The organism is Gemella sp., from assembly GCF_057272915.1.
In genome coordinates this window covers 1-57,671 of sequence record NZ_DBHIUF010000004.1, presented here as the reverse complement: position 1 = coordinate 57,671, position 57,671 = coordinate 1, and the positions used below count along the sequence as shown (strand labels likewise).

The window sequence follows — 57,671 nt, the reverse complement described above, 5'->3', positions numbered from 1 at the left end:
TATTATTCAGTTATAAAGCAGTTAATTTCATTAGTGAACAATATTTACATTACAATAAAGAAATAATTGAAACTCAAGATAAAAAATTAGATAGTCAGGATAATAATCTTTCTCTTGAAAGAACAGATACAAGTGAAGAAAATATTTCTAATAATAGATTTGCAATTTGGAAATCAACAGCCTCTTTCGTACCTAAAAAACCTATCTTTGGTTATTCAGGTGGAAACTGGTATGAAATAGGTAAAAAGACGAATCCAGATGAGTATATAATAAAAGAGCATTATCTTACTCATAATGGATATTTAGAAATTCTATTTTATAATGGAATTGTAGGTTTTATCTTGATGGGAATATTTGTATTATCATTTTTCATATCAATGGTAAAACGACTAATTAGAGATAAAAAAGAAGATTTAATTAATAAAGGTTTATTATCAATGCTTATGATATTGATGGTAATATTGGTATCTAATTTATTCTTAAGTTCTACATTTTATGGTATCTCATTATTAGGTATTATTTTATTTTTAATGGCAGGTTATTTCTATTCTATAGTGAGTACAGATAAAAGTAATTTTAAAAAATTAGATATTGATGAAATTAAAGAAGTAGAATTAGGTGTTATGGACTATATTCATAATATCTGTCAGAAAAAAGGAATCAATTATTCTTTAGCTTATGGAAGTTTACTAGGTGCGGTAAGGCATAGAGGATTTATTCCGTGGGACGATGATTTGGATATTGCTTTAAAGAGAGATCAATATGACAAATTATACCAAGCAATTTTAGAAGATAATAATAGTATTTATAAGGTTGTTTCTTGGGAAAATGATTCTAGGTATCCTTATCCATTTTACAGAGTCTATGATAGTAGAACTGTTTATGAAAATAATTATATACAAAATAATATAGAATTAGGTATCTGTGTAGATGTTTTTCCTTTTGATGACTACAAAGATGTAAATAAAGAAATTGCAAAATTAGATATGTATCGTAGATTATCTGTATATACTTTATATGGAATAAGAAATAAAGAAGCGGGAATAAAGAATATTATTCGTTATCTAATGTTAGTTGTGTTCAGATTAACGAGAGTAAAATCATGGAATAAGAAATTAAATGATTGTTCTAAAGTACCTGTTAATAGTGAATATATTGATTATCTGATGGAATCTAAAAAATATAGTACTAAGATAGATGCTAAGGCTTTAGATGAAGTAGTTGAATGTAAATTTGAGGATAGAGTATATAATATACCAAAAGATTATGATCATATTTTAACTACAATTTATGGTTCGGACTATATAGAGATTCCACCATTAGAAAAAAGAATACAGCATGATGATTTTGTAGCGTATATTAAGAAGGAGAACTAGTATGTTGCAATGGCTTAAGAGGAGTTTAGCCAGTTTTTTAGGTGATAAGAAGGATGTGGTTAAAAATCTTCCTCTAATAAAAAAATTAAATGAAAAAGCTAATATTGAATTAGATTCTAAAAGAAGTAGTTTGTTAAAAGAAAACTTTGAGGAAATTCTGAGTACTGTTTATAGTTCTGATTTGAAGGATTATAATATTTGGTTAGATTTTGGAACGTTATTGGGATTTTATCGAGAAAATGATTTTATTAGCCATGATTTAGACATGGATTTCGGAATTCAAGTTTCAAGTCTAGAAGAATTTGAAGTTATAGAAAAATATCTTTCTGAAAATGATTTTAAACGAACAAAAGAGTTTTATTTTGATAAAGATTTAGTTGAGGTATCTTACAGTTATAAAGGACTTAATGTAGATTTTATCATTTATAAAAAGGAAGATGATAAAGTATCTTCTGATACAATATTTTTCATGACAAATGCATTAGGAAATCCTACTAGATATGAGGTTTATCACTATGAAATTCCATTCTTTGGTTTAAAAGAATGTGATTTTAAAAATCTAAAAGTAAAGGTTCCGACTAACACTGAGGAGTATTTAAGAACTTTATATGGAGAAGATTTTAAAACTCCTAATACTAACTATAATTGGAAAGAAAATCCGATTTATAAGAGCGGGAATGCAGAGTTAGCAGAGGTTGTGTTGAGAAAAGATAAGTAAACTAAATCTAGGAGAAAGTATTATGGGAAATAGGATAGCATTATGGGACAATTTAAAATTTTTCCTTGTAACTTGTGTGGTTATTGGGCACTTTGCGGATCAATTTACCGATGTATCTAATATATATGATAGTATATTTTTATTTATCTATTCATTTCATATACCACTTTTTATTTTTATATCAGGACTGATGTTTAAAAATAAAGATATTACAAGTAAAGCGATATTTTTTATGAGTATTGGTTTTGCTTACAAGATAGTTTCAGCGGTTGTGGAAAGATTACTAGGGACTATAAAAGTTGAATTTTTATTATTATCAGATGGTGGGATTTCATGGTTTATGTTTGCTTTGGCAGCATATATGGTAATTTTAAAAATAATTGAGAAACAAAATAAGGAATATATTTTAGTGTTTTCGATAGTTCTAGCTTGCTTTGTAGGATATGATCCAGGAATAGGTGATTTTCTATATCTATCAAGAATAATAATATTCTTTCCCTTCTTTTTAAGTGGGGTATTATTACAAAACTTTGATATAGTGGGTCTTAAAGATAAAAATTCTAAATATAAGTTCTTGGCTGGATTTATCATAGTAATTTGGTTAGGATTGTGTATTTATGAATTGGATATTTTTTATCGATTAAGATATTTATTCACAGGAAGAAATCCATTCTTCCCTCAGATAATGAGTTACGCTCCATTAGCAAGATTAGCTAGCTATACCATATCTTTTGGAATGTGCTTTGCTCTTATAATGTTGATGCCTAATCGAAGGATGTTCTTAATTACAGACATGGGGAAAAATTCTATAAATGTATATTTTTGGCATATGCATATATATTATATTTTGAATAAAGTATTTAACATCTCTAATGTATTTAATTATGGAGTTAGTGGGAAACTAGTGTTTCTATTAATGGCAGTGTTATTGAGTATCGTACTATCTCATAATATTTTTAACTCCCCAATAAAACAGATAAGAGAACAAATATTTTTAAATAGGAAAGCATCGTGATTTTAATAACCACGATGCTTTCTATTTTTTATTTTATATTCTATATATATGATTATTGCTATTAGCACAATTGAAAGTGGATAGTTTCTATAATCAGAAAGACTAAGTCGTCCATCATTATTTGTATGAAGGAAACCAATCCATTTATTTTTACTTGGTGTCCCATCTGTTCCAAAATGATAGAGGTTTTCCCATTCATTTTTTGCGGCTTTACCATCTTTTTTGAAATAGTATTTTGTGTTTGAATCAATTTCTTTCCAAGAGTTTGTCAACATACCTTTGTTTTTGTCGATATAGTAAAGGTTGTTATTATCTTCCACAATACCTGTTCTTAGAGAACCATCATTATTAAAATAGTACCAGTTATTATCAAGATATTTCCAATCAACAGCGACAGTTCCAGAATTAAAGAAGTAATACCAATTGTCGTTATGTTGTGTCCATCCATCTTTTGGGGCTTTATTTTTCCAGTTTTTAAATTTTAATGTATTGTTCTCATTATAGAATCCATAGTGAGGATAATCATTAGAAATATCTTTTACTTCCCCATTATTGAACTCTAAAGAAATCGCTGCTCTGTCTAGTTGACCAGCATTTATAATGCTGATATTTTTTTGTTTCAGATATTCAGCATATTTTTCTTCTACAGGTCTAATACCAGTTTTAATAATCTTTTTAGGATTAAGTTTATCCACAAATTCTTTTGTATTTGATTTTGTTGTTTCTACATGATGATTAAATTTCATAACATCTACTTGACCAATTAATGGGCCAAATTTTTCTTCAAGGTGTCTTTCAGTATTTTCTAAATCCCCACCTAAGAAAATCTTAGTATTGTTTATGTTTACTATTGCTAGAATTGAATTTAAATTATCGTCATATACTTTTTTTAATGAACCATCACTCTCGTATTCATTTTCATAATTTAATAAATCGATTTTTATATCACCTAGCATTAGGTGTGAATCTTTTTCAGTAATGTCTTGAATTACAGTAGTATTAGTTTCTTTTGCTGCTTTTAATGCTCTCTCATATCCATATAAATTATCCCAAAGCCTTGTTTTATCAGAGATTCTATCGTCACTATATTTTTTTATATAAAGTTTATCCGTAGGAATAGTTTTCAAAACATCGTGTGCAGAGCCGATATGATCAGAGTGGGCATGCGTAATAATGATGAAATCAAATTTTTTAATACCTAATTGTTTAATGTGGGCAAATAATCTATCTTGTGTGATTTTATCTCTATCTTTTGTTATACCTTCTCTATCGGGATATCGTGGATTTGAACCATCTGGATATGAAAAATCTTCTCCAGTATCAATCATTGCATAGTGCCCGTTACTTTCTAATATCATCGCGTCAGACCATTCGGCAACAGTTATAATATGTAGTTTATCATCAGACTTTGCATGTATTGTTGGAAGAAAAATCATAGATACTAATACGATTATTATAAGTGTTTTTAAGATTTTCATAAGTACTCCTTTATTAGTTTTTATTGATTTTACTTTTTACCATATTTATCGCATAGTTCATTGTTGAATCTTTTAGTATTGTTAGGATAGCTAGATAATAAATTCCACAGACTGCTATAACTGTGCAGACCATAATAAGCATGTTTAATGTGATTTCATAAGAATTAACGTGGAATACGAATTTTGTAATGAAGTATATTGGAATAAAACCAAGTGATACTACAAGGTATTTGTAAAGCGAAGAAAATACAGCTGATAAGTTTATTAGCTTATGTTTTTTAATGAACTGTATTTCTAGCAATACTACTAATCCTTCTGCAAGTATTGTTGTTCCAATATAGTATTCTGGTTTAAAAATATTACAGAAGTATAATGTTGAATTTAACACTACATTTAATCCACCACCGATAAAGTAAAATGAAGTCAATTTATTTTCGAAATCATTGATAAATATAATTTGCTTTCCTAGTATCATCTCAATAGCCCAAATAATAGTTCTAATCGCAAATATACTTGTTACTATTCCTGCCTCTAAATATTTATCTGATGAATAGATAACAGTTGCATATGTTCCTAGAATCATTATTCCTATACTAGTCGGCATCATTAGGAAAAAGAAAAGAGAAGAACCTTGGTTGATTAGGTTTTCGTATGAATTATAATCTTTTTTTCCTAAATAATATCCCAGTCTTGGTAAACTAACACTTAGAGCTCCACTAAGCACACTGGCTATAAGCATAACTATGTTAAAAGATATAGTATAGTATGAAATATAGTTCGTATCAGGGCTCTTCGTAATAAACATTCTATCAAGTAGAGTATAAAGCATATTGGCATCAGTTAATAATAGCATAACAGTAAGTGCTTTACTAGATGATAATAATTCTTTCAATTCTATTTTAACAAATGAAACTTCTCTTTTTATCCATAAGAAACTTAGTAGATAGTTTAAGATTGTAGTAGCACTCATTATGATTGCATAAGGTATAATATCATCTTCTGTTTTTATAAATGCGAAGATTGATACTAACATTGCGATTCTAATAAATAAAGTTTTGTAAAGAATAAATGTGTAGTTTTCGTATGCTTCATTCATCCATTCAATATTTAAAAATTGAAATAGTGCTTGAATTCCAAGTATATAATATAATGTTTTTAGATTTTCAGTTTCATATTCTCCTACGCTAATAAATATAAAATATAAGGCCGTTACAGTAATCGAAGTAATTACTGATATATAAAATAATTTTGAAAATACGTAATTAATTTTATTTTTATCATCTTTAACTTTACTTATTGATCTAATTCCGTAGTTATAAATACCGAAAGCTGCTATAGGAACGACAAAACTAGCCCATGTATTTGCTGTGTTGAAATAACTGTAGTTTGATTTACTAAGTATCCTAGTCAGATAAGGATTAGTGATTAATGGGAAAACTATGTTCAGTATGTTAACCATTAAACTTGCTAATGCATTGACTTTTATGTTTTTCATTTAAAGGAAATCCTTTCTAAAATTCTATTTTACATTATATCATATTTTTAATTTATTAGCTGAAAATTATAAGTTTAAGATAGAAGATTTTTGAAGTTTATTGATTCTCTATGATATAATAAAGTAGATAATATATTAAAAAATAGTATTTAAAAGGAGAAGAAAATGATATACGCAGGAATATTAGCTGGTGGAACAGGAACTAGAATGGGAATAAGTAATATGCCAAAACAATTTCTAGAATTAGGTAAAAAGCCAATACTTATTCACACAATTGAGAAGTTCTTATTAGAGCCTGAAATCGAAAAAATCGTAGTCGGTGTTCATGAAGATTGGGTATCTCATGCTGAAGACTTAGTAGAAAAATATGTTTCAGCGTTTGCTGATAGAATCATTATTACACCTGGTGGTGTTGATAGAAATACAACGATAGAAAATATCATAAACAGAATTAATGAATATAAACCTTTAACTGACGAAGATATTATCGTAACTCACGATTCAGTTCGTCCATTCATCACACTTAGAATTATTAAAGACAACATACGTCTAGCTAAAGAAAGTGATGCAGTGGACACAGTAGTAGAAGCTGTTGATACGATTGTAGAAAGTATTAACGGAGAATACATTTCAAACATTCCAAACAGAGCACACTACTACCAAGGTCAAACACCTCAAAGCTTCAAATGTTTAGATTTTTTAAACTTATATAACTCATTAGACAAAGAAGAAAAACAAATACTTACAGATGCATGTAAAATATTCGTTATAAAAGGGAAAAAAGTATCACTAGCTAAGGGAGAATACTCTAACATCAAAATAACTACAGTAACTGACCTTAAGATAGCTAAGAGTATGCTAGAGGACGAGTAATATGATAAATCAAATATATCAATTAATTAAACCGAAATTTATTAATGTAAAATACAACGAAGAGAACATAAATGATGGTGATAAAATCATCATTCGTCCGAATTATATGGCATTATGTCATGCAGACCAAAGATACTACCAAGGGAAAAGAGATCCTAAGGTACTAGCTAAAAAACTACCAATGGCACTTATTCATGAATGTGCAGGAATAGTAATCGCAGATCCAACAGGTACATATAAAGCTGGGCAAAAGGTAGTAATGATACCTAACCAACCACCAAGACAAAGTGACGAAGAATTCTATGAAAACTACATGCCAGGGACACACTTCCTATCAAGTGGTTTCGATGGTTTTATGAGAGAATTCGTAACTCTGCCTAAAGATAGAGTTGTAGCTTATGATGGTGTAGAAGATTCTGTTGCGGCTATTACAGAGTTCATAAGTGTTGGTATGCACGCAATGGACAGATTCTTAAAGAACTCACATAGTAAAAAAGAAAGAATAGCGATAATCGGTGATGGAAGCCTAGCTTATGTTATGGCAAACATAATAAACTACACTCTGCCAGAGTGTGAGATAATCGTAATAGGTCGCCACTGGGAGAAATTAGAACTATTCAGTTTTGCAAAAGAAAGATACATTACTGATGATATTCCTGAAGACTTGACTTTCGATCATGGTGTAGAATGCTGTGGTGGAGATGGTAGTGGTTATGCGATAAACGACATAATCAAATACATCAAACCACAAGGAAGTTTGGTACTTATGGGAGTTAGTGAATATAAGGTAAATATCAATACACGTGATATCTTAGAAAAAGGACTAATGCTAATAGGTTCATCACGTTCTGGTAGAATCGACTTTGAAAAAGCTATCGAGATGCTGAGTAATAAGAAATTCGAAAGAAGATTTAAGAATATTATTGAACTTGAGCAACCTGTGAGAAATATTAAAGACATTCATAGGGTGTTTATGACTGATTTAAATACTGCATTTAAGACAGTCTTTAAGTGGGAGATATAATAGAATAAAAATAATTTAGGTGATTCATGAAACTATTAAGGTGGTTTTCTGAGTCACCTTTCTATCTTGTAATATTAAAATAAGTAATATTATTTCTATGAATTATCTCATTTTGTGTTATAATGGTAAGTAATATTGTAATGTAGAAAAGAGGCTTTACATTGAAACAACTAATAAAAACTAAAATAGAAAAACTACTTACTGATTCAGAGGAAATAGTAAAAGTTGAAAAGCTAGGTGGTATGACGAATAGTAACTATCTAGTGGAAACTACGAGTAACAAGTATATAGTTAAGTTCTTTGGTAAAGGAACTGATAAGCTAATCAATAGGGTTGCGGAGAAAAATAATCTTGCGAATCTTGCTGATTTAGGTTTAGATGTAAAAAACTATATCTTTGATATTGAATCTGGAATAAAGGTAAATGAATATATTGAGAATGCAACGACTTTTGATGCGCATTATTTAAAAGCGAAGAAAGAAGAAGTTGCGAATATTCTAAAAAAAGTACATAGCTCTGGGAAGGTTCTTGAAGGTGAATTTAGAGTCTTCGATGAGATAAGAAAATATGAAAATCTGATTGAAGGTAATATCAATTATCCTTATTATGAGAAGATAAGGGAGAAGGTATTTTCTCTACAAAATCATCTAGAAGATATTGGTGTCGATAAAAAATCTTGTCATATCGATCTTGTGCCGGAGAATTTCATTGAAGATGAGAATGGGCGTATTTATCTTATTGATTGGGAATATTCTGCGATGAATGATCCGATGTGGGATTTGGCGGCGTTGTTCTTGGAGTCTAACTTTAGAAAAGCCGAGGAAGGGGAATTCTTTAAAGCGTACTTTAGTGAAGATACTCCAGTTAGCGTAGCTAAGATTATGATTTATAAAATATTACAGGACTTCTTGTGGAGTCTATGGACGATTTATAAAGAAGAACAGGGTGCAGATTTTGGAACTTATGGTAAAGATAGATACCTAAGAGCGGTTAAGAATTTAAAGGAGTATGTAGAAAGTTATGAAAAATAAAGTAGGAATTTCAGCTGGACTTTTATCTGGTATGTTTTGGGGTTTAGGGCTTGCGATAAGTGCGTATATATTTTCACTGTATAATATCTCGCCTTTCGCGGTTGCTGTAATCCATGATTTTATTAGTATTTTTGTTTTATTGGCGATTATTTTAGTTAAGTATAAAACAATTAATTTAAAGATTTTTACGAATATAAAAAGTGTTAGTGTTATTGTAGGCGCGCTTCTTGCGGGACCTATTGGGATGCAATGTAATCTATATGCGGTGAAGTATATAGGAAGTGGGTTGACATCTTCGATTACAGCGATTTATCCAGCTGTGTCAGTAATATTAGCTGTGATATTTTTAAAAAATAAAGTCTCATCGAAAACACTATTAGGAATAGCGCTTATTATTGTTGGTATTTTTATCCAAAGTTATAAGAGTGAACAGGTTGAATCATTTTATCTTGGATTTATGTTTGCATTAATTTGTGCAGTTGCATGGGGTAGTGAGAGTGTTCTAAGTTCATATGCTATGAAAAATAATCTTAATGAGTTAGAGACTTTATTAATTCGTCAGGTGACATCATTTTTAGCGTATCTAGTAATAATATCATTCAATGGATTAGGAATCGAAACGAGTCTTGATGTGAAATTCGGCGGACTTATCGTCTTCTTCGTAGTTAGTAATATGGTATCGTATATTTTATATTATATGGCGATTAATAAATTAGAACCAGCTAAGGCAACAGGACTAAATGTTAGTTATGTTGTTTGGACGATATTATTCTCGATGATTTTTGTCGCATTAGAGGTGAATTTACAATTAGTAGTTACATCTATTATTATCATACTAGGTGTTTATGTTATTGTTAGAGAGGAGTAATAAATAGATAATGAAAGCAATTATATTAGCTGCGGGTTTAGGAACGCGTCTTAGACCTATGACAGATAATACTCCCAAGGCTTTAATAAAGGTTAAAGATAAGCCGCTTGTGGAATATCAAATTGAATTTTTAAAAGAAAAAGGGATAGATGAAATAATTGTTGTTGTTGGATATTTACATGAACAATTCGATTATTTAAAAGAAAAGTATAATGTAGAGTTAGTGTTTAACGATAAATACGCTGAGTATAACAATTTTTACTCATTATACTTAGTTAAGGAAAAATTGGCGGATAGCTACGTAATCGATGCAGATAACTATTTATTCAAAAATATGTTTAGAACTGATATTGATCGTTCGACATATTTCAGTGTTTACCGTGAAGATTGTGAGAATGAATGGTTCTTAATCTACGGTGATGATTATAAAGTACAAGATATTATCGTGGACAGTAAAGCAGGAAGAATCCTTAGCGGGGTATCTTTCTGGGATAAGAAAACTGCAGAGAAAATCGTAAGTTTTATCGATAAAGCCTATGAAAGTAATGAGTTCATGAACTTGTACTGGGATAATATGGTTAAAGGTAATATTGAGAAACTAGATGTTTATGTAGAAGAATTAGAACCGAATAGTATCTATGAAATTGATAGTGTTAAAGATTATAATAAATTAGAAGAAATACTAAAAGAAGAGTGTGAGAGATAATCTCCATTCTTTTTTTCTTTTGGTAAGGTATTAAGTAATAATATTTCTTGCTTTTTTGTAATATAGATGTAATAAAAAATAATCTAATTGTAACCCTAAAAATAGCTTAAATATGGTATAATTATCAGTGCAAAATAATGAGTAAAGAGGATAATGAAAAATGGGAAGAAATAAATTAAAATTAGGATTAGGAGTATTAACAGTATTAGCTACACCAATAGCTGTAAATGCAGTAGCTAGTAGTGACGCTTTAGCAGCACAAGGCTGGGTTAAAAGTGGAAATACTTGGTACTTTTACAATCAAAATGGAACATTAGCAAAAAACTCTTGGGCAGGAAACTATTGGCTAGGAGCCGATGGTAAGATGGCTACTAATTCTTGGGTAGATAATGGTCGATATTATGTAGATGGTAATGGTGCATGGGTGAAAGGTGCCCATAGACAAGCTGAAGTTAAGAAGCAAGGCTGGGTGCAAAATGGCTCAGCATGGAACTATTATCACCAGGGGAATATAGTTAGGAATGCTTGGATAGGAAGCTACTGGCTAGGAGCCGATGGAAGAATGGCAACAAGTTCATGGGTAGATAATGGTCGTTATTACGTAGATGGCAATGGAGTCTGGGTAAGAAATGCGCAAAAACCAGTAGAGAAAAAACACGGCTGGATAAAAGAAGGAAGCGCATGGTATTACTACGAAAATGGGGCATTAGCTAGAAACAAATGGATCAGCGGAAAATATTGGCTAGGTGCAGATGGTAAGATGGCGACAAGTTCATGGGTAGATAATGGTCATTATTACGTAGATGGCAATGGAGTCTGGGTAAGAAATGCGCAAAAACCAGTAGAGAAGAAACACGGTTGGATAAAAGAAGGGAGCGCATGGTATTACTATGAAAATGGAGCATTAGCTAGAAATAAATGGATTAGCGGAAAATATTGGCTAGGAGCCGATGGTAAGATGGCGACAAGTTCATGGGTAGATAATGGTCGTTACTATGTAGACTCTAATGGTGTATGGGTAAAAGATGCAAAGAAACCAGAAGCTAAAAAACACGGCTGGGTGAAAGAAGGGACTACTTGGTATTATTTCTATCAAGGTCAAATTGTTAAGAATGCCTGGATTGGAAGTTACTGGCTAGGAGCTGATGGTAAGATGGCGACAAGTTCATGGGTGGATAATAATCGCTATTATGTAGGGGCTAATGGTCTATGGGATAAAAATGCTAAGAAACCTGAAGAAAAAGCAGTGGTTAAAAAGAACGGCTGGGTAAAAGAAGAAAACACTTGGTACTACTATGAAAATGGTACATTAGCTCGTAATAAATGGGCAGGGAATTACTGGTTAGGAGCCGATGGTAAGATGGCGACTAATGCATGGGTAGATAATGGTCGTTATTATGTAGATGGAAATGGGGCCTGGGTGAAAAACGCAGGTCATGGAGTTAACTATTCAAGTTATTACAAAGTAACCTCATTATACATTCCTGTATATGATACGAATGGTCGTATTTTATCTCATGTTTCTAAAGATACAGTATTATTTAGAGATAATAGATCGACTGCGAACGGAAGAATTCCTGTTCAAGTCGCGGGACTTACAGGTTATGTTAATGCTAGCCAAGTAACTGCGATTGATTCTAGTAATACTTTTATTCCGGATTATGTAAGTGATGGAACGTATGTGTATCACAGATATTCACCGTATACTAAAGTAATGGTTGCTCATCATAATGCTAATATGCAAGTTGGTAAATCTTATTACTCTGCAGATGGAATTAACTTTGGAACATTCAAACTAGATCATCCATTCCAATTTTCTAATTTAAAATCTAGAACTAACTATACAGCGACTGATATTAATAGATTGTATAATATAATGGGAGCTAGCGATAGTAAGTTAGCAGGTAAAGGAGCTACATTTAAAGCTGCTGAACAAAGATACGGAGTTAATGCTTTATACCTAGTAGCACATAGTGCTTTAGAAAGTGCTTGGGGAAGAAGTAAAATCGCTAAAGATAAGAATAACTTCTTCGGTATATCAGCGTATGATGATAGCCCATATACTTCTGCGACTAAGTATGATAATGTAGATAGTGGTATAATGGGAGCAGCTCGTTGGATTAATGAAAGATATTTACATAATTCTGGATATCCTGCGAATGGAGCATATCTAGGAAATAAAGCAGGTGGTATGAATGTTAACTACGCGACTGCACCATATTGGGGTGAGTCTATCGCGAGTATAATGTTCAGTGCTAATGAAAAATTAGGAAGAAAAGATAGATAAGAAAGGAAGGGCTAGGTTAGTATTTTAATCTAGCTTCCTTTTTGATAAAGGAGATAATTATGTTAGTTTCGGTTGTAATCGGACTTTTAAACGAGGAAAAGTTTTTACCAAGATTGATAGAAGACTTTAAGAATCAGACATATGATCACAGCAAGATAGAATTAATATTTATAGATGGAATGTCAAAAGATAAAAGTTGGGAAATATTGGAAAACTTTAAAGCTAGTAATCATGATTTTTACGATGTAGTATTGTTAAAAAATCCTAAGGTAATATTGTCAGCTGGTATGAATGTAGGTATAAAAGCTGCAAGAGGCAGATGTATCCTTAAAGTAGATTGCCATTCGCATATTACTGAGAATTTTATTGAGAATAATGTTAAAGTTATTGAGAGTGGAGAAGATGTTTGCGGGGGACCACGTCCAAATATTATCGAGAATGAAGATAATCTAAGTAAGACATTATTGTTGGTCGAGGAGAATATGTTTGGTAGTGGTATAGCGAATTATCGTAAACAGACTTCTAAACAATATGTAAGTTCAGTTTTCCAAGGTATGTACAAAAAGGAAATATTTGATAAGGTTGGCTTACTGGATGAAAAAGTAGGTCGCGTTGAGGATAATGAACTGCATTATCGAATTAGAAAAAATGGTTATAGGATTCGTTATAGCAATGATATATTATCGTATCAATATACTAGACCGACAGTAAATAGAATGTTAAAACAAAAATATTCAAACGGTTATTGGATTGGGAAAGTGAGTCATGTTTATCCAAAGGCTTTCTCTATCTTCCACTTTGTTCCTTTTGTATTTATCTTAGGAATAATCTTTAGTTTATTGATGTTACCATTGACGAAGTTATTCGCAGTATTTCTTGTGATTGCTTATGGCTTATTCACAATTCTCGTTACATTAATGACTATTATTAATAATAAGTTCAACGCAACGATGTTGTTAATTCCAATTTTACTATTCTTAGTACACTTCAGCTACGGAGTGGGGACTTTAGTAGGATTAGTTAAAGGATTTAAGTGGAAGAAGGAATATTATAAAAAATAGAATATGGAATTTAATGAGGTGATTTGACAAAATTGATTTCTGCGAAATAACGATTTTTGAGTCACTCCTATATTTGTAACTAACTTGTAATATCGCATGGGTTAGCTTAGTGGTATAATAGAAAATGCATGAGTGTATAAAAATAGGAGTAAGGAGCAGGAATTTATTATGAAAAAAAATAGATTAAAATTCGGATTAGGAGTGCTAACTGTATTAGCTACGCCAATCGCAGTAAATACGGTAGCTGGTACTGAAGTGCACGCAGCTCAAGGATGGGTGCAAAGTGGTTCATCATGGTTCTTTTTCAATAATCAAGGGCAATTAGTAAGAAACGCCTGGGCAGGAAATTATTGGCTAGGTGCTGACGGTAAGATGGTGACAGATGCTTGGGTAGACAATGGTCGCTATTATGTAGGAAGTAATGGCGCTTGGGTGAAAGGAGCTCAAAAACCTGCTGAAGTTAAGAAGCAAGGATGGGTTCAAAATGGTTCAGCATGGTACTATTATTACCAAGGGAATATAGTTAGAAACGCTTGGATTGGAAGTTATTGGTTAGGTTCTGACGGTAAAATGGCAACTAATACATGGGTAGACGGAGGACGTTACTATGTGGGTGCTAATGGAGTTTGGGATAAAAATGTTAAGAAACAAGAAGCACCGAAACCAGTTGAGAAGAAAAATGGTTGGATAAAAGAAGGTAATACTTGGTATTATTATAATCAAGGAATCATGGTGAGAAATGCTTGGCAAGGAAACTACTGGTTAGGATCTGATGGTAAGATGGCTACAAATTCGTGGGTAGATAATGATCGTTACTATGTAGGCGCTGATGGTTCTTGGGATAAGAATGCTAAGAAACAAGAAGAGAAAAAACATGGTTGGAAAAAAGAAGACAACTCATGGTATTATTATAACCAAGGTCAAATGGTTAAAAACGCTTGGGTAGGAAGTTATTGGCTAGGATATGATGGTAAGATGGCGACAAACGCATGGGTAGACAATGATCGTTATTATGTAGGAGCCAATGGAGTTTGGGAAAAAGATAAGAAAAAAGAAGAAGAGAAAAAACGTGGTTGGAAAAAAGAAAGCAATGTTTGGTATTATTACAATGAAGATGGTACATTAGCTCGTAATAAATGGGCAGGAAATTACTGGTTAGGATCTGATGGTAAGATGGTTACAAATGCCTGGGTAGATAATAACCGCTACTTTGTAGGAAGTGATGGAGCATGGGAAAAAGATAAGAAAAAAGAAGATCCGGTTCCAACAGGTAAACACACTGGCTGGGTTAAGAGTGGAAGTACTTGGTACTATTTCAATGCACAAGGTCAAATGGTTAAAAATGCATGGGCAGGAAATTATTGGCTAGAAGCTGACGGTAAAATGGCTACCAATAAATGGGTAGATAACAACCGTTACTTTGTAGGAAGTGATGGAGCTTGGGTTCAAAATCCAACTAACAATACTAACTTGAATAGAGTATTAGATATCGCTCGTAGTTACTTAGGTGTTGAAACTGGTTCAAGAGAGCATAAGAAAATTGTTGATGCATATAACTCTGTAGATCCAAAACCAGTAGGATATACTGCGACGTATGATGATGACTGGTGTGATATTTTCGTTACAACAGTATATCAACAAGCAGGATTAAGTGACCTTATCGGTAGAGAATGTGGTGTTCAACGTCACATTGGTATCATGGAGAAAAAAGGTATCTGGAAAGGAAGAACTCAACCTAAAGTAGGAGACATCGTTACATTTGACTGGGACGGTGGAGGTTGGGCAGACCACATCGGTATCGTTGAATCAGTAAATAATGGTGTAATCACTACAATTGAAGGTAACTCATCGTTATATGCAGGAAGTACTGCTAAAACAAAAGTAAATAGAAAAACATATAATTGGAATTCTAGCTACATTAAAGGTTATGCAAGGCCAGCGTACTAAAATTTAGTATTTAAAAATGTAAAGTTCTCAGAAGTTAAAGTATAAAGAAGATTAAAGATATTCAAGTATATCTCTCAGATAGATTTGAATATCTTTAGTTCAAGAAGGGAAACTTAATAAAATTTATTTTTGTGAAATTATGATTTTTAAGTCTATCTCATTTGTTTTTATTGATTAAAAATAGTATAATTTAGAATGAATTTATTAGTAATATAGGAGGTGACAGGTTTATGAAAAGAAGAATAAGTATGATTCTCGTAGGTGGTTTATTGTTAACAAGTTTTAATAATGCTAAAGCAGATTGGGTAAAAGATCATCAAGGTAAATGGGAATATTTTTCTAATGATGACAGTTTAAGTAATTTTTATTCTGGAAAACCAAATGAATTTGTAAAACCTGTAAAACTTCCGCAATATTATCAAGCAGATACGAGATGGGGGTTTAAGAGATACGGCATTTCAAATATGAAAGAGACAGGTTGTGTACCTACTGCTTTATCGATGATAATATCAGGTCTAAAGGAAAATGTTACACCAGTACAAGTAGCAGACTATATTTATGATACTTCTATGGAGATGAACATGACATTTTCAGGAACATCAAGTTATGGAGCGGAAATAGCTTTAAGTTACTGGAATTTGAATTATCACACCATTAATTCTAAAGAAAGTTTGGAATTGGCTTTAAGAAAAGGAAATATTGTTTATGGGGCTGTAGGGCACGGGATTTTTGTAAAAGGTTATTCTACTCATGCGGTTGTTCTTAGTGGTTATGAGGGTGGAAAGACTCATGCGATAGATCCAGATAATCCAGAAAAAACAAATAGATGGTATAGTATTAATGATATATGGAATCAACGTAGCATGGCTCCTGAAGATAATGTTACTGGGGGAGCATTTATAGTAGTTTATAAATAATATTTAATATACTTGGTTAGATAATAAGTTCGGAGTTGGGAAAAATCCAACTCCGAATATTTTTATAATATTTATTAATAGGTCTTAGTCAGCGAATCCATTTGGATGTTTACTTTGCCATCTCCAAGAGTCTTCACACATACGTTTTACATCGTACTGTGCTTCCCAACCAAGTTCTTCTTTAGCTTTTGAAGCGTCTGCGTAACATGCAGCGATATCTCCTGCACGACGTGGTGCGATAACGTAAGGTAAGTCACGACCAACAGCAGCTGAAGCACTTTTAATAATATCTAGTACAGAGTATCCTACTCCTGTTCCTAAGTTGTATTTAGTTAGCCCACTACCTTTTTCTAATTTTTTAAGGGCAGTCACGTGACCACGAGCTAAATCTACTACGTGGATATAGTCGCGAACTCCAGTACCATCATGTGTATCGAAGTCATCACCGAAGACGTTAACTTTTTCTAATTTACCAACAGCTACTTGCATTACGTATGGAAGTAGGTTATTAGGAATTCCTGTTGGATCTTCACCAATATCTCCACATTCGTGTGCTCCGATTGGATTGAAGTAACGAAGTAATACAACGTTCCATTCATTATCAGCAGCATAAACATCTCCTAAAATCTCTTCTAAAATCAGTTTAGTACGTCCGTATGGGTTAGTTACAGATAATGGGAAATCTTCTTTAATTGGTAATGCGTGAGGATCTCCGTATACTGTAGCTGAAGAACTGAAGATGATGTTCTTACAGTTGTGTTTTTCCATAACGCGGCATAGTGTTGTAGTTCCGGCTACGTTGTTATCGTAGTATTTTAAAGGTAATTGGCAAGATTCACCTACAGCTTTTAATCCGGCGAAGTGAATAACTCCAAAAATATTTCCTTCTTTTTCAAAGATTTCGTCTAATTTAGCTTCATCACGAATATCAGCTTCGTAGAATGTTACTTTTTTTCCTGTAACTCTTTCTACTACTTCTAAACTTTTTTTGTTTGCATTGTATAAGTTGTCAACAACAACTACTTCATTTCCATTGTTTAATAATTCTATACAAGTGTGAGACCCGATAAATCCAGCTCCACCTGTTACTAGTATCTTTTCAGCCATAGTGTAATTTTCTCGTTTTAAAACGAGTCCTTCCTATAATTTTATATATTCATTTTATAGGAAGTAAGGTAGAGTGTCAATAAATATGTGAGGAATATTAAGTTTATATTACAGATAGGGTAATTCTTTGAAATAATATTAAATTTATAATAAAATAGTAAAATATGTATTTATGTAAATAGAAATTATTTTTAAAGAATTTGAGAGGAATTATTTATGAAGAAAAATAAATTAAAATTAGGATTAGGAATGTTGACGGTATTAGCTACACCGATTGCGGTTAATGCTGTAGTGAGTAACGATGCTTTGGCTGCTCAAGGATGGGTTAAGAGTGGAAATACTTGGTACTTTTACAATCAAAATGGGACATTAGCTAGAAACGCCTGGGCTGGAAACTATTGGTTAGGTGCAGATGGAAAAATGGTGACAAATGCCTGGGTAGATAATGGACGTTACTATGTAGGAAAAGATGGAGCATGGGTGAAAGGAGCTCAAAAACCAGTTGAAGTCAAAAAACAAGGATGGGTACAAAGTTCAGGAACATGGTACTACTATAATCAAGGTCAGTTAGTAAGAAGTGCGTGGATAGGAAATTACTGGCTAGGAACTGATGGTAAGATGGCAACAAATGCATGGGTAGACAACGGACGTTACTATGTAGGAGCAAACGGGGCATGGGATAAAAATGCTAAGAAACAAGAAACACTAAAACCAGAAGTGAAAAAACAAGGTTGGGTACAAAGTTCAGGAACATGGTACTACTATAATCAAGGTCAGTTAGTAAGAAGTGCGTGGATAGGAAATTACTGGCTAGGAACTGATGGTAAGATGGCAACAAATGCATGGGTAGACAACGGACGTTACTATGTAGGAGCAAACGGAGCATGGGATAAAAATGCTAAGAAACAAGAAACACCAAAACCTGAAGTTAAGAAACAAGGTTGGGTAAAAGAAAGTAATACTTGGTACTACTATGAAAATGGAGCATTAGCTCGTAACAAATGGATTGGTAGTACATATTGGGTTGGAGCCGATGGAAAAATGGCAACAAATGCCTGGGTAGACAACGGGCATTACTACGTAGGAGCAAATGGTGCATGGGATAAAAACGCTAAGAAACAAGAAGCGCCGAAACCAGAAGTAAAAAAACAAGGTTGGGTAAAAGAAGGAAGTATATGGTATTACTATGAGAATGGAACATTAGCTCGCAACAAATGGATCGGTAGTACATACTGGGTAGGAACCGATGGAAAAATGGAAACAAATGCGTGGGTAGACAACGGACGTTATTACGTAGGAGCAAACGGAGCATGGGTGAAAGATGCTAAGAAAGAAGAAGCACCAAAACCAGTAGAGAAAAAAGGTTGGATAAAAGAAGGGAATGCATGGTACTTCTACCACCAGGGTCAAATTACTAGAAATGCCTGGGTAGGAAGCTACTGGCTAGGTTCTGACGGGAAAATGGCAACAAATGCCTGGGTAGATAATGGGCGTTACTACGTAGGAGTAAATGGAGTATGGGATAAAAATGCTAAGAAAGAAGAAGCACCGAAACCAGAAGTAAAAAAACAAGGGTGGGTGAAAGAAGGAAACACTTGGTATTACTATGAAAATGGAACATTAGCTCGTAGCAAATGGATCAGTAGTACCTATTGGGTAGGAGCTGATGGAAAGATGGCGACAAATGCGTGGGTAGACAACGGACGTTACTACGTAGGAGTAAACGGAGCATGGGACAAAAATGCTAAGAAACAAGAAGCGCCAAAACCTGAAGTTAAGAAACAAGGTTGGGTAAAAGAAGAAACAACATGGTATTACTATGAGAATGGTTCATTAGCACGAAATAAATGGGTAGGAAACTATTGGTTAGAATCAGATGGAAAGATGGCGACAAATGCCTGGGTAGATAATGGACGTTACTACGTAGATGCTAATGGTGCGTGGGTGAAGGATGCATCCAAAGATAAAAACACCAAACGCTCAATCTTCTTGGATCCAGGTCACGGAGGAAGTGATTCAGGTGCAGTAAGCGGTGGAGTAAGAGAAAAAGACTTAACACTTAGTGTGTATAATAAAGTAAGTAGCAAACTTGCATCTTTAGGATATACAGTGTTAACAAGTAGAAATGTTGATAAAGATGTAGACTTAGTAGATCGTGCAGATCAAGCTAATAAAGCTAATGCGGATATGTTATTAAGTATTCACTTTAACGCTGGTGGACGAGGTATTGCACGTGGTATCGAAACATACTACTATCAGTCGCAAGAAGATAGAGTTCCTAAGATAAACAAAGAAAATCATAACAATGCTGAGAGATTAGAAAGAAGTAGAAAATTAGCTAATAAAGTACAACAAAACCTACTGTATCAAACTGGAGCAAACGATAGAGGAGTTAAGCGTGCTTCATTCACAGTTCTTCGTGAAACTTCTATTCCATCAATTCTAGTTGAATTAGGATTTATAGACAACCCAGAAGAACGCAATAAAATCAAAACAAATGAATATCAAGAGCGTTTAGCAAATGGTATTGTTGACGGAATTGTAGAATATTATAAATAGGTAATTAATTATAAAGAAGTTGTCGAGGAATTGGCGACTTCTTTACTTTTAGAATAACAAGAAAAATAACCTGTAATTTCTTGAAATAAGGTGTTAATTGGTGTAAAATAAGTATTGCAATTTAAATAAGTATGTAGATTTTTAGAGGTGAAAATATTATGACAAAAAATAAATTAAAATTAGGATTAGGAGTGTTAACGGTATTGACTACACCGATTGCGGTTAATGCTGTAGTAAGTAACGATGCTTTGGCAGCTCAAGGATGGGTTAAGAGTGGAAATACTTGGTATTTCTACAATCAAAATGGAACATTAGCCAGAAATGCGTGGGCAGGAAACTATTGGCTAGGTTCTGACGGGAAAATGGTGACAAACGCATGGGTGGATAATGGACGATACTATGTAGATGGTAATGGAGCATGGGTAAAAAATGCTAAAAAACCAGAAGTAAAAAAACAAGGCTGGGTAAAAGAAGGAAATGCCTGGTACTTCTACTACCAAGGTCAAATTACTAGAAATGCCTGGGTAGGAAGCTATTGGCTAGGTTCAGATGGAAAAATGGCAACAAGCGCATGGGTGGATAATGGTCGCTACTACGTAGGAGCAAATGGAGTATGGGATAAAAATGCTAAGAAACAAGAAGTGCCAAAACCTGAAGTTAAGAAACAAGGTTGGATGAAAGAAGGGAACACTTGGTATTACTATGAAAATGGAACATTAGCTCGTAGCAAATGGATTGGAAGTACATATTGGGTTGGAGCCGATGGAAAAATGGCAACAAGTGCTTGGGTAGACAACGGACGTTACTACGTAGGACCGAACGGAGCATGGGACAAAAATGCAAAGAAACAAGAAACACCAAAACCAGAAGAAAAAAAACAAGGCTGGGTTAAAGAAGGAACAGCCTGGTACTTCTATCACCAAGGTCAAATTACTAGAAATGCGTGGGCAGGAAACTATTGGCTAGGTTCTGATGGAAAAATGGCAACGAGTGCCTGGGTAGACAACGGACGTTACTACGTAGGACCAAATGGAGCATGGGTAAAAGATGCTAAAAAACAAGAAGCGCCAAAACCTGTAGAGAAGAAACAAGGATGGGTGAAAGAAAATAACGCCTGGTTCTATTATGAAAATGGAACACTAGTTAAAAATAAATGGGTAGGAAACTATTGGCTAGGTTCTGATGGGAAAATGGCAACAAGTGCCTGGGTAGACAACGGACGTTACTACGTAGGACCAAATGGAGCATGGGTAAAAGATGCTAAAAAACAAGAAGCGCCAAAACCTGTAGAGAAGAAACAAGGATGGGTGAAAGAAAACAACGCCTGGTTCTACTATGAAAATGGAACATTAGCTCGTAGTAGATGGATTGGTGATACTTACTGGGTAGGAAAAGATGGTAAGATGGTAACAGATAATTGGGTAGACAACGATCGTTTCTACGTGGATAAATCTGGTAAAAAAGATCCATCTATTAAGAAAAAAGTTATCATAAATGACGAACTAGGTTGGCAAAAACGTAATGGTGGAGAATGGTATTATTATGAAAAAGATGGTTCATTAGCACGTAATAAGTGGGTAGGAAACTATTGGCTAGGAGCTGACGGTAAGATGGCTAAGAGTGCCTGGGTAGATAATGGACGTTACTACGTGGATTCAAGTGGTAAATGGGTACCTAACTACGCGAAAGCGGACAAAAACACTGCTGCTTTAAATATGCCTCAATACTATCAAGGTGATTGGCGCTGGGCTAATAGAAGATATGGTCTTGGTACAATGGCACAAAGTGGATGTGTACCAACATCATTAGCTATGGTATTTAATGGACTAGGACAAAAAGTATTGCCAACAGCTGTTGCTGATACAATCTATAACAACACTAACGAAATGAACGTTGGAGGACTAGGAACATCAGGTAAAGGTGCTGTTTATGCGATTAACGCTTATGGATACAAACACACAGTACTTTCAACTAAAGAACAACTTATCGCTGCTTTACAAAGTGGTAAACCTGTCTTTGCGACTGTAGGAAATGGTATTTTCGCAAAAGGCAGATTAACTCACGCTATCGCATTAAGTGGATACAGCAATGGTAAAACTAAAGCAATGGATCCAGATAATATTAATACTACAGGAAGATGGTATGACATCAATACTATCTGGAACCAAAGAAGTACAGATCCTTACGACACTAACATCGGTGGGTCATTCGTAGCAATCGGATAATAGAATAGAACGATGCAGGAATATTGATTTTAAGAAATCTAGTTTCCTGTGTCGTTTTTTTGCTGTAATATTAAATTTATAAGATAGGTTGTTGATAGTTTTATAATGGGGCTGATCCGAAAGTACTAGATTTTGAAAAAAGTTCATGTGAAAACTCATAGACGCAGTGGTTTATTGATATCTAAATTCGCTTTATAAAAGCTTTTTAGATATCTAATAAACTGTGCGGGGGTGACTCTAAAAAATCGATTTCTATGAAATCACGATTTTTGAGTCACTCCCATTTCATTATTTTTGCACTAAATTATAACAGTTGTTGCTAAAACTCATTAAAATTGGTATACTATTAGTTAAAGAACTTGAAAGCGAAGGAGTGTGCTTAAATTATGGTATATAACCACAGAGTTATAGAGAAAAAATGGCAAAAATATTGGGATGAAAATAAAACATTTAAAACATTAGATGATCATACAAAAGAGAAATTCTATGCATTAGATATGTTCCCTTATCCATCAGGAGCTGGACTTCACGTAGGTCACCCAGAAGGGTATACGGCTACTGATATCTTAAGTAGATATAAAAGAGCAAATGGGTATAATGTACTTCATCCAATGGGATGGGATGCGTTCGGATTACCTGCTGAACAATATGCATTAGATACTGGTCATGATCCAAGAGACTTTACTAAAACTAATATTGACACGTTCCGTCGCCAAATTAAAGAATTAGGATTTTCTTATGATTGGGATCGTGAAGTAAATACAACAGATCCTAACTACTACAAGTGGACACAATGGATTTTCAAAAAACTTTATGAAAAAGGGCTTGCATATGTTGATGAAGTACCTGTAAACTGGTGTCCAGCATTAGGGACAGTACTTTCTAATGAAGAGGTTATCGATGGTAAATCTGAGCGTGGAGGACACCCTGTAGAGCGTCGCCCAATGCGTCAATGGGTACTAAAAATTACTGATTACGCTGAAAAACTTCTTGCTGATTTAGATATTCTTGATTGGCCAGAAAGTCTTAAAGCTATGCAACGTAACTGGATTGGAAAATCTGTTGGTGCTGAGATTGACTTCAAAATTGAAGGAACTGATAAAGCATTCACAGTATTTACTACACGTGCTGACACTGTGTTTGGCGTATCTTACTGTGTACTTGCACCTGAACACAAACTTGTAGAAGAAATTGTTACTGAAGGGCAAAGAGCTGTAGTTGAGGAGTACCTCGATATCGTTAAACGTAAGTCTGACCTTGAAAGAACAGACCTTAACAAAGATAAAACAGGAGTATTCACAGGAGCTTATGCGATTAACCCTGTAAATGGTGAAAAAGTAGAACTTTGGATTGCGGACTACGTTCTAGCAAGCTACGGAACTGGAGCTGTTATGGCTGTTCCTGCGCACGATGAGCGTGATTATGAGTTTGCAACTAAGTTTAATCTACCAATCAAAGCTGTTATCGAAGATAATGGTGAAGTTGTTGTGCCATTCTACGGTGATGGTAAACACATCAACTCTGATTTCATCAATGGATTAAACAACGAAGAAGCTATCGCTAAAGTTATTGAATTCTTAGAAGAAAATAAAGTTGGACGTAGTAAAGTTACTTACAAACTACGTGACTGGTTATTCTCAAGACAACGTTACTGGGGAGAACCAATTCCAATTATTCACTGGGAAGATGGTACTATGACTACAGTACCTGATAGTGAACTGCCACTATTACTACCAGAAACTGATAACATTAAACCATCAGGAACAGGAGAATCTCCACTTGCAAATATCGAAGAGTGGTTAAATGTAGTAGATCCTGAAACTGGCAAAAAAGGTAAACGTGAGACTAACACAATGCCTCAATGGGCTGGTTCTTGTTGGTACTACCTACGTTACATCGATCCACATAATGATGAAATGTTCGCAGATCCAGAAAAATTAAAATACTGGTTACCTGTAGATGTTTATATCGGTGGAGCAGAGCACGCAGTACTTCACTTACTATATGCTCGTTTCTGGCACAAAGTACTTTACGATTTAGGATTAGTACCAAGTCGTGAACCATTCCAAAAACTATTCAACCAAGGTATGATTCTTGCTGAAGGTAAAGATGGTCGTCCAGAAAAAATGTCTAAATCTAAAGGTAATGTAGTTAACCCTGATGATATTATCGTATCTCACGGTGCAGATACACTACGTGTTTATGAGATGTTCATGGGACCATTAGATGCTTCTATCGCATGGAGTGAAAATGGACTAGATGGCTCTCGTCGTTTCTTGGATAGAGTATACCGTTTATTCGTAGATGAAGAAACTGGAAAAGTAAATGATAAAGTTCAAGATAAAGATAATGCAGAATTAGAAGTAAGCTATAACTACACTATTAAGAAGGTATCAGAAGATATTGAGATTCTTGGATTTAACACAGCTATTTCACAACTTATGGTATTCGTAAATGATTGCTATAAAGCTGAATACATCCCTCGTAAATATGCGTTAGGATTTATCCAACTTCTTGCACCATTTGCACCTCACCTTGCTGAAGAAATGTGGGAAATTTATGGTAACACTGAGTCAATCTCATACGCACCATGGCCGACATTTGATGAAAGCAAACTTGTAAGTGATACTGTAGAAATCGTAGTTCAACTTATGGGTAAAGTTAAAACTAAATTAGATGTTAAGAAAGACTTAACACCTGCTGAATTAGAACAAATCGTTCTAGCTAATGAAGAAGTAAAAGAATTAATCGAAGGAAAACAAGTTATGAAGGTGATTGTTGTTCCCGGAAGATTAGTTAATATTGTAGCTAAATAAGGAGAGAGACATGGAAGAATTAATTTATAGTATTGTTAGCGAAATTGTTGAGCATAAAGATGAAATTAAAATCGAAAAATTCGTTAAAAATGCACGTGAACATTACATTTTAACAGTACACCCAGAAGACTGTGGGCGTATTATAGGGAAAAAAGGTACAGTGATTAATGCAATCCGTACAGTATTAAATTCAACAACATTTAGTAAAAAAGTTTACTTAGATTTAGTAGAATAATAAGATAAATGTTTAATAGTGTTGACGAAAAAAATCTAAATAAAAAAAGTGTATATGATAACTCATAGACGCAGTGGTTTATTGATATCTAAATTCGCTTTATAAAGCTTTTTAGATATCTAATAACCTGTGCGGGGGTGACTCTAAAAAATCGATTTCTCCGAAATCGCGATTTTTGAGTCACTCCCTATTTTGTTTTATATCATAGTTTTTTGTATATAAAGTCCAGGTTACTATTTATTTAAATTTTAAAATGGATATAGTATAATTAGTTGAGAGAAGAATTGATTTTTAAAATGGGAGATAGAAGAGTATAGTTATATTGTACGTTTTATATGATAAGAAAAATATTAAATATAAGAAAGTCATAATTAAATATAAAGGAAGGGATATAAAATGGTAAAAATTAAAGCTAATGGCAATGAAATAGCGCTATTAACTTCAGATACTGATTATATCAGTTTAACTGACATTGCAAAATATAAAGACTCGGAAAATCCAAGATATATCATACAAAATTGGCTAAGAAATAAATCAACAATAGAGTTTTTAGGTGTTTGGGAACAAATGAATAATAGCAATTTTAACCGTGTCGAATTCGACGCGGTTAAAAATGAAGCAGGGGCTAATAGTTTTGTTTTAACTCCTCAAAAATGGATACAAACTACAAATGCAGTGGGGATTAAGTCAACAGCAGGTAGATATGGTGGGACTTATGCACATTCGGATATTGCGTTTGAATTTGCTTCTTGGATTTCTCCAGAGTTTAAATTATATATTATTCAAGATTATCAAAGATTAAAACAGGAAGAATCATATAAAAATAAATTAGAATGGCAAACTAATAGATATATTTCAAAATTAAACTATACTATTCATACAGATGCAATAAAAAATAACTTAATAACACCTACACTTACTACTACACAAATAAGACATAAGTATGCAAGTGAAGCTGATATTTTAAATATGGCTTTATACGGAATGACTGCAAAAGAATTTAAAAATAAATATCCAGAAAAAGAAGGAAATTTAAGGGATAATTCTACTATTGAGCAGTTAATGATAATGAACAATTTACAAATATTAAATGCTGATATGTTAAAATCAGGTGTATCGTCTGAAATTAGATTACAAAAATTAAATGAAATTGCAATAGAGCAACAAAATATATTAATAAAAAATAATCAAAAAGCATTACAGGAATTGAAAAAATTAAAATAAATCTATTCTGATTTTGAAATAATGTATGTATAAATAATATGTTAATTAGGAGGAAAGTATGCACGAAATATTAGACGGTTATCTAATTAATGATGACAATGTGAAAATAGCATTTACTAATAGGAATGTTGATGCGAAGAGTAGTGAAGATATGAAAAAATTCTCTGCTAAGTATGGATTTAATCATGATAACATAGTTTATAATACTCAGGTTCATGGAGCAGACGTTCGTATTGTTGAATCTGGAGACGATTTTACAGAAAACGGGAAGGAAGCGGATGGTTTAATTACTAATCTTAGAAATACTCCGTTATTGATTTTTACAGCTGATTGTGTACCTGTTGTTTTCTATGATAAAAAGCAAGGTGTTGTAGCCTTAGCTCATGCAGGATGGCGTGGAACATATGGAAATATTGCCGGGGAAATGGTAAATATCATGACAAATAAATATAGATGTAAGGTAGAAGATATTAAGACAATTATAGGTCCATCGGTTAGTGTGGATAACTACGAAGTTTCTTATGAACTTATCGAAAAATTCGCTATTTTAGAAGTGCCAAACTATTATAAAGAAGTTGATGGTAAATATTATTTAGATTTATGGAAATTGAATAAAGAATTATTAAAAAAATGTGGTATACTAGAAGATAACATTAAAATTATTGATTTCTGTACGGTAAGAGATAATGATAAATTCTTCTCATATAGGTTGGACAATGCTACTTCAAAACGTATTGGAACAATAATTCAATTAGATTAAATTCACATAGAATAGAGGAAATTATATTGGAAAAAGATATTAAATTAGTAGAACAAGTAGCTACATTTAAAAGATTGCCGAAAAGTGATAGTAGATGGCGTGTAGCATTTTATTATATAGCGAAAGAATTCTGGGATTTAGAAGAGGTTTTTGTGATAATCGATAAAGCACTTTATGAAGAACAAGGTCTTAAAATTCCAGTTTTTAGAGAGTATAAGGAAGCGGAAGGGTTCCAAATTTTTTCTAGTTATATAAAAGCGAAGGAATTTGTAGAAAAACAAGGTGATTTATTTGTTGCAGCAAGTGGCGAAAAACTTATTGGTAGAATACGTCAAGGTGCATTTAGAGAGGTTTTCGTTCCATTTTTTGCTGAACAAAACTTCAACTATTTACTAAATGAAGATGAAGCACTATTTGCTGATACTTTCAAACGACTTCTTGCGGTTATGGAAGCTAGCGAGAACTATATTGTGGATCAAGAACAAGAGGATATGCTTAAAGCAGGCGATGTTCAAGGATTCTTCGCGGATATCTGTAAAAAATATATAGTATTAGTATAAAGATAAACATCAAGCGTAATTTTGTCATGTTTGAACTTCAATCATGGATTAATTACGTTTGAGTTTTTTTATTTAGGTTTCATTAGGTTACAAATGTTGCATCCTTCTTATTTTTTTCATATAATTTACATATAGAATAATAAACAGAATTTAATATAAGGAGGTAAAAAATGAGTAAGAGAAAACATAGAAAATTATATTTTTTATTTATGTTATTAGAAATTTTACTATTGATAATGATTTCTGGATGGTATTATTTTTCTGAAAGAAAGATGGGGATGATAAGACATATATTATACAGAAATATTTATAAATTCCCAAAATACTTTACTGATACAAATATAAAAGTAATAATAGCTTGTTTTATTGTTATTTTAGTTATTCAGTTAGTATTATTTTTAAGAGCTAGAAGATTTTTATTTAGTTTTATATTGAATATAGTATTTATAATCTTTTCAATATATTTCATTATAAATTATAATGCGGATAAGGTCTTTATTTATTACTATTTAATAATGTTTTGTGGTTTATTTAATATATTTAGATTTTTACAATACATGACTTTAAATCATAAAGTAGGAAATTAGTATAAAAATTTATTCGTAAAAAATATTAAGTACATTTAAACTTTTCTTTAAACTTTGTTTAAGTTGCTACTGATATTATAAAAATATAAGTAAAATAATCTTAACCTTAAAATAATAAAAATGAGGTTTAAAAGGAGGATTCTTATGGAAAATAGAAATAACAACCAAAATAATGAAGAATTAAATAATCAAGGAAATTATAATGAACAAAATAATTATCAAAATTATGATAGTGTAGAAAATTCTCAGTACAATAATTATGAAAATTATCAAGAGATGAACAATGTGCAAGTGCCTGTTCAGCAGAAAAATAACTATGGAAAATTATTCCTAACTGTTTTTGCAGCGTTTGCTCTTGGAGCTACTAGTGTTTTTGGAGCACAAGCGGTAATGGGAACAGGTAAGACTCTAAATTCTTCGGTAACAGCGACAAAAGAAGACAAAGATAATGAACAAATTACGGTAAACGCAATTTCAAAAGCAAAAGATGCAGTAGTTTCAATCGTGAACTACCAAAGCAGCACATCTAATAACCTAGAGTCAATCTTAGGAGGTTCTAGTAGATCTGGTAATGATTCTGGTGATTTAAAAGCAGCTTCTAGTGGTAGTGGAGTGATCTACAAAAAAGTAGGGAATACAGCATATGTTGTAACTAATAACCACGTTGTTAATGGTGCTAAGAAGTTATCTGTTATCTTAAGTGATGGGACTAATGTAAATGCGGAAGTTGTCGGGACTGATGTTTGGACAGACCTTGCGGTATTAAAAATTAGTGGAGATAATGTAACTACAACGATGGATTTTGCTGATAGTGATAAAATTGCAGTTGGTGAAACAGCATTCGCTATCGGATCACCTTTAGATGTTAACTTATCTAATACTGTTACAAAAGGAATTGTATCGGCTGTAAATAGACAAATTCCTATGGATGTTGATGGTGACGGTAAAAATGACTGGAACCAAACTGTAATCCAAACAGATGCGGCTATTAACCCAGGTAATAGTGGTGGTGCATTAATCAACAGTGAAGGTAAACTTATCGGTATTAACGAGTCTAAAATTGCTAAGGCAACATCTAATGTAAGTGCTGAGGGAATTGGATTCGGTATACCTTCAAATGAAGTGAAACTTATTACTGAACAATTAGAACAATCAGGTAGAGTGATTAGACCTGCGCTAGGTGTGCAACTAGTATCTGTGAATACCGTTGATAGTGATACAGTCAAATCTCAATTGAATTATGAAGGTAAGCAAGGGGTCGTAGTCCGCTATGTTGAAAATGGGACACCAGCAGCGCAAGCAGGTTTAGAGAAATATGATATCATTACAAAATTAAATGGTGAAGAAGTAAAAGACGTTGCTGCAGTTAGAAAATACTTATTTGAGAAATCAAAAATTGGAGATACTGTAAAAGTAACTTACTATAGAAATGGTAAAGAAAATACAACAAATGTAGTTGTTCAAGCAATAAATACAAGATAGGATATTGAGACTTAGGATGGATGCTCCGTTCTAAGTCTTTTTTGATGTTTGAAAAATGTTCGAAACACAGCAAGAGAATAATAATGAAAGTTCTAAAAAATTATAATATCAATTTTTTTAATTGGGGATAGATTAAAGCGCGAAATTGGAAATGTTATTTATGTAGTTTGAAAATTACTAGAATAAGTTGTCAAAATAAAAAAAATGTGTTATTATTAATTTGTAAAATTTTTAGAAAAGAATATAGGTGAAAACATGAAAAAAGTAAGAAAAGCGATTATTCCAGCTGCAGGATATGGTACACGTTTCCTTCCTGCGACTAAAGCATTACCGAAAGAGATGTTACCTATTATCGATACTCCTACTATCCAATATATTGTAGAAGAAGCGGTAAAAGCTGGAATCGAAGATATAATTATTGTAACTGGTAAGCAAAAAAGAGCTATTGAGGATCACTTTGATAGAAATGTTGAATTAGAAGTTGAATTAGAGAATAAAGGCAAGTTAGCAATGTTAGAGAAAGTTAAGTATCCAACGCAGCTTGCTAATATTCACTACGTACGTCAAAAAGAAATGGCAGGATTAGGGGATGCAATCTTAACTGCGCGTAGTTTTATTGGGGATGAGCCATTTGCAGTATTACTAGGTGATGACGTTGTAATTAATGACGAATACCCTGCAATCAAACAACTTATTGATAAAGCAGAAGAAACAGGATGTTCTGTAATTGGGGTTCAAACAGTTCCGGAAGACCAAACACATAGATACGGAGTTATTGCTCCTAAAGGACAAGATGGTCATTTATATGAAGTTGAAACGTTTGTTGAAAAACCAGCTCCAGGAACAGCGCCATCTAATCAAGCGATTATGGGAAGATATGTTCTTAACCCAGGGATTTTCAAACACTTAGCTAAAAAACAAGTAGGTGTTGGTGGAGAAGTTCAATTAACTGATGCTATCCAAATGTTAAACGAAGAAGAAAATGTTTATGCATATGACTTCCAAGGTAAACGTTACGATGTAGGGGAAACAATTGGATTTGTTAAAACTACTATCGACTTCGCACTTAAGTCTGACTTAAAAGATGATTTAGTGCCATACTTAAAAGCTAAATTAGCAGAATTAGAATAAGATTAAAGCGGGAGTGACTCAAAAATCGTGATTTTAGAGAAATCGATTTTGTCGAGTCACCCCCCGCAAAGTTTATTAGATATCTAAAAAGCTTTTATAAAGCGAATTTAGATGTCAATAAACCACTGCGTCTATGAGTTCTCATATACACTTTGTTAAAATTTAGGACTTTTGGGTCAGCCCCTTTTTGAAGAATTGAGGAAGGTATATTATGATTATTAATTACATTGGAGTTTATGGGATTTGCATCAAAGATAATAAACTTTTATGTATAAAAAAGGTAAGAGGTCCTTATAAAAATAGATTTGACTTACCTGGAGGTAGTCAAAAAGAAAGTGAGGGACTCACAGAAACTTTAGTTCGAGAATTTCAAGAAGAAACGGGATGTCAGATAAAAGGTTATGGGAATTGCAGAGCCTATGATGTTTTTGTAGAAGAATCTAATCGTACAGTACATCATATTATGGTATTTTATAACGTTGATATTAATCTCGAACAGCAAGATACGATTTCAGAAAAGTTGGAAGATGAACTAAATGATTCTAGTGGAATATATTGGATTGACTTTGAAGAATTAGATATAAATAATTCCTCGCCATTGATTTTGAAATTCAAACAGGAATTAAGCAATGATAAAGGTGCATTAGAAAAAGTAGTATATAAAAATTGGGAAATATTATAAAAAGAACTTATCCATGAAAAAATATGGATAAGTTCTTTTCTTTATTATTTATTATGACTTGCATTGATTAAGTTTTGTTTTTTCATTGATATAACTGCAGAATAACAGAATACTGCTACGGCTACCCAAATTATTGAGAATGATATTAGTTTCTGAATGCTTAATACTTCTCCGTATACAAAGATTCCTATGAAGAATTGCATTGTAGGTGGTAAGTATTGGAGAATACCTAAAATGTATAGTGGAATTGCTGTAGCTCCTTTAGCAAATAACATTAGTGGAACTGCAGTAATTACACCAGATAATAATAAATATATTAATGTATCTGTTCCAAAAGAATAGAATGTAATTGAGTTATTCGATGAAAGATATCCCATGTAAATAAGTGCGATAGGAGAAACTATAGCTGTTTCAATAAGTAAGCTTGCTTTTGGACTAAGAACAATTTTTTTCTTACATAAGCTATAAAGCCCAAAACTTAGTGCTAGTAATATAGAAATCCATGGAAGAGATCCGAGTGAAATAAATAGGTAAATCAAAGAACCTCCAACACATAGACACGCTATTGTTTGTGTACGTGTTAATTTCTCTTTTAGAAATACTACCGCTAGTATAATTGTAACAATTGGATTTAAGTAATATCCAAAACTTGCCTCTAGTACGTGGTTAGTGTTTACCGCAATTATATATGTAAGCCAGTTTAATGTTATTAAAAATGAAGCTAGTACTAATAGTAAGACACTTTTCTTATCTTTCCAGAGAGTTGTTATTTCATTGAAGATAGATTTTTTATTTTTTGCAATTGTGACTACGATAATCATAAAAACAAAAGAACATATAATCCTCATTGCAAGAACTTCATATGCACCTATTTCTTTTAATAATTTAAAATATATAGGGAATAATCCCCATGAAAAATAACATACGAGGATAGATAGTAAACTTTTTTGAGTATTATTCATATTGTATCTCCTTATCTTAAGTGAATGTATGATAAGTATAACGAAAAATATTGTATATTTCAATGAAAATAGATAGCTACGCATAAAAAATAATCGAAAAAAATCTAATATTTTTTTATAGATGAGTAATTTTCATTATTTTCAAAAGCTTTGCAATAGAATTTTCAAAGAAGGGTGCTATCTTAATTTATAAAACTATAATCTAGAAAAAACAAAAATATTTTCGTGGTTTAAGTTTAAAAATAGTTATATAACACTTTTGAAGGGGATTCAATACTAATTTCAGAAAAAACATATACTAATATATTTTTTTAAAACGTATCCACTCAATAAAAAAGGGGTTCCATTTGTTTGAGAAATAGTATAAAATAAGGGTATGAAAAAGATAACTGTATGATTAGTATGGGAGAGGACAATGGACACCGAAGGGACAAGTTAACATTTAGCGAATGTTAGTGAAATTCTCAGGTAAAAAGACTGTACTAGGACAGAACTCTGAAGCAAGTCAACAGAGAGAGAGCTAACTAAGCTTTCTTTGTGTTGTTTTTATTTTAGGTGGGATGCTATGAAATTGATAACAAACAATCCAAGATTTTTGAAAGAAAATTTTAGAGATATCGAAGTAGAATACCATGAAGTTGAATACTTAGATATATTAAAAAAAGTTAGAGACTACGTTCATGAAAACTGGGAAGTTGTAACACACCCTCTATATGGAAGTGTTAAACCAAACGAAACAATTTACAGATCAGTAGTTATTAGAAAAAATACTGAATTAGATGTTGCTTCTATTAATTTAATTTCTGAAGCGGTAGGAACTTTTGAAAAATTTAGAAATAACAAAGAAGTTCCTCAGTGGACTGATAGAGTAAAAGACGATTTCAGTGTTATCGATCACGATTTACTATTAAATGCGATAAAAAGAATTTTATAAAAAATAAATAAAGGAGAATAATTATGAGTAGACATTATGATGTAATTATTATCGGTTCTGGACCTGCAGGTTTATCAGCAGCGTTATACGCTTCTCGTGCTAAATTAAATGTTTTGGTTCTAGAAAAATCAAAAAATGGGGGACAAGCAGCAATCACTCACATGATTGAAAACTATCCTGGTGCCATTGAAGATCCAACTGGACCACGTTTAACAGCGAGAATGGCAGAACAAGCGAAAAACTTCGGTACTGAATTCAAACAAGAAGAAGTACTAGATGTTAATCTTGAAGGCGACGAAAAAGTAGTTACTTGTACAAGCGGTGATTACACAGCTAAAGCAGTAGTAATCGCAACTGGAGCATCTCCAAGAAAATTAGATATTCCAGGTGTTAGAGAATTAGAAAGTAAAGGTATTTCTTACTGTGCTACTTGTGATGGTGACTTCTTCGATGGTCTTGAAGTATACGTAGTTGGTGGAGGAAATAGTGCTGTAGAAGAAGCTCTATTCTTAACTAAATTTGCTCGTAAAGTAACAATCATCCACTTTGAAGAAGATATTCACTGTGAAAGAATTACAGCTGAAAAAGCAAGAAATCACCCACAAATCGAAATTAGAACTGAAACAGTTGTTCTTGAAGCAATTGGTGATGGAATTTTAGAAGCTATTAAATTGAAAAATGTAGCTACAGGTGAAGAGTATGTGGTAGAAGCTGACGAAGAAGATGGAACTATGGGATTATTCTTCTTCATCGGATATGTTCCTCAAACTAAACTATTTGAAGGTAAAGTTGAACTAACTGAAGGTGGTTATGTTAAAGCTGGAGAAGACACTAAAACAAGTGTTGAAGGTGTATATGTAGCTGGTGACTGTCGTCAAAAAGAAATTCGTCAAGTAGTTACAGCTGTATGTGATGGTGCTGTAGCAGCAATCACTGCAGAAAAATATATTGCTGAAAAATTTGAATAAAATTTTAAAAAATAAAAAAGGAGATAAAGACAATGTTAGAACTAAACAAAGAAAACTTTGAGAGTGAAGTATTGGAAGCCGAAGGATACGTGTTAGTAGACTTCTGGAGCCAAGGATGCGAACCATGTAAAGCACTTATGCCAAGTGTACATGAATTAGCAGACAAATACGGAGACAAACTTAAGTTTGCTGCTCTAGATACAACAAAAGCAAGAAGACTTGCAATCAAACAAAAAGTTTTAGGGTTACCAACAATAGCCATATATAAAGACGGAAGCAAAGTCGAAGAAGTAACTAAAGATGATGCTACTGTTCCAAATATAGAAGCTATGATTAACAAATATTTATAAAAAAAATAAACTCAATGGGGAGGTATTAGGTATGCGTCTTGAATTAGGAAAGATCCATATTAAAGATATACAATTTGCTGCAGAATCAAAAATCGAGGCAAACGTATTATATGTAAATAAAGAAGAGCTTGTAAAAGCTGTTTTCGAGGATGATGCAATTGAATCTGTTGATTTAGAAATTGCTCGTCCAGGTGAGAGTGTTCGTATTACACCTGTTAAGGATGTAATTGAACCTCGTGTTAAAGTTGAAGGTCGTGGAGGAATTTTCCCAGGTATCCTTTCAAAAGTTGATACAGTAGGTGAAGGTCGTACAATCGCACTTAAAGGTATGGCTGTAGTAACTACTGGTAAAATCGTAGGATTCCAAGAAGGTATCATCGATATGACTGGAGTTGGAGCTGACTACACTCCATTCTCTAAAACAAATAACTTAATCGTTATTGCTGAACCTAAAGAAGGAGTTAAACAACACGAACACGAAAAAGCAGTTCGTTACATCGGATTCAAAGCTGCTCGTTACATTGCAGAATTAGCTCGTTCATTAGAACCAGAAGAAGTAGAAGTGTTTGAAACTAAACCTTTATTAGAACAAATTGCTGAATATCCAGATCTACCAAAAGTAGGTTATGTATACATGCTTCAAACTCAAGGTTTATTACACGATACTTATGTATATGGTGTTGATGCTAAACAAATCGTACCAACTATTCTATATCCAACAGAAATCATGGATGGTGCAATTGTAAGTGGTAACTGTGTATCAGCATGTGATAAAAACCCAACATATGTGCACTTAAACAATGGTGTTATTGAAGATTTATACAAAAAACATGGTAAAGAAATTAACTTCTTAGGTGTAATCATCACTAATGAAAATGTTTATTTAATGGATAAAGAACGTTCATCTAACTGGACTGCAAAACTTTGCCGTTACTTAAACTTAGATGCTGTAATCGTATCTCAAGAAGGATTTGGTAACCCAGATACTGACTTAATTATGAACTGTAAAAAAATTGAAGCTGAAAAAGTTAAAACAGTTATCGTAACTGATGAATATGCAGGGCGTGACGGAGCCAGCCAAAGTTTAGCTGATGCTGACGTAGCTGCTGACGCTGTAGTAACTGGAGGAAATGCTAACCAAGTGGTTGTATTACCAAAATTAGATAAAGTTATCGGACACATTGATGTAGTAAATGTAATTGCTGGTGGTAACCAAGACTCATTAAGAGAAGATGGAACTATCGAAGTTGAAATTCAAGCTATTACAGGTGCTACTAACGAAACAGGTTTCGGTTACTTAAGTACTAAAACTTTCTAATTAAGCAAAATAAAAATAAATGTTATAGATTTTAACAAGGAGGAAATAAGATAATGGTAAGTCTTATTAATAAAAAAGTAGTTATCATTGGTGACCGTGATGGTATCCCAGGATTAGCTATTGAAGAGTGTGTAAAACCAATCGAAGGATTAGAAGTAGTATTCTCATCTACTGAATGTTTTGTCTGAACAGCTGCAGGGGCTATGGACTTAGAAAACCAAAAACGTGTTAAAGAAGCTGCCGAAAAATACGGTAACGAAAACGTTGTGGTTTTACTAGGTGCATCTGAAGCCGAAGCTGCTGGTCTAGCAGCTGAAACAGTAACAGCAGGTGACCCAACATTTGCAGGACCACTTGCAGGTGTAGCATTAAATCTTGCTGTATATCACGTTGTAGAAGAAGAAATTAAATCTCAAATAGATGAAGCTATCTATGAAGATCAAGTTGGAATGATGGAAATGGTATTAGATATTGATGAAATCGCAAGCGAAATGAAAGATGTTCGTGGAGAGTAATTAAAAATCTAAATAATAGTTATAGGGGGAAATAAAAATGTCTAAAATAAGAGTAGTACATTATATAAACCAATTCTTCGCTGGAGTAGGTGGAGAAGAACAAGCCCACATTGCACCGGAATTAAGAACTGAATTACCACCGATTAGTGTTCAGTTACAAGGGCAATTGGGAGAAGAATTTGAAGTAGTAGCTGCAGTAGTTTGTGGTGATAGTTACTTCAACGAAAACTTAGAAAAAGTTCAACCAGAACTTTTAGAAATGATTAAAGGATGCGAACCACAATTATTTATCGCTGGTCCAGCATTCAATGCAGGGCGTTACGGGGTAGCAGCTGGTACAATTACTAAAGCTGTTCAAGACGAATTAGGAATTCCAGCTGTAACAGCAATGTATGTAGAAAACCCAGGAACAGACATGTTTAGAAAAGAAGTTTATATTCTTGAAACAGCTGACAGTGCAGCTGGTATGAGAAAAGCTTTACCAAAATTAGCTAAATTTGCAGCAAAATTAGCTAAAGGTGAAGAAATCCTTTCTCCAAAAGAAGAAGGATACCATGAAAGAGGAATCCGTGTTAACTTCTTCAGTGACAAACGTGGATCAGAACGTGCTGTTGAAATGCTTGTTAAGAAAATTAAAGGTGAAGAATTCGAAACAGAATATCCAATGCCTAACTTTGACAGAGTTGAGCCAAATCCAGCTGTTAAAGATTTAAGTAAAGCTAAAATCGCTTTAGTTACTTCTGGTGGTATCGTTCCAAAAGGAAATCCAGATCACATCGAATCATCTTCTGCATCTAAATATGGTGAATATTCATTAGAAGGATTTACTGATTTAACTGATGCAACTCACGAAACAGCTCACGGTGGATACGACCCAGTATACGCTAACGAAGATGCTGACCGTGTATTACCTGTAGACGTAATGAGAGAATTTGTTAAAGAAGGTAAAGTAGGAAGCTTACATGAAAAATTCTATACTACAGTAGGTAACGGTACTGCCGTAGCTAGTGCTGTAGGATTCGCTAAAGAATATGCACAAAAATTAGTAGCCGATGGAGTAGATGCTGTAATCTTAACTTCTACTTGAGGAACTTGTACTCGTTGCGGTGCAACGATGGTAAAAGAAATTGAGAGAGCGGGTATACCTGTGGTTCACATGTGTACAGTAGTACCGATTTCTCTAACAGTTGGAGCTAACAGAATCGTTCCAACTATCGCAATCCCTCACCCACTAGGAAATCCAAAACTAGATGCGGATGAAGAGAAAAAATTAAGACGTGGACTTGTAGAAAAAGCATTACATGCTTTAACTGTAGAAGTTGACGGACAAACAGTATTCGAATAATAAAAAAGAAAGGGGAGCTGAGGGTATGTTTATACCCTCAGCACGATATAGCTATGAATTATCCAGTATTTAAGGGAGCAGGATACATTCTTGTTCATACACCAGATATGATAGTAAGAAATGGATCGACTGCTTCTGTAGAAAGAGTTACGAATCCAGATTCAGAGTTTTTAAAAGAAGTAAATAACCATATTCGTACATATGAAGAAGTGGTTAACTATTTACCTAACCAAGTGTATATTGGTAATAAAACACCTGAACAATTAAATACATATCCAATGCCTTGGTATGATATTAAAGATGAAAAAGGTGAACGACACGGTAAATTTGGACAAATTGTCCCACAAGATGAGTTTTTAGCATTAATGAAACTTTGTGATGCTTTTGACTTAGTTAAACTATCAGAAGAGTTTGTAGCCGCTGTTCGTCCTAAAATAGAGGAAAACTTCAAAGAGCTAGCTCCTTTATTCGAAAAATTAGAAGGATCTGACTTAAGTGATAATGAAGAATCATTCGAAGATTTAGTTCATGAAGGAAAAGTAGTTGGTTATGTTAAAAAAGCTCACGATGTTGATGTGAACTTAAATGCTCACGTTATATTCGAAAATCTAGTAGTTAAAGCTTCTGGAGTTGTTGCTGCATTAGAATTATTACGTAATTCTGGTGTAAACCCAGCTGATATTGACTATGTTGTAGAATGTTCTGAAGAAGCTTGTGGGGATATTAACCAGCGTGGTGGTGGTAACTTCGCTAAAGCAATTGCAGAAGTTGTAGGTTTAGTTAACGCTACTGGATCTGACTTAAGAGGTTTCTGTGCTGCACCAACTCACGCATTAATCAGTGCTTCATCTTTAGTAAAAGCTGGAGTATACAAAAATGTATTAGTAGTTGCTGGTGGAGCAAGTGCTAAATTAGGTATGAATGGTAAAGACCACGTTAAAAAAGGTCTTCCAGTTCTAGAAGATGTTCTAGGTGGATTTGCTGTTCTTATTAGTGAAAATGATGGAGTAAATCCAATCATTAGAACTGATATGGTCGGAAAACACAATGTAGGAACAGGATCTTCACCACAAGCTGTAATGGGAGCTTTAGTAGCTGATCCATTAGATAAAGCTAAATTGAAAATTACAGATGTTGATGTATTCTCTGTAGAGATGCAAAACCCAGACATCACAAAAGCTGCTGGAGCAGGTAACGTTCCAGAAGCTAACTACAAAATGATTGCGGCATTAGCTGCAATGCGTGGAGATATTGAGAAAAAAGAACTTAAAACATTTATCGAAGCTAAAGGTTTACCTGGTTGGGCTCCAACACAAGGACACATTCCTTCAGGAGTACCTTATGTAGGATTCTTAATTGATGACTTAACAAAAGGTGATAAAAACCGTGCTATGATCGTAGGTAAAGGTAGTCTATTCTTAGGAAGAATGACAAACTTATTTGATGGAGTATCTATTGTAGTTGAAAGAAACAGCGGTAATGTAGAAGGAGAATCTGCAGGAATTTCTAAAGATGAAATAAGAAAAATTATTGCAGAATCAATGAGAAAAATTTCCCAAGAAATGTTAGAAGAATAGGGGTGATACTATGAGTAAACAAGTTATATCAGAAGTATTGCTAGAAGTAGCTAATGCCATTGAAACTGGTAACTTTGGTAAAAAATTAAAAGTTGGTTTAACAACTTTAGGAAGTGAACATGGCTTTGAGAACTTACTTAACGGTGCAATATTAGCTAAAAATCCTGTATTCGACATAGTTTTAATAGGTAAGGGACATGAGGACTTTGAATCGTATGAAGCTAAAGATGAAGATGAAGCTCACAAAATTATGGAAGACCTATTAGATAAAGGTGAAATAGCTTCTTGTGTAACTATGCATTATAATTTCCCTATCGGTGTATCAACAGTTGGTAGAGTTGTTACACCTGGAAGAGGTAATGAAATGCTTCTTGCAACAACAACAGGGACTTCAGCTACTAACAGAGTTGAAGCAATGGTAAGAAATACACTTTACGGTATTGCAACTGCTAAATCGCTTGGAAAATCTAATCCTACTGTTGGTATAGCGAATGTTGAAGGTGCTAGACAAGTTGAAAAAATTTTATTAGACCTTAAAGAGAATGGTTATGAATTTGAATTTGCAACATCTCAAAGAGCGGATGGTGGTTCTGTAATGAGAGGTAATGATTTACTTATGGGAACTCCTGATGTTATGGTTGTTGATTCATTAACTGGTAACTTATTCATGAAAGTATTCTCAGCGTTCACTACTGGTGGGGATTATGAAGCTAGTGGATTTGGATATGGACCTGGTGTAGGAGAAGATTACGATAGAAGAATTTTAATCTTATCAAGAGCATCTGGTTCACCTGTTGTTGCCAATGCATTGAAATACGCTTATGAAGTAGCCAAAGGTAAAGTAAACGAAATAGCAAGACAAGAATTTGAAAAAGCTAATAAAGCTAAACTTGATGAATTCATTTCTAAATTGAAAATTAAAAAAGAAGGCTCAGCAACTACTGAAGAGGTAAAAATGCCAGATAAAGAAGTAGTTACTGCACAAATTTCAGGTATAGATATTCTAGATCTTGAAGATGCAACTAAACTACTTTGGAAAAATGGAATATATGCTGAGAGTGGAATGGGATGTACTGGACCGATAGTTTTAGTAAATCCTGATAAGAAAGATTCAGCAGAAGAAATTCTTAAAAATGAAGGGCTTATTTCATAATCTAAAGATAGGCAGATTGGTTTCTTAGAGAAGGAAAAGCCGTAAGGTTTAAACAATTAATAAATACCCTTTTTATTGGATGAAATAATTTCCAGTAAAGAGGGTGTTTTTAATTTCTGAAGAGGTATGAAATAAATGGGGTATATAAGCAATAGTGTTATATTAATTTTTTAAGAATTTTTGATAATAGAGTAATTTGATTAAATTAACTTCGCACTGTATAATATAAAATTGGAAGATTTTGAAATGGAGAAAAATTGTTAGAATTAATAAGTTCTAACGAAAGGAGATTTTTTTATTAATGCAAATATTTAGAAAAAAAACATTAGAAAGGGTACTAGGAGAAAGAGGTAAGAAGATGTTGAAGCCAACCCTAAGAACTATGGATTTAATTTTTCTTGGTATAGGTTCTGTTATTGGTTCAGGTATATTGGTACTAACTGGTGAAGTAGCATCTAAGGTAGGACCATCGGTAATATTCTCGTTTTTAATTGCTGGACTAGCATGTGGGCTTACAGCATTATGTTATGCTGAATTATCTTCAACTATTCCATCTAGTGGTAGTGTGTATACATATAGTTATATTACACTAGGAGAAGTAGTTGCTCATTGTATGGGCTGGCTTTTAGCAGGAAGCTATATCATAGCAGGAGCTGCGATAGCTAATGGTTGGTCAAGTTATTTTAAATCGTTATTGGAAGGCTTTGGAGTTGTAATACCTAAGGAATATACAACATTACCTAGCGAAGGCGGCTATGGAAATATCTTAGCAATTACTGTAGTTTTACTAATAATGATAGTCTTATTTAAAGGGACAAATAGTAGTAAGTTTGTGAATAATTTAATGGTTGCTGTTAAGATTATTGTTATTTTACTATTCGTTCTTGTAGGTATGTTTTATGTTACTCCGACGAATTGGACTGATAATTTTGTACCACAAGGAATATCGGGGATAATGATAGGAGCGACAACGGTGTTTTTCGCGTATTTAGGTTTTGATACTATCTCGACTTCAGCTGAAGAGACTGTAAACCCGCAAAAGTCTCTTCCTAGATCAATTATTATTACGTTATTAATTTGTACAGTATTTTATATAATTGTTTGTTTAGTAATAACGGGAATGGTACCATTTAGTCAATTAGGGAAAGGTGATGCATTAGCGTATGTTCTTGGAGTAGTTGGTCAAGCTAAGGTAGCGGGAATAGTTTCTTTAGGAGCAGTTATAGGTCTCTTATCTGGACCTTTGGGAACAATGTTTGCTGCGGTTAGAATATTATTTACAATGAGCAGAGATGGATTATTACCAAAACAGTTATCGACCTTAAATAAAAGTGGTGTCCCTGGTCCAACAACAATTGGAGTTGGTTTATTAATGGCTATTTTAACAGGATTCTTGCCACTGGGACAATTAGCTGATTTAGCTAATGTCTCGTACATAATAGCATTTGCGTTGGTTAGTTACTCAACCTTTGCTATTAGAAAGAATTATCCTAACGTGAAGCGTGGATTTACTATGCCAGGAATGCCTTACTTATCAATAATATCAATATTATTATTTATCATATTATTATATGGTATTCAATTGTCAACCTGGAAAATTTTTGGATGTTGGATTTTAGTAGGTTTAGCAATTTATTTTGCTTATTCTGTAAATCATAGTAAGGAAAGATAAGTTGATAATAAAATTAAAAATCTTGGATATTAGTTATGTCTAATATCCAAGATTTTTTTATAAGAATTGCGAATCATCTTCTATTATTTCTTTAACCTTTTGCATTTGGTTGTCTAGTTTAGCACTTATATCTGCACAGAGTTGAAGACGACGCTCTATTTCTTTTTCTTTTTCTTCACTTAGGTTTTTCTTGTATCTAAGTTTGTGTTCTAAGCTAGCCCAGAAATCCATTGCGATTGTTCTAAATTGAACCTCAACAGCAATGTATTCTACTTTATCTGATAAGAAGATTGGTACCTTAACGATAAGGTGATAACTTCTATAGCCATTTTCTTTGTGATTTTTAATATAGTCTTTTTCAGCTATAACTGTAAGATCATCTTGTTGTTTTAAGGCATCTACAAGTTTATAAACATCATTTTTAAATGAACATATAACACGCACACCAGCAACATCATAGATGTTTTCTTTTATTGTATTTATATCAAATGGTAAACCTAAACGTTTAAGTTTATTCATTAGGCTCATTGGAGTCTTTAATCTAGTGTTCACGGATTCGATTGGATTACTCTCTCCGTGTAAAGAAAATTCCTTATCAAAAACATTTAGTTTTGTTTCAATTTCAAGCATTGCACATTCGTAGTGCATAAATAATTCTACATAGGGTTCTAATTCATTTATTAGGAGCGAATTGTTATTTTCTATAGAAAATAATTGTTCTGTTAATTTTTCAATTTGTGTTTTTTTCATATACATTTCTCACTTTATTATTTACTATAATTTTATCATAAATTGTTATATTAAAATATAGTTTAAGTAATGAAAAATAAATTTTTTAGGTTGAAGTGAACTTTTTGAACATCATTTTCAACTAGTATAAGATAAGGGAAGTAGAAAACTGTATCATATATTTCATATGTTGAAAATTGTTACAGAAGCATATGTCAACCCTTGTTAAAGTTGATATAATAAGGTTTTTAGATTATGGTTATAAAAACAGAAGAGCTAAAAAAATTCACAATTAGAGTAAAAGGCTAGCTAATAAGCTTTTTGGATTTCCCGGAAATAAATGTTGTAGACAGGAAGAAATTTTTGAGATAAGATAGTATTATAATGTTTTTATGAATCTAAAATTATATCGAAATGAGGGATAACATGCAAAATAATAATTTATATTCATATACAAAGGCGAAAGTTGATAGTTTAACTAAAAATTTACTAGTTATAAAAAGGGATGGGCGTATAGTTAGGTTTGATGCTGAAAAAATCTATAAGGCGATAGAAAAAGCGGTACATTCAGTATTTGGTAAAAACCATAGTGTTAATATTAATGGTATTGTGGATAACGTAATTTTAGAGATTGCTAATAGATTTAAAGGTGATATTAAAATTTATGAACTTCAAAATATTGTTGAGCACACACTGCTTACTTTAGGTGAAGAAGCAATATATGAAGAGTATGTAGGCTATAGAAGTATGCGTGATATTGAACGTGAACGCAGTCTAGATATAAATGTAGCTATTGAGAAACTCGTTAATCGTGATGAGAATGTAGTAAATGAGAATGCTAATAAAGACAGTTTGGTGTTTAATACACATAGAGATTTAACGAGTGGTATTGTTGCTAAAGCAATAGGTCTTAAAATGTTGCCGAAACATGTTGCTAATGCACATCAAAAAGGAGAAATTCACTATCATGACTTAGATTACTCACCTTATCAACCATTGACAAACTGTTGTTTAATTGACTTTAAAGAGATGTTAACAAAAGGTTTTAAAATTGGGAATGCTGATGTAGATAGTCCTAAGAGTATTCAAACAGCAACAGCTCAAATGGCTCAGATTATTGCTAATGTTGCATCAAGCCAGTACGGTGGATGTAGTGCTGATAGAATTGACGAGGTACTTGCACCGTTCGCAAAATTAAACTATGAAAAGAATTTAAAAATGGCTCAAGAGTGGATTGATGATGAGGAAAAACAAAAGGAATTTGCTAAACAAAAGACTAAAAAAGATATTTTTGATGCAATGCAATCTTTAGAATATGAAATTAATACATTATACTCATCACAAGGACAAACACCATTTACATCATTAGGTTTCGGGTTAGGTGAGGACTATTTTGAAAAAGAAATTCAAAAAGCGATACTTAAGGTAAGAATAGAAGGATTAGGAAAAGAGAAAAGAACGGCTATTTTCCCTAAGTTAATTTTTGTTATTAAAGATGGCTTAAATTTAAAACCAACAGATCCTAATTATGATGTGAAACAACTTGCGTTGTCATGCGCAACTCAAAGAATGTATCCAGATGTACTTATGTATGATACTATTACGAAGATTACTGGTAGTTGTAAAACTCCTATGGGTTGTAGATCGTTCTTACCTGCTTGGAGAAATGAACAAGGTGAACTTGTGGAAAGTGGGCGTATGAATCTTGGGGTAGTAACGTTAAATCTTCCTAGAATAGCTTTAGAATCAAAAGGTAATAAGAACGAGTTCTGGGAAATTTTTAAAGAGAGGTTAGAAATTTGCAAAGATGCACTTGATTACAGAGCAAAACGCTGTGGTGAGGCAAAACCGCAAAATGCACCTATTCTTTACATGCACGGTGCGTTTGGGAAACGTCTTAAACCTGAAGACAGGGTAAAACAATTATTTGACAATAAACGTTCTACATTATCATTGGGGTATATAGGTTTATATGAAGTGGCAAGTGTCTTTTATGGTGGGGAATGGGAGAAAAATCCCGAAGCAAAAGAATTTACTCTTGATATCATGCGTTATATGAAAGAGAGTGTAGATAAGTGGACAGAAGAGGGAGACTATTGGTATAGTATTTATTCAACACCTAGTGAGTCTCTAACTGATAGATTCTGTCGAATGGATACTGAGAAGTTTGGTATTGTAGAAAATATTACAGATAAAGAATATTATACAAACTCGTATCATTATGATGTAAGAAAGAACCCGACTCCATTTGAAAAATTAGATTTTGAAAAAGATTATCCATATTATGCAAGTGGTGGATTTATTCATTATTGTGAATACCCAGTATTAAAACAAAATCCAAGGGCGCTAGAAGCGGTATGGGATTATGCTTATGACAAGGTAGGATATTTAGGTACAAATACACCGATTGATCGTTGTTATAAATGTGGATATGAGGGAGAATTTGAGCCAACTAAAAAAGGATTTAAATGCCCAGAATGTGGGAATAGAGATCCGAAAAGCTGCGATGTGGTTAAAAGAACATGTGGTTATTTAGGAAATCCTCAAGCGCGTCCTATGATTAAAGGTCGTCATAAAGAAATTGTAGCAAGGGTAAAACATTTAAAATAAAAATAACTTTTAATAGGGAGTGACTCAAAAATCGTGGTTTCTAGAAACAAGATTTTGTTGAGTCCTCCCGGGATAGTTTATTAGATATCTAAAAAGTTTTTATAAAGCGAATTTAGATATCAATAAACCACTGCGTCTATGAGTTCTTATATGAACTTTGTTAAATTTTAGGACTTTTGGGTCAGTTTCTATAATTTTTAAAGTTTAAAGAGAATAAAAAAATTAATCTAAAACAATAAAAAACCTTTAAATCCTTTACATTATTCAATTTTTTTGATAAAATCAATACTGATAAGAAATTAGGAGGAATTTATACATGGGTAAAATATTTAAAGGTGCTTTATTAGGAGCGATAAGTGCAATAGGAGCTTATTATTATAAAAATCCTAAAGAGTTAGAGAAACACAAAGAGTTATTAAAAGAAAATGCTAGAAATGGTATTGATAGATTAACAGAAATTGTTAATGATAAAATTCAGGAGTTAGAAGCACAAGCGCAGGAAGAAAAAGATCTTGCTAAAGAAAAATTAGAAGAATTAACAGCATCTGAAGAAGTTGCGGAAGTAGAAGAAAGCTTTGTAGAATTAGGAGCTAAAGCTAAAGAGGTTAAAGAAGAAGTAGTAGCAGAAGTAACTGAAACAGTAGAAGATGTGAGAGAAGCTACAGAACCTGCAGTTGAACAATTAGAAGGAACTATTGCACCAGTTGTAGAAGAAGTAAAAGAAATTGTTGTTCCAGCTGCTGAGCCTGCTTTTGAGAAAACGGAAGAAGTTGTGGAGAATGTAAAAGAAGCGGCAGTAGAGCAATACGAAGAAAAAGTAGAGCCTACATTTGAAGAAATTCATGAGGCTGTAGCTCCAGTTATTGAAAAAGCAGAAGAAGTACATGAAGAATTAGAAGAGGAAGTTGAGGAAAAACCAAAAACAACTCTAGATTCTATCGTTTCTTTATTCGCTTCAAAAGAAGGAAATAAATAGTATAGATGATATATGATGGAATCGAGGCATGGAGAAATATCTCTTTAGCCTCGGTTCTTTTTATAAAATAAATAATATAGTAGTTCTATAATAAATTCGGAGTATGATAACAATTCTCATTTCTGGATTATTTTTTTTGATAAAAAATATTTATAATTTAGATACTTTTTAATTATTTTAAAGTTAAAATCACTTGTTTTAAATAATTTTTCGCATCGCATGATAGCTGTAATTTATAAGCGTTTAGTAGATAATGAGAGATTGGTAAATATAATTATATTTTTTATATATTCCTAACTTTATAAATAATTTCCAATTCATATTTATATAGATAATTACTTGATTAAGAATCGATGCCTGTATTACAATAAATTTGTAAGGTGATTATTTAAAGGAGGAGAATTATGAAAGCAAATAAAAAACTATTAACATCACTAATTTCAATATCAATGTGTAGTATGTTGATTCCAATGAATGGAATACAGAATATATATGCCACAGAAGGAGAAGTCACACTTGCTAATACTGGGAATATTAGTAAAGATGAAATTATTAATGCTCTTATTCCAGATAGTCAACTTGAACATAAGGTAGACGATAATGAAAAGGTAGAGATTCCAGATTATAATTTACGTCGTGGTATTTGTGAACTTATGAACTACAAAGATGTTGATAATGCAGTAATCACAAAGAGAGATTTGAGAAGAATAAGGTATCTTTCACCAGAAGTGTGTCAGGCTCATGACAATTCGGAACATGGCGTTAGAGTTAAAAGTCTTGAAGGTTTACAATATGCTGAGAATCTTGAAAAGTTAAGTATGGTAAATCAAGCGTTTGGTGATATCTCTCCGTTAGCCAATCTGACTAAATTAAAATATCTTGATTTGAGAAATGTAGCAAAAAATGGTCATGGTATAAAAGATCTTTCGCCTTTAGCGAAATTAACAAATCTAGAATATTTAAATTTATTTAAAGCGGAACCTATAAATGTAAATGAGTTAGAAAATCTTGTGAAGTTGAAATCACTGAATCTGGGTGCTGCTAAAATAAATAGTGTTAGTTTTGCAAGTAAAATGATAAATTTAGAATATCTAAACTTGGAACACAATGAATTTGCGGATGTAACTGCTTTAGAGGATTTAGTTAATTTAAAAACATTATTATTGGATTCTACTGTGAAAACATGGATTACTGATACAAGTAAATCTAGAATAAAAGATATTTCAAAATTGAATAGACTAACTAAATTAGAAGAATTAGGTGTATCTAATAATGATATTGATAACATAGATGTAGTTAAAAATTTTAAAAAATTAAATAAATTCCATGCAACAAATAATAATATTACAAACTTTGAATCATTATTATCTTTACGAGGATTACAAGAGGTTTGGATTCAAGAAAATAAAAATAATATAGTGAAATCTCCTGAGAATTATCTGAAGGCAAAAGAGTTATTTAATAAATTAAATAAAGGTATTTATGGAAAAGAAGATGTAGCTACTATTGATAGTTTATTAAATGCTGATTCTAACGTGAAAAAATTTTTCAGCGAAGTAGCTGTAAAAACTTTAGAAAAATATAAAGAAGAATTACAAGCAAAAGATAACGTTGAAAATACTTTATTCGAAGATATTAGATTAAATCAAATAAATGGTTCAATCGAGAAAATAGCAAAACTAGCTGATGTTAAAATTAAAGCTGGCGAAAATTTATTGGATAAATTACCGAAGAATGTTAAGGTTAGGGTCAAATTAGATAAAAAAGATTCTAAGGGTGAAATTTCAAGAAATTCAAATTCAGATATTTTAAGAATAGCTGTTGTTAGTAGTGAAGGAGCTTCGGTGATTGAAGGGATTGAATTAGTTTCAAGTACAGGGAAAAAATATACAGTTGCTAATGAAATTATTGAAGTTAAAGCTAGTGATGCTGTAGTTCCATATGTACCATATTCACTAAATTATAATGGGAAGAAAGTATTTGAGTTTTATAATACAAGATATAATAGGGTTGGTAATATAAAAGGTAGTAATGGAGCAATAGATGTTGTAAAAGCAGATGATATTTCTAAATACTTAGTAGCAAATATTGATAAAGGATTAGCTGAAAATAATAATTCGACAACAGTAAAACCAGGAACAGAGACAGGAACAAATCCACCGGCATCAAAACCAGGAACAGAAGCAGGAACAAATCCATCTGCACCAAAACCAGGAACAAATCCATCTGCGCCAAAAACAGGAGCAGATAATAAAAAAAATCAACCACTTGATACAACTGGATTAGGCATAGTGGATAATCAAATCATTTATAAAGTAATAGATGAGAACGGGAAGGCAGTTGAGTTAGATGCACCTTTAGTTGCCTCTGGAGAATATGATTCAAAACAATCGATATTTGAAAATGGACTTTATAAATTCAAAAGTGCAGGAGAAGATTTAGTGTTTAGAATTAGCCTGAATTCTTCGAAATACCAGTTAGTAGGGTCATATTCATTCACAACTGTATACAACCCTAAATTGCCTAATGCTAATAGTTTTTCTTATATATCTAAAGATAATATAAAAGAAAACTTTAGTAAAGAAGGGAAAATAACAAATAAAGAAATATTTGTTATTCAAGTTAAAAACCTTAAAGATAATGCAGTAACCACCCCTAAAATTGAATCGCCTACTGATAATACTAAACCAGTAAAACCAGAAGTTCATACAGATAGTAGAATAGGTGTAAAAAAAGATGCTAGAAATAATGTTAGTATAAATTATAAGATTGTAGATCAGAATGGTAAGGAATTAACAGAGGCATTAAGTTTAAGTGTGACGAGTCCTAATAATCAGGATATTTTACTTAAATTTAATAACGGTGTGTATACTTACAAAGCGCAAGGGATTGATGATACATTTACCTTAACACTAAAATCTGATAAGTATGATTTAGTGAATAGTTATAGATTTAGAGATAAGTTCAATGTTAAAACATTTAAAGGAGAAATATCTTCTGTTCAAGTAAATTCAGAAGATGCTTTAAATGTAGAAGAAGCGGGTGAAAAATTCTTTACATTAGTAGTTGCTGAGAAAAAAGCCTCTGCAGCATCTAGCAATAATGCAACATTTAGAGCTGTAGGGAATTTAGGCTCAACTGATACTATAGATGTAACATTACCTGTTGAATATGATTTAACGAATGTTGATGTCAATACTCCAGGAGAATATGAAGTAACAGGGAAAGTAGTTCATGGAGAAAATATAAGAAACGATAAAGATTTAAAAGTTAATGTTAAAGTTATAGTAACTGCAAAAGATACTGATAAACCAGAAGATAAGAAACCAGAAACTGAAGTGGAGAAACCAAAAGAAGAGAAACCTAAAGCTGAAGTAGAAAAACCAAAAGAAGAGAAACCTAAAGCTGAAGTAGAAAAACCAAAAGAAGAGAAACCAAAAACTGAAGTAGAAAAACCGAAAGAAGAAAAGCCTAAAGCTGAAGTGGTAAAACCTGATAATAAGGTAGAAGTTCTTGAATCTTCTAAACCGGATACAGCACCTATAAATGACGTTCCTGAGTTAGGTAATGTTGATAAGTTAAAAATTGAAGCTGAGATTTCTAAAATAAAAGAGCAATTAAAAACACTCTCTCCTGCTGATGCAGAAAAATTAACAGCTGATTTAGAAAAACTTGAAGAAGCACTTAAGATATTAGAAGCTAATAAACCCGCTGTTCAAAGTTTACCTAAACTAGATATTCCAACAGTCGAGACAGAAATTTCAAAAGTTAAAGAACAAATCAAGGATGCTGAAGAAAACGGTGCTGAACCTTACCTTGTTGAAGGATTAAAAGCTTTATTAGCTGATCATGAAGAACTATTAGAAGCATTAAAAGTATTAGAAGCTAATAAACCAGCTATTAATGAAGTACCTCAGTTTGATTTAACTGCACTTAAAGGTGATAAATTAACTAGAAATGATGTGCACTTCAAACAAAATGATTTTGAACAAAAAGATGAAATTAAAAAAGGAGGAGGATTACCTGCAACAGGTATGACTTCATCTAGAACCGCTGTCTTAGGATTGAGTTTAATTGCATTAGTAGGGGTTGTTGTTAGACGTAAACTTTCTAAGTAATGAAGCACAGTTTTTTAGAATTTTAAATAATTCTAGGAAAGGTATTGGGAGTATGAATAAAACTCTGTAAAAATCAAAATTTACTAGTTTATAATATTTAATTATATATATGGATGCTAGCTTGTATTGTACAGGGAGCATCCATTTTGTTTAATTCATAATTATATTGCATAAAAATCCCTCTTTATTGGTTATTATTTTGTTCAATAAAGAGGGTGTATAATTTATAATTATCTAGTTATTTTTTCTTATAACCTATCAGCAATTGCTTTTCTAATTTCTTCGAATTCAGCAGGCTCAACTTTTTGAGGTGGCCATTTAACTTCTAAATTATCGAAGTTTACATCTTTATCTTTATATCTTGGTACGATGTGGAAGTGAAGGTGGAAGACACTTTGTCCAGCATATTCTTCGTTATTTTGGAAGATATTTACTCCGTCGCAACCATAGGCTTCTTTTACTGCGTTAGCAATTTTCGGAAGAACACGTCCAATGTTAGCAGCTGTTTCAGGATCGCAGTCAAAAATATTTCTACTGTGTTTTTTGGGAATTACTAGAGTGTGTCCTTTTGTGATAGGGAATACATCTAGAAAGCTGTATACATGCTCATCTTCATACACTTTGTAACTTGGGATTTCTCCATCGATAATTTTTTCAAAAATAGTTTTTTCCATAATTTTTACTCCTTATTATTTTAAGTTTTCTAATGTTTCTATTAAAAGTTTTTTCAGGTTTACACTAATTTTTTGTGCAGTTTGTAATACGTGTTCGTGGTCGTGTTTTTTCTCTTGAATTCCTGTAGCCATATTAGTTGCACAAGCTAATACTGCAACTGGAAGTGATGCGTGGTTCGCTGCGATTACTTCTGGTACTGTAGACATACCTACAAGGTTACATCCCATAGTTTTAAATGCACGAATCTCTGCGCGTGTTTCGAAGTAAGGACCTTGGAAGAATCCGTAAACACCAGTGTGTAAAGTAAAGTCTAATTTTTTTGCAGAATTGTGTAAAGTCTCAACTAAGTACGAATCGAAAGGAGTTGTCATGTCAACAAATCTTTCACCTAGACGTGGGTCATTCTCTCCCATTAGAGGGTTATTGTTTACAAGTGAGATGAAGTCATCAAGACATACGATATCTCCTTCACTGAAGTCTGTGTTGATAGCACCGCAAGCATTTGTAATGAATAATCCTTTTACTCCAAGATGTTTAACAACATATGTCATAAAGGCAACATCTTTCATGCTGTATCCTTCGTAATAGTGAAGACGTCCATTTAATACTAATACATTTTTCCCAGAAATTTTTCCGAAAGTTAGTTTATTTGCATGTCCTTTAACACGGTTAGCGTGTTTATTTCCTGGAAAAAGTGGAATAGCTTCGTAGCCAAGTTCTTGTTGATCTTTTAATTCTAAAGTGATTCCACTTCCTAATACTACCGCGTAGTCAATTTGTTCTCCAAAATATTTTTTGATGTAGTTTGCCGTCTCTACAATATTTTCATAATATGTCATAATATAAATTCCTCCTGAAAATGCTTTATCAAAGTTATTATAGCATAAAAAATTCAGAAAATATATAATTTTATATTAATAATTATCAACGTTTGTATTATTAATATAAATGAGTTTATGTAATTTTTAATGATGCGATTGAAATATAAAAATGAACATCAATAACTGCTATAAGACTATGATTTATTTAATCAAAAATTTAGTTGTGTTTAAAAAATTTTAAAAAAGTTCAAAAAAACATTTGCAAGCGTTTTAAAAATATTGTACTATGTACTTAGTACATAAAGATTTTTAGGAGGACATTATGAAAAAATTACGTACTATTTTTGTAATTCTAGTTGCATTATCATTAATTGTTGTTGGTTGTTCTTCAAAGAATGCTAAGAATGATACGAAATCTGATGGCAAGAATGCCTATAAGATTGGTGTTGTAACTGGTGAAGGTGGAGCAAAAGATAAGAGTTTTAACCAAGCTAACGTAGAGGCAATTCAAGCGTGGACGAAAGCTAATGGTGCAAAAGAGCCAGTTGTTTTAGAAACGAAAACTCAATCGGATTTAACTTCTAATTTACAAAATGCAGCAAAAGTATCTGATATTATTTCTTTAGCTGGTTATGAATTTGAAAAAGAAATTCCAAAAGTAGCGGAACAATATAAAGATAAAAAATTCATGTATGTTGATACTTTTGTTGATGCGCCTAATATTGCTTCATTAATCTTTAAGGAACAAGAAGCTGGTTATTTAGCTGGATATATTGCAGCTTTACAATCTAAAACAGGAAAAGTTGGATATATTGGAGGGACTAAAATTCCACCAGTAGAGCGATTTGGTATTGGGTTTGTACAAGGTGCTAAAGCGGCTAAAAGTGATATTAAAGTAATGTATAATTATAGCGGAACTTTTTCAGATACAAACAAAGGTAAAACATTAGCAGCTACTATGTATGACTCAGGTGCGGATGTAATTTTCGTTGCTGCGGGTAATACTGGTAATGGTGTAATCTCAGAAGCTAAAGAACGCGGTATTATCGATATGGCTAAGAGTGGAGAGATTAAACACTGGGTTGTAGGAGTAGATAAAGATCAATACGAAGAAGGTATTTTTAAAGGGAAAGATAAAGACGGAAAAGAATATCAAAAATCTGCTATCTTAACTTCTGCTGTTAAAAATATTGAAGTAGCAGTTACTAAAATATTAAATGAAATCAAAGAAGGTAAATTTACAAAAGGTGAACATGTCTTTGGTATTAAAGAAAATGGTGTAGGAATTCCAAAAGAAAATCCTAACTTAAGTGATGAAGTTAAAACAAAAGTTGCTAGTGCTATCGAAGAACTAAAATCAGGTAAAGTTGAAGTAGTAGCTACTGGAGATGAACTTAAAGCTAAAGGGGCAGCTACAAATATCGAAGGGGAATTATAGTAGACATTTATTATAGGAACTGTTTATAAATATTAATTAGTAGGAATCATCGTTATAGGTGGTTCCTATTTTTTAGAGACATTTAAACGAACTTTTAAAAACAAAAGAAATTAGAAAAATTTTATTATTTTAACTGTAGTTGTAAAATCTTTGGGCACTAAATGATTCTTTGATATTAGAGTATAGTATATGGCAACGTTACTGTATTTTTAAAAAAGCGATAATATTTTTATGTAGAATAATAAATTGTGTACAAATATAGACGAAAATAGTGTAACTTTTAAAATCTTTAAATATAAAGAAAGATAACGTTTTTAGAAAAAACCGAACGTTAAATGGAGTCGAATTATAGAACTTTATATAGATTTGACATTAATCTTAAATATATGATATTATCTTTTTTTGAAACAATTTCTAATCGTAAGGAGATTAATATTTAATATGAGAAAATTATTTTCATTTATAGCGATAATATTATCTGCTATTTTAGTTATTACAGGATGTTCGTCTAAATCGTCAAAAGACAACTTAACTAATAAGTCTAATTTAAAAGTTGTTGTCGTAACTGATGAAGGTGGGGCAAAAGATAAGAGCTTTAACCAAAGTAATGCAGAAACACTAACTTCATGGGTTGAAAAAAATGGTGGTAAGGCATTAACTCCAGTTGAAACAAAAAATCATTCAGACCTAGCAGCAAATATGCAAAGTGCATCAAAAGCAGCTGATGTAATTTCATTAGCAGGTTTTTATTTTGAAAAAGAATTACCAAAAATGGCAGATGCCTTCCCAGATAAAAAGTATATTTTTATCGATGGTGTAGTGGAAAAAGCTAACGTAGCTTCTGTGACTTTTGCGGAACAAGAAGCAGGATATTTAGCAGGATATGCAGCGGCATTACAATCTAAAACTGGGAAAGTTGGATTTATCGGTGGAGCCAAAATTCCTACAGTAGCAAGATTTGGAATTGGATTTGTACAAGGCGCAAAAGCAGCAAATAAAGATATTAAAGTAGTATATAACTACAGTGGATTATTTAGCGATACAAATAAAGGTAAAACAATTGCAGCAACTATGTACGATACAGGAGCTGATGTAATCTTCGTAGCAGCAGGTGGAACAGGTAATGGAGCTATTAAAGAAGCACAAGAAAGAGCTATGCAAGATCTAAAAGAAAGTGGAGAAATCAAACACTGGATTGTAGGTGTTGATAAAGACCAATATACTGATGGAGTCTTTAAAGCTAAGGGCAAAGATGGGAAAGATGTTGAAAAATCTGTAGTTGTAGCATCGGTTATTAAACGTGTGGATGTTGCGGTTAAAAATGTATTAGACAGCATTAAAGCAGGGAAATTCGAAGGTGGAAAAGAACATATCTTTACTATTAAAGAAGATGGAATTGAATTAACTTTAGAAAATCCTAACTTAAATGATGAAACTAAATCAAAAATCAAAAATAAAATGGCAGAGCTAAAAGCTGGTAAAGAGCTAGTTATAGCTGAAGCTGATAAATTAACTGATAAAAATAATATTGACGGTGAATTATAATAAAATTTAACGTAGAATGGGGTTGACCTAAAAGTCCTAAAATTAAACAAATGTCATATGCTAACTCATAGACGCAGGGGTTTATTGATATCTAAATTCGCTTTATAAAAGTTTTTTAGATATCTAATAAACTGTGCGGGGCTGACTCCTCAAAATCTTGTTTCTCCGAAATCACGATTTTTGAGTCACTCCCATTTTTTATTTGACTAAGGTTATTAATGTGTAATAATTGTTTATAATAAGAGTAATGTATTTTAATGTTCGTAAAGTTTCAACTCTTTAATAAGACCTTATTTATAGTTTTATTTTAATTTATTCAATTAATGTGTAATAATTAATAATGTATAAAAATTCGTATTAAATTGTAAACGTTATTAATGTTTTGAAAATGCTTTATAATTATAAAATAATTCTATGGAAATAAAGGAGAATAGATATGATATAAGCTATGAATGTTGTTTTTATAGCTTTTTATAATTATAAAACGAACATTATAAAAAAATGTTAACATTTCAAAAATAAATCATTGAAGTTTCAAAGATAATGTGGTATTATTTAGATATAAACAATATACAAATAAAGGAGACTTTTTATTTATGAAAAAGGTATTTTCGTTAATAGCAGTTGTTTTATCAGCAGCATTAATTATTGTTGGATGTTCTTCTAAATCATCTAACGGAAATTCATCTTCTAACAACTCTGGATTAAAAATCGGTGTTGTAACTGACGAAGGTGGAGCAAAAGATAAAAGTTTTAACCAAAGTAACGTTGAAACTGTAAAAGCTTGGGCTGAAAAAAATGGTGGAAAAGCACTTAACCCAATCGAAACTAAAAACCAAAGTGATATTGCAGCTAACTTACAAAACGCAGCAAAAGCTTCTGATGTAATTTCATTAGCTGGTTTCTACTTTGAAAAAGAATTACCAAAAGTTGCAGATTCATTTGCAGATAAAAAATTCATTTTCATCGATGGTGTAGTTCAAAACAAAAACGTTGCTTCTGTAACATTCTCAGAACACGAAGCTGGATATTTAGCTGGATATGCAGCAGCTTTACAATCAAAAACTGGTAAAGTTGGATACATTGGTGGAGCTAAAATTCCTGCAGTAGTTAAATTTGGTGTTGGATTCGTTCAAGGTGCTAAAGCAGCTAAAAAAGACATCAAAGTTGTTTACAACTACAGTGGTTCATTCAATGACACTAACAAAGGTAAAACTTTAGCAGCAACTATGTTTGATGCTGGTGCTGACGTAATCTTCGTAGCGGCTGGTGGAACTGGTAGTGGATCTATTAAAGAAGCTCAAGAAAGAGCTGCTAAAGATCTTAAAGAAAGTGGAGAAGTTAAACACTGGATCGTTGGTGTAGATAAAGACCAATATTCTGAAGGTGTATTCAAAGCTAAAGATAAAGACGGAAAAGATGTTGAAAAATCAGTTATCTTAACTTCAGCTGTTAAACGTATCGACGTAGCAGTTGCTAACATCTTAGACGCTATCAAAGCTAACAAATTTGAAGGTGGAACAGCTAAAGTCTTCACTATTAAAGAAGATGGTGTTGGACTTCCAGCAGAAAACCCTAACTTAAGCGATGATATCAAAGCTAAAATTAAAACAGTTGTTGAAGATCTTAAAGCTGGAAAAGCAACAGTTGCAGCTGATGCAGCTGGTGTAGCTGATAAAGCTAATATCGACGGAGAACTTTAATTTTAAAAAATTTATAGTAAAAAGGCCTAGCAAATGCTAGGTCTTTTGGTTCTTTGTCAAATTCGGTTGATTTTGAAAATTAGGAGGAAGCTATGCTA

At 32.6% G+C, this 57,671-nt stretch carries 45 protein-coding genes and 1 riboswitch (1 of these 46 running past the window's edge); of the genes, 38 read left to right on the top strand and 7 right to left on the bottom strand.

Going from position 1 to position 57,671, the window contains the following annotated elements:
- The 3 genes in view from ACO6OL_RS02795 to ACO6OL_RS02785 are tightly spaced (at most 22 nt apart) and all read left to right on the top strand, a layout consistent with a single transcriptional unit that may run on beyond the window.
- Positions 1-1,376, top strand: the 3' portion of a protein-coding gene (locus ACO6OL_RS02795; RefSeq protein WP_485502044.1) for a LicD family protein. It extends 781 nt beyond the left edge of the window; 1,376 of the gene's 2,157 nt are visible here — the last part of the coding sequence; its start codon lies beyond the left edge, outside the window; it ends in the stop codon at positions 1,374-1,376.
- A gap of 1 nt (position 1,377) precedes the next feature.
- A complete protein-coding gene (locus ACO6OL_RS02790; protein ID WP_485502043.1) occupies positions 1,378-2,094 on the top strand; it encodes a LicD family protein in 717 nt (238 codons plus the stop codon).
- 22 nt (positions 2,095-2,116) lie between these two features.
- Positions 2,117-3,109 carry an acyltransferase family protein gene (locus tag ACO6OL_RS02785; RefSeq protein ID WP_485502042.1) on the top strand — a complete coding sequence of 331 codons (993 nt, stop codon included), beginning with the start codon at positions 2,117-2,119 and terminating at the stop codon, positions 3,107-3,109.
- Between the two features lie 2 nt (positions 3,110-3,111).
- Here ACO6OL_RS02785 and ACO6OL_RS02780 read toward each other — a convergent pair whose 3' ends face one another.
- Together ACO6OL_RS02780 and ACO6OL_RS02775 are read right to left on the bottom strand one after the other, a co-directional pair.
- A complete protein-coding gene (locus ACO6OL_RS02780; protein WP_485502041.1) occupies positions 3,112-4,587 on the bottom strand; it encodes an MBL fold metallo-hydrolase in 1,476 nt (491 codons plus the stop codon).
- A gap of 13 nt (positions 4,588-4,600) precedes the next feature.
- Entirely contained in the window at positions 4,601-6,082 is a 1,482-nt protein-coding gene (locus tag ACO6OL_RS02775; protein ID WP_485502040.1) for an oligosaccharide flippase family protein, read from the bottom strand.
- Positions 6,083-6,247: 165 nt separating this feature from the next.
- Here ACO6OL_RS02775 and ACO6OL_RS02770 point away from each other — a divergent pair, with 165 nt between their 5' ends.
- From ACO6OL_RS02770 to ACO6OL_RS02730, 9 genes are all read left to right on the top strand, one after another.
- Positions 6,248-6,955, top strand: coding sequence for an IspD/TarI family cytidylyltransferase (locus ACO6OL_RS02770; protein WP_485502039.1), 708 nt, complete (start codon positions 6,248-6,250; stop codon positions 6,953-6,955).
- 1 nt (position 6,956) lies between these two features.
- Positions 6,957-7,979, top strand: a complete 1,023-nt coding sequence (locus ACO6OL_RS02765) for a ribitol-5-phosphate dehydrogenase (RefSeq protein WP_485502038.1) — start codon at positions 6,957-6,959, stop codon at positions 7,977-7,979.
- Between the two features lie 161 nt (positions 7,980-8,140).
- Entirely contained in the window at positions 8,141-9,010 is an 870-nt protein-coding gene (locus ACO6OL_RS02760; RefSeq protein WP_485502037.1) for a choline/ethanolamine kinase family protein, read from the top strand.
- Positions 9,000-9,878: a DMT family transporter gene (locus ACO6OL_RS02755; protein ID WP_485502036.1), complete on the top strand. Its 879-nt coding sequence runs from the start codon at positions 9,000-9,002 to the stop codon at positions 9,876-9,878. Before ACO6OL_RS02760 ends, ACO6OL_RS02755 begins: the two co-directional genes overlap by 11 nt.
- 10 nt (positions 9,879-9,888) lie before the next feature.
- Entirely contained in the window at positions 9,889-10,584 is a 696-nt protein-coding gene (locus tag ACO6OL_RS02750) for a sugar phosphate nucleotidyltransferase (RefSeq protein ID WP_485502035.1), read from the top strand.
- Positions 10,585-10,744: 160 nt separating this feature from the next.
- Positions 10,745-12,871, top strand: a complete 2,127-nt coding sequence (locus ACO6OL_RS02745; protein ID WP_485502034.1) for an N-acetylglucosaminidase — start codon at positions 10,745-10,747, stop codon at positions 12,869-12,871.
- A 59-nt stretch (positions 12,872-12,930) separates the two neighbouring features.
- Positions 12,931-13,932, top strand: coding sequence for a glycosyltransferase family 2 protein (locus ACO6OL_RS02740; RefSeq protein WP_485502033.1), 1,002 nt, complete (start codon positions 12,931-12,933; stop codon positions 13,930-13,932).
- A gap of 168 nt (positions 13,933-14,100) precedes the next feature.
- Complete coding sequence (locus tag ACO6OL_RS02735) at positions 14,101-15,879, top strand: CHAP domain-containing protein (protein WP_485502032.1); 1,779 nt, start codon at positions 14,101-14,103, stop codon at positions 15,877-15,879.
- Between the two features lie 230 nt (positions 15,880-16,109).
- Entirely contained in the window at positions 16,110-16,796 is a 687-nt protein-coding gene (locus ACO6OL_RS02730) for a C39 family peptidase (protein ID WP_485502031.1), read from the top strand.
- A gap of 84 nt (positions 16,797-16,880) precedes the next feature.
- On the opposite strand, the gene galE is transcribed toward ACO6OL_RS02730, so the two are convergent.
- The gene (gene galE / locus ACO6OL_RS02725; protein ID WP_485502030.1) at positions 16,881-17,903 is read right to left on the bottom strand and encodes a UDP-glucose 4-epimerase GalE; all 1,023 of its coding nucleotides are present in this window, start codon (positions 17,901-17,903) and stop codon (positions 16,881-16,883) included.
- Positions 17,904-18,119: 216 nt separating this feature from the next.
- Here galE and ACO6OL_RS02720 point away from each other — a divergent pair, with 216 nt between their 5' ends.
- From ACO6OL_RS02720 to ACO6OL_RS02670, 11 genes are all read left to right on the top strand, one after another.
- Positions 18,120-20,462: an N-acetylmuramoyl-L-alanine amidase gene (locus ACO6OL_RS02720; RefSeq protein WP_485502029.1), complete on the top strand. Its 2,343-nt coding sequence runs from the start codon at positions 18,120-18,122 to the stop codon at positions 20,460-20,462.
- 158 nt (positions 20,463-20,620) lie between these two features.
- Positions 20,621-22,687 (top strand): C39 family peptidase, encoded by a 2,067-nt coding sequence (locus ACO6OL_RS02715; protein ID WP_485502028.1) that lies wholly within the window; start codon positions 20,621-20,623, stop codon positions 22,685-22,687.
- Between the two features lie 386 nt (positions 22,688-23,073).
- Positions 23,074-25,503 (top strand): leucine--tRNA ligase, encoded by a 2,430-nt coding sequence (leuS, locus tag ACO6OL_RS02710; protein ID WP_485502027.1) that lies wholly within the window; start codon positions 23,074-23,076, stop codon positions 25,501-25,503.
- A gap of 10 nt (positions 25,504-25,513) precedes the next feature.
- The gene (locus ACO6OL_RS02705) at positions 25,514-25,738 is read left to right on the top strand and encodes a KH domain-containing protein (protein WP_003144479.1); all 225 of its coding nucleotides are present in this window, start codon (positions 25,514-25,516) and stop codon (positions 25,736-25,738) included.
- A 396-nt stretch (positions 25,739-26,134) separates the two neighbouring features.
- A complete protein-coding gene (locus ACO6OL_RS02700; protein WP_485502026.1) occupies positions 26,135-26,962 on the top strand; it encodes a KilA-N domain-containing protein in 828 nt (275 codons plus the stop codon).
- 58 nt (positions 26,963-27,020) lie between these two features.
- Positions 27,021-27,722, top strand: coding sequence for a peptidoglycan editing factor PgeF (pgeF, locus tag ACO6OL_RS02695; protein ID WP_485502025.1), 702 nt, complete (start codon positions 27,021-27,023; stop codon positions 27,720-27,722).
- Between the two features lie 26 nt (positions 27,723-27,748).
- Positions 27,749-28,282: a hypothetical protein gene (locus ACO6OL_RS02690; protein ID WP_485502024.1), complete on the top strand. Its 534-nt coding sequence runs from the start codon at positions 27,749-27,751 to the stop codon at positions 28,280-28,282.
- A gap of 170 nt (positions 28,283-28,452) precedes the next feature.
- On the top strand, positions 28,453-28,869 hold the full coding sequence (locus ACO6OL_RS02685; protein ID WP_485502023.1) for a hypothetical protein: 417 nt from the start codon (positions 28,453-28,455) through the stop codon (positions 28,867-28,869).
- Positions 28,870-29,013: 144 nt separating this feature from the next.
- Positions 29,014-30,351, top strand: a complete 1,338-nt coding sequence (locus ACO6OL_RS02680) for a S1C family serine protease (RefSeq protein WP_485502022.1) — start codon at positions 29,014-29,016, stop codon at positions 30,349-30,351.
- Between the two features lie 255 nt (positions 30,352-30,606).
- Positions 30,607-31,482: a UTP--glucose-1-phosphate uridylyltransferase GalU gene (gene galU, locus ACO6OL_RS02675; RefSeq protein ID WP_060914668.1), complete on the top strand. Its 876-nt coding sequence runs from the start codon at positions 30,607-30,609 to the stop codon at positions 31,480-31,482.
- Between the two features lie 211 nt (positions 31,483-31,693).
- The gene (locus ACO6OL_RS02670) at positions 31,694-32,164 is read left to right on the top strand and encodes an NUDIX hydrolase (protein ID WP_314159886.1); all 471 of its coding nucleotides are present in this window, start codon (positions 31,694-31,696) and stop codon (positions 32,162-32,164) included.
- A gap of 44 nt (positions 32,165-32,208) precedes the next feature.
- Here ACO6OL_RS02670 and rarD read toward each other — a convergent pair whose 3' ends face one another.
- The gene (gene rarD / locus ACO6OL_RS02665; RefSeq protein ID WP_314159885.1) at positions 32,209-33,126 is read right to left on the bottom strand and encodes an EamA family transporter RarD; all 918 of its coding nucleotides are present in this window, start codon (positions 33,124-33,126) and stop codon (positions 32,209-32,211) included.
- 393 nt (positions 33,127-33,519) lie between these two features.
- Positions 33,520-33,616, top strand: a riboswitch (glycine riboswitch).
- A gap of 75 nt (positions 33,617-33,691) precedes the next feature.
- On the opposite strand from rarD, the gene ACO6OL_RS02660 reads away from it, so the two are divergent.
- The 9 genes from ACO6OL_RS02660 (at position 33,692) to ACO6OL_RS02620 (ending at position 42,958) form a co-directional block, all read left to right on the top strand.
- Positions 33,692-34,060 (top strand): GrdX family protein, encoded by a 369-nt coding sequence (locus ACO6OL_RS02660; RefSeq protein WP_314159884.1) that lies wholly within the window; start codon positions 33,692-33,694, stop codon positions 34,058-34,060.
- Between the two features lie 23 nt (positions 34,061-34,083).
- The gene (locus tag ACO6OL_RS02655) at positions 34,084-35,028 is read left to right on the top strand and encodes an NAD(P)/FAD-dependent oxidoreductase (RefSeq protein ID WP_485502021.1); all 945 of its coding nucleotides are present in this window, start codon (positions 34,084-34,086) and stop codon (positions 35,026-35,028) included.
- A 32-nt stretch (positions 35,029-35,060) separates the two neighbouring features.
- The gene (gene trxA, locus ACO6OL_RS02650; protein WP_003144580.1) at positions 35,061-35,378 is read left to right on the top strand and encodes a thioredoxin TrxA; all 318 of its coding nucleotides are present in this window, start codon (positions 35,061-35,063) and stop codon (positions 35,376-35,378) included.
- A gap of 31 nt (positions 35,379-35,409) precedes the next feature.
- Positions 35,410-36,696: a glycine/sarcosine/betaine reductase component B subunit gene (locus ACO6OL_RS02645; RefSeq protein ID WP_314159882.1), complete on the top strand. Its 1,287-nt coding sequence runs from the start codon at positions 35,410-35,412 to the stop codon at positions 36,694-36,696.
- Positions 36,697-36,749: 53 nt separating this feature from the next.
- Positions 36,750-37,211, top strand: a complete 462-nt coding sequence (gene grdA / locus ACO6OL_RS02640; protein ID WP_314159881.1) for a glycine/sarcosine/betaine reductase complex selenoprotein A — start codon at positions 36,750-36,752, stop codon at positions 37,209-37,211.
- 37 nt (positions 37,212-37,248) lie between these two features.
- Positions 37,249-38,556 carry a glycine reductase complex selenoprotein B gene (gene grdB, locus ACO6OL_RS02635; RefSeq protein WP_485502020.1) on the top strand — a complete coding sequence of 436 codons (1,308 nt, stop codon included), beginning with the start codon at positions 37,249-37,251 and terminating at the stop codon, positions 38,554-38,556.
- A gap of 53 nt (positions 38,557-38,609) precedes the next feature.
- Entirely contained in the window at positions 38,610-40,133 is a 1,524-nt protein-coding gene (gene grdC / locus ACO6OL_RS02630; RefSeq protein WP_314159879.1) for a glycine/sarcosine/betaine reductase complex component C subunit beta, read from the top strand.
- A 10-nt stretch (positions 40,134-40,143) separates the two neighbouring features.
- A complete protein-coding gene (gene grdD, locus ACO6OL_RS02625) occupies positions 40,144-41,286 on the top strand; it encodes a glycine/sarcosine/betaine reductase complex component C subunit alpha (RefSeq protein WP_314159878.1) in 1,143 nt (380 codons plus the stop codon).
- A 301-nt stretch (positions 41,287-41,587) separates the two neighbouring features.
- On the top strand, positions 41,588-42,958 hold the full coding sequence (locus tag ACO6OL_RS02620) for an APC family permease (RefSeq protein WP_485502019.1): 1,371 nt from the start codon (positions 41,588-41,590) through the stop codon (positions 42,956-42,958).
- 57 nt (positions 42,959-43,015) lie between these two features.
- Here the strand turns inward: ACO6OL_RS02620 and ACO6OL_RS02615 are convergent, their stop codons facing one another.
- The gene (locus tag ACO6OL_RS02615; protein ID WP_314159876.1) at positions 43,016-43,708 is read right to left on the bottom strand and encodes a GTP pyrophosphokinase; all 693 of its coding nucleotides are present in this window, start codon (positions 43,706-43,708) and stop codon (positions 43,016-43,018) included.
- A 405-nt stretch (positions 43,709-44,113) separates the two neighbouring features.
- Here ACO6OL_RS02615 and nrdD point away from each other — a divergent pair, with 405 nt between their 5' ends.
- From nrdD to ACO6OL_RS02600, 3 genes are all read left to right on the top strand, one after another.
- Positions 44,114-46,297, top strand: a complete 2,184-nt coding sequence (gene nrdD, locus ACO6OL_RS02610) for an anaerobic ribonucleoside-triphosphate reductase (protein WP_485502018.1) — start codon at positions 44,114-44,116, stop codon at positions 46,295-46,297.
- A gap of 316 nt (positions 46,298-46,613) precedes the next feature.
- Positions 46,614-47,273, top strand: coding sequence for a hypothetical protein (locus tag ACO6OL_RS02605; RefSeq protein WP_485502017.1), 660 nt, complete (start codon positions 46,614-46,616; stop codon positions 47,271-47,273).
- 404 nt (positions 47,274-47,677) lie between these two features.
- Positions 47,678-51,391: a hypothetical protein gene (locus tag ACO6OL_RS02600; RefSeq protein WP_485502016.1), complete on the top strand. Its 3,714-nt coding sequence runs from the start codon at positions 47,678-47,680 to the stop codon at positions 51,389-51,391.
- A 248-nt stretch (positions 51,392-51,639) separates the two neighbouring features.
- On the opposite strand, the gene ACO6OL_RS02595 is transcribed toward ACO6OL_RS02600, so the two are convergent.
- Both ACO6OL_RS02595 and ACO6OL_RS02590 read right to left on the bottom strand, forming a co-directional pair.
- Positions 51,640-52,065 carry an HIT family protein gene (locus tag ACO6OL_RS02595; RefSeq protein WP_299323444.1) on the bottom strand — a complete coding sequence of 142 codons (426 nt, stop codon included), beginning with the start codon at positions 52,063-52,065 and terminating at the stop codon, positions 51,640-51,642.
- Positions 52,066-52,080: 15 nt separating this feature from the next.
- Positions 52,081-52,905: a purine-nucleoside phosphorylase gene (locus tag ACO6OL_RS02590; protein ID WP_485502015.1), complete on the bottom strand. Its 825-nt coding sequence runs from the start codon at positions 52,903-52,905 to the stop codon at positions 52,081-52,083.
- Between the two features lie 304 nt (positions 52,906-53,209).
- Here ACO6OL_RS02590 and ACO6OL_RS02585 point away from each other — a divergent pair, with 304 nt between their 5' ends.
- From ACO6OL_RS02585 to ACO6OL_RS02575, 3 genes are all read left to right on the top strand, one after another.
- Positions 53,210-54,325: a BMP family lipoprotein gene (locus ACO6OL_RS02585; protein ID WP_485502014.1), complete on the top strand. Its 1,116-nt coding sequence runs from the start codon at positions 53,210-53,212 to the stop codon at positions 54,323-54,325.
- 441 nt (positions 54,326-54,766) lie between these two features.
- Positions 54,767-55,870 carry a BMP family lipoprotein gene (locus ACO6OL_RS02580; protein WP_485502013.1) on the top strand — a complete coding sequence of 368 codons (1,104 nt, stop codon included), beginning with the start codon at positions 54,767-54,769 and terminating at the stop codon, positions 55,868-55,870.
- A 596-nt stretch (positions 55,871-56,466) separates the two neighbouring features.
- Entirely contained in the window at positions 56,467-57,573 is a 1,107-nt protein-coding gene (locus tag ACO6OL_RS02575; protein ID WP_316446856.1) for a BMP family lipoprotein, read from the top strand.
- Positions 57,574-57,671: the final 98 nt, after the last annotated feature.

Coding starts and splice junctions, on each gene's coding strand:
- ACO6OL_RS02685 (WP_485502023.1), top strand. CDS start 28,453: ATGAGTAAGAGAAAACATAGAAAATTATATTTTTTATTTATGTTATTA.
- ACO6OL_RS02585 (WP_485502014.1), top strand. CDS start 53,210: ATGAAAAAATTACGTACTATTTTTGTAATTCTAGTTGCATTATCATTA.
- ACO6OL_RS02580 (WP_485502013.1), top strand. CDS start 54,767: ATGAGAAAATTATTTTCATTTATAGCGATAATATTATCTGCTATTTTA.
- ACO6OL_RS02670 (WP_314159886.1), top strand. CDS start 31,694: ATGATTATTAATTACATTGGAGTTTATGGGATTTGCATCAAAGATAAT.
- ACO6OL_RS02620 (WP_485502019.1), top strand. CDS start 41,588: ATGCAAATATTTAGAAAAAAAACATTAGAAAGGGTACTAGGAGAAAGA.
- ACO6OL_RS02575 (WP_316446856.1), top strand. CDS start 56,467: ATGAAAAAGGTATTTTCGTTAATAGCAGTTGTTTTATCAGCAGCATTA.
- pgeF (WP_485502025.1), top strand. CDS start 27,021: ATGCACGAAATATTAGACGGTTATCTAATTAATGATGACAATGTGAAA.
- trxA (WP_003144580.1), top strand. CDS start 35,061: ATGTTAGAACTAAACAAAGAAAACTTTGAGAGTGAAGTATTGGAAGCC.
- ACO6OL_RS02740 (WP_485502033.1), top strand. CDS start 12,931: ATGTTAGTTTCGGTTGTAATCGGACTTTTAAACGAGGAAAAGTTTTTA.
- ACO6OL_RS02590 (WP_485502015.1), bottom strand. CDS start 52,905: ATGACATATTATGAAAATATTGTAGAGACGGCAAACTACATCAAAAAA.
- ACO6OL_RS02660 (WP_314159884.1), top strand. CDS start 33,692: ATGAAATTGATAACAAACAATCCAAGATTTTTGAAAGAAAATTTTAGA.
- ACO6OL_RS02600 (WP_485502016.1), top strand. CDS start 47,678: ATGAAAGCAAATAAAAAACTATTAACATCACTAATTTCAATATCAATG.
- leuS (WP_485502027.1), top strand. CDS start 23,074: ATGGTATATAACCACAGAGTTATAGAGAAAAAATGGCAAAAATATTGG.
- ACO6OL_RS02730 (WP_485502031.1), top strand. CDS start 16,110: ATGAAAAGAAGAATAAGTATGATTCTCGTAGGTGGTTTATTGTTAACA.
- ACO6OL_RS02775 (WP_485502040.1), bottom strand. CDS start 6,082: ATGAAAAACATAAAAGTCAATGCATTAGCAAGTTTAATGGTTAACATA.
- ACO6OL_RS02755 (WP_485502036.1), top strand. CDS start 9,000: ATGAAAAATAAAGTAGGAATTTCAGCTGGACTTTTATCTGGTATGTTT.
- ACO6OL_RS02655 (WP_485502021.1), top strand. CDS start 34,084: ATGAGTAGACATTATGATGTAATTATTATCGGTTCTGGACCTGCAGGT.
- galE (WP_485502030.1), bottom strand. CDS start 17,903: ATGGCTGAAAAGATACTAGTAACAGGTGGAGCTGGATTTATCGGGTCT.
- ACO6OL_RS02700 (WP_485502026.1), top strand. CDS start 26,135: ATGGTAAAAATTAAAGCTAATGGCAATGAAATAGCGCTATTAACTTCA.
- grdD (WP_314159878.1), top strand. CDS start 40,144: ATGAGTAAACAAGTTATATCAGAAGTATTGCTAGAAGTAGCTAATGCC.
- ACO6OL_RS02780 (WP_485502041.1), bottom strand. CDS start 4,587: ATGAAAATCTTAAAAACACTTATAATAATCGTATTAGTATCTATGATT.
- ACO6OL_RS02770 (WP_485502039.1), top strand. CDS start 6,248: ATGATATACGCAGGAATATTAGCTGGTGGAACAGGAACTAGAATGGGA.
- nrdD (WP_485502018.1), top strand. CDS start 44,114: ATGCAAAATAATAATTTATATTCATATACAAAGGCGAAAGTTGATAGT.
- galU (WP_060914668.1), top strand. CDS start 30,607: ATGAAAAAAGTAAGAAAAGCGATTATTCCAGCTGCAGGATATGGTACA.
- ACO6OL_RS02735 (WP_485502032.1), top strand. CDS start 14,101: ATGAAAAAAAATAGATTAAAATTCGGATTAGGAGTGCTAACTGTATTA.
- ACO6OL_RS02680 (WP_485502022.1), top strand. CDS start 29,014: ATGGAAAATAGAAATAACAACCAAAATAATGAAGAATTAAATAATCAA.
- ACO6OL_RS02645 (WP_314159882.1), top strand. CDS start 35,410: ATGCGTCTTGAATTAGGAAAGATCCATATTAAAGATATACAATTTGCT.
- ACO6OL_RS02595 (WP_299323444.1), bottom strand. CDS start 52,065: ATGGAAAAAACTATTTTTGAAAAAATTATCGATGGAGAAATCCCAAGT.
- ACO6OL_RS02720 (WP_485502029.1), top strand. CDS start 18,120: ATGAAGAAAAATAAATTAAAATTAGGATTAGGAATGTTGACGGTATTA.
- ACO6OL_RS02785 (WP_485502042.1), top strand. CDS start 2,117: ATGGGAAATAGGATAGCATTATGGGACAATTTAAAATTTTTCCTTGTA.
- ACO6OL_RS02750 (WP_485502035.1), top strand. CDS start 9,889: ATGAAAGCAATTATATTAGCTGCGGGTTTAGGAACGCGTCTTAGACCT.
- ACO6OL_RS02745 (WP_485502034.1), top strand. CDS start 10,745: ATGGGAAGAAATAAATTAAAATTAGGATTAGGAGTATTAACAGTATTA.
- ACO6OL_RS02705 (WP_003144479.1), top strand. CDS start 25,514: ATGGAAGAATTAATTTATAGTATTGTTAGCGAAATTGTTGAGCATAAA.
- ACO6OL_RS02765 (WP_485502038.1), top strand. CDS start 6,957: ATGATAAATCAAATATATCAATTAATTAAACCGAAATTTATTAATGTA.
- grdC (WP_314159879.1), top strand. CDS start 38,610: ATGAATTATCCAGTATTTAAGGGAGCAGGATACATTCTTGTTCATACA.
- ACO6OL_RS02715 (WP_485502028.1), top strand. CDS start 20,621: ATGACAAAAAATAAATTAAAATTAGGATTAGGAGTGTTAACGGTATTG.
- ACO6OL_RS02790 (WP_485502043.1), top strand. CDS start 1,378: ATGTTGCAATGGCTTAAGAGGAGTTTAGCCAGTTTTTTAGGTGATAAG.
- ACO6OL_RS02615 (WP_314159876.1), bottom strand. CDS start 43,708: ATGAAAAAAACACAAATTGAAAAATTAACAGAACAATTATTTTCTATA.
- ACO6OL_RS02605 (WP_485502017.1), top strand. CDS start 46,614: ATGGGTAAAATATTTAAAGGTGCTTTATTAGGAGCGATAAGTGCAATA.
- rarD (WP_314159885.1), bottom strand. CDS start 33,126: ATGAATAATACTCAAAAAAGTTTACTATCTATCCTCGTATGTTATTTT.